At 57.8% G+C, this 57,671-nt stretch carries 46 protein-coding genes (2 of these 46 only partly in view); 28 read left to right on the plus strand and 18 right to left on the minus strand.

Annotation, left to right across the window (positions count from 1 at the left end; genetic code table 11):
* Both ACR0E2_RS15220 and ACR0E2_RS15225 read right to left on the minus strand, forming a co-directional pair.
* Positions 1-441, minus strand: the 5' portion of a protein-coding gene (locus tag ACR0E2_RS15220) for a SapC family protein (protein ID WP_480446985.1). 393 nt of this gene lie to the left of the window's left edge; the window shows 441 of its 834 coding nt (coding positions 1-441); the start codon lies at positions 439-441; its stop codon lies off the left edge, out of view.
* A 47-nt stretch (positions 442-488) separates the two neighbouring features.
* On the minus strand, positions 489-4,400 hold the full coding sequence (locus ACR0E2_RS15225; RefSeq protein WP_480446986.1) for an Ig-like domain-containing protein: 3,912 nt from the start codon (positions 4,398-4,400) through the stop codon (positions 489-491).
* 151 nt (positions 4,401-4,551) lie between these two features.
* Between ACR0E2_RS15225 and ACR0E2_RS15230 the strand changes: the two genes are divergently transcribed.
* From ACR0E2_RS15230 to rfbA, 5 genes are all read left to right on the plus strand, one after another.
* Positions 4,552-6,609: a dockerin type I domain-containing protein gene (locus ACR0E2_RS15230; RefSeq protein ID WP_480446987.1), complete on the plus strand. Its 2,058-nt coding sequence runs from the start codon at positions 4,552-4,554 to the stop codon at positions 6,607-6,609.
* Between the two features lie 378 nt (positions 6,610-6,987).
* Complete coding sequence (gene rfbC, locus ACR0E2_RS15235; protein WP_171640951.1) at positions 6,988-7,557, plus strand: dTDP-4-dehydrorhamnose 3,5-epimerase; 570 nt, start codon at positions 6,988-6,990, stop codon at positions 7,555-7,557.
* Positions 7,554-8,594: a dTDP-glucose 4,6-dehydratase gene (gene rfbB / locus ACR0E2_RS15240; RefSeq protein WP_480446988.1), complete on the plus strand. Its 1,041-nt coding sequence runs from the start codon at positions 7,554-7,556 to the stop codon at positions 8,592-8,594. The genes rfbC and rfbB overlap by 4 nt, the downstream gene beginning before the upstream one ends.
* Complete coding sequence (gene rfbD / locus ACR0E2_RS15245; RefSeq protein WP_480446989.1) at positions 8,591-9,454, plus strand: dTDP-4-dehydrorhamnose reductase; 864 nt, start codon at positions 8,591-8,593, stop codon at positions 9,452-9,454. Before rfbB ends, rfbD begins: the two co-directional genes overlap by 4 nt.
* 18 nt (positions 9,455-9,472) lie before the next feature.
* Positions 9,473-10,339, plus strand: coding sequence for a glucose-1-phosphate thymidylyltransferase RfbA (rfbA, locus tag ACR0E2_RS15250; protein ID WP_480446990.1), 867 nt, complete (start codon positions 9,473-9,475; stop codon positions 10,337-10,339).
* A 72-nt stretch (positions 10,340-10,411) separates the two neighbouring features.
* Here the strand turns inward: rfbA and ACR0E2_RS15255 are convergent, their stop codons facing one another.
* Entirely contained in the window at positions 10,412-11,266 is an 855-nt protein-coding gene (locus ACR0E2_RS15255; RefSeq protein WP_480446991.1) for a glycosyltransferase family 2 protein, read from the minus strand.
* Positions 11,267-12,074: 808 nt separating this feature from the next.
* Between ACR0E2_RS15255 and ACR0E2_RS15260 the strand changes: the two genes are divergently transcribed.
* The 3 genes from ACR0E2_RS15260 to ACR0E2_RS15270 all read left to right on the plus strand — a co-directional run bounded on the left by ACR0E2_RS15260 (position 12,075) and on the right by ACR0E2_RS15270 (position 15,748).
* Positions 12,075-13,058, plus strand: coding sequence for a class I SAM-dependent methyltransferase (locus ACR0E2_RS15260; RefSeq protein WP_480446992.1), 984 nt, complete (start codon positions 12,075-12,077; stop codon positions 13,056-13,058).
* The gene (locus ACR0E2_RS15265) at positions 13,058-14,323 is read left to right on the plus strand and encodes a glycosyltransferase WbsX family protein (RefSeq protein WP_480446993.1); all 1,266 of its coding nucleotides are present in this window, start codon (positions 13,058-13,060) and stop codon (positions 14,321-14,323) included. Before ACR0E2_RS15260 ends, ACR0E2_RS15265 begins: the two co-directional genes overlap by 1 nt.
* A 129-nt stretch (positions 14,324-14,452) precedes the next feature.
* Positions 14,453-15,748: a glycosyltransferase WbsX family protein gene (locus ACR0E2_RS15270; protein WP_480446994.1), complete on the plus strand. Its 1,296-nt coding sequence runs from the start codon at positions 14,453-14,455 to the stop codon at positions 15,746-15,748.
* An 81-nt stretch (positions 15,749-15,829) separates the two neighbouring features.
* Here the strand turns inward: ACR0E2_RS15270 and ACR0E2_RS15275 are convergent, their stop codons facing one another.
* On the minus strand, positions 15,830-16,765 hold the full coding sequence (locus tag ACR0E2_RS15275; RefSeq protein WP_480446995.1) for a LysR family transcriptional regulator: 936 nt from the start codon (positions 16,763-16,765) through the stop codon (positions 15,830-15,832).
* A gap of 103 nt (positions 16,766-16,868) precedes the next feature.
* On the opposite strand from ACR0E2_RS15275, the gene ACR0E2_RS15280 reads away from it, so the two are divergent.
* Together ACR0E2_RS15280 and ACR0E2_RS15285 are read left to right on the plus strand one after the other, a co-directional pair.
* A complete protein-coding gene (locus tag ACR0E2_RS15280) occupies positions 16,869-17,903 on the plus strand; it encodes a phosphotransferase family protein (RefSeq protein WP_480446997.1) in 1,035 nt (344 codons plus the stop codon).
* Between the two features lie 11 nt (positions 17,904-17,914).
* Complete coding sequence (locus ACR0E2_RS15285; RefSeq protein ID WP_480446998.1) at positions 17,915-19,156, plus strand: acyl-CoA dehydrogenase family protein; 1,242 nt, start codon at positions 17,915-17,917, stop codon at positions 19,154-19,156.
* 93 nt (positions 19,157-19,249) lie between these two features.
* Here the strand turns inward: ACR0E2_RS15285 and ACR0E2_RS15290 are convergent, their stop codons facing one another.
* Positions 19,250-20,845 (minus strand): GMC family oxidoreductase, encoded by a 1,596-nt coding sequence (locus ACR0E2_RS15290; protein ID WP_480447000.1) that lies wholly within the window; start codon positions 20,843-20,845, stop codon positions 19,250-19,252.
* Positions 20,846-20,954: 109 nt separating this feature from the next.
* Here ACR0E2_RS15290 and ACR0E2_RS15295 point away from each other — a divergent pair, with 109 nt between their 5' ends.
* The 4 genes from ACR0E2_RS15295 (at position 20,955) to ACR0E2_RS15310 (ending at position 25,072) form a co-directional block, all read left to right on the plus strand.
* Positions 20,955-22,193 carry a TRAP transporter substrate-binding protein gene (locus ACR0E2_RS15295; protein WP_171640971.1) on the plus strand — a complete coding sequence of 413 codons (1,239 nt, stop codon included), beginning with the start codon at positions 20,955-20,957 and terminating at the stop codon, positions 22,191-22,193.
* A 64-nt stretch (positions 22,194-22,257) separates the two neighbouring features.
* Positions 22,258-22,923 (plus strand): TRAP transporter small permease, encoded by a 666-nt coding sequence (locus ACR0E2_RS15300; protein WP_152460474.1) that lies wholly within the window; start codon positions 22,258-22,260, stop codon positions 22,921-22,923.
* Positions 22,923-24,281, plus strand: a complete 1,359-nt coding sequence (locus tag ACR0E2_RS15305) for a TRAP transporter large permease (RefSeq protein WP_171205791.1) — start codon at positions 22,923-22,925, stop codon at positions 24,279-24,281. The genes ACR0E2_RS15300 and ACR0E2_RS15305 overlap by 1 nt, the downstream gene beginning before the upstream one ends.
* 11 nt (positions 24,282-24,292) lie before the next feature.
* Positions 24,293-25,072, plus strand: a complete 780-nt coding sequence (locus tag ACR0E2_RS15310) for an IclR family transcriptional regulator (RefSeq protein ID WP_480447001.1) — start codon at positions 24,293-24,295, stop codon at positions 25,070-25,072.
* Between the two features lie 305 nt (positions 25,073-25,377).
* Here ACR0E2_RS15310 and ACR0E2_RS15315 read toward each other — a convergent pair whose 3' ends face one another.
* From ACR0E2_RS15315 to ACR0E2_RS15340, 6 genes are all read right to left on the minus strand, one after another.
* Positions 25,378-27,114 (minus strand): Mur ligase family protein, encoded by a 1,737-nt coding sequence (locus tag ACR0E2_RS15315; protein WP_480447002.1) that lies wholly within the window; start codon positions 27,112-27,114, stop codon positions 25,378-25,380.
* A 14-nt stretch (positions 27,115-27,128) separates the two neighbouring features.
* Complete coding sequence (gene cphA / locus ACR0E2_RS15320; protein WP_480447003.1) at positions 27,129-29,930, minus strand: cyanophycin synthetase; 2,802 nt, start codon at positions 29,928-29,930, stop codon at positions 27,129-27,131.
* Between the two features lie 15 nt (positions 29,931-29,945).
* Positions 29,946-30,839 carry a cyanophycinase gene (locus ACR0E2_RS15325; protein ID WP_152460469.1) on the minus strand — a complete coding sequence of 298 codons (894 nt, stop codon included), beginning with the start codon at positions 30,837-30,839 and terminating at the stop codon, positions 29,946-29,948.
* 84 nt (positions 30,840-30,923) lie between these two features.
* A complete protein-coding gene (locus ACR0E2_RS15330; RefSeq protein WP_480447004.1) occupies positions 30,924-31,133 on the minus strand; it encodes a hypothetical protein in 210 nt (69 codons plus the stop codon).
* A 243-nt stretch (positions 31,134-31,376) separates the two neighbouring features.
* Positions 31,377-32,873, minus strand: a complete 1,497-nt coding sequence (gene amaB / locus ACR0E2_RS15335) for an L-piperidine-6-carboxylate dehydrogenase (RefSeq protein ID WP_480447020.1) — start codon at positions 32,871-32,873, stop codon at positions 31,377-31,379.
* A gap of 18 nt (positions 32,874-32,891) precedes the next feature.
* Positions 32,892-33,998, minus strand: a complete 1,107-nt coding sequence (locus tag ACR0E2_RS15340) for a saccharopine dehydrogenase family protein (RefSeq protein WP_480447005.1) — start codon at positions 33,996-33,998, stop codon at positions 32,892-32,894.
* A 640-nt stretch (positions 33,999-34,638) separates the two neighbouring features.
* Here ACR0E2_RS15340 and ACR0E2_RS15345 point away from each other — a divergent pair.
* The 3 genes from ACR0E2_RS15345 to ACR0E2_RS15355 all read left to right on the plus strand — a co-directional run bounded on the left by ACR0E2_RS15345 (position 34,639) and on the right by ACR0E2_RS15355 (position 41,052).
* Positions 34,639-37,113 (plus strand): CoA transferase, encoded by a 2,475-nt coding sequence (locus ACR0E2_RS15345; RefSeq protein WP_480447006.1) that lies wholly within the window; start codon positions 34,639-34,641, stop codon positions 37,111-37,113.
* Between the two features lie 242 nt (positions 37,114-37,355).
* Positions 37,356-38,606: an aminotransferase class V-fold PLP-dependent enzyme gene (locus ACR0E2_RS15350; RefSeq protein WP_480447007.1), complete on the plus strand. Its 1,251-nt coding sequence runs from the start codon at positions 37,356-37,358 to the stop codon at positions 38,604-38,606.
* A gap of 28 nt (positions 38,607-38,634) precedes the next feature.
* The gene (locus tag ACR0E2_RS15355; RefSeq protein WP_480447008.1) at positions 38,635-41,052 is read left to right on the plus strand and encodes a GcvT family protein; all 2,418 of its coding nucleotides are present in this window, start codon (positions 38,635-38,637) and stop codon (positions 41,050-41,052) included.
* Between the two features lie 61 nt (positions 41,053-41,113).
* On the opposite strand, the gene ACR0E2_RS15360 is transcribed toward ACR0E2_RS15355, so the two are convergent.
* Together ACR0E2_RS15360 and ACR0E2_RS15365 are read right to left on the minus strand one after the other, a co-directional pair.
* Positions 41,114-41,731: a UbiX family flavin prenyltransferase gene (locus ACR0E2_RS15360; protein WP_171229465.1), complete on the minus strand. Its 618-nt coding sequence runs from the start codon at positions 41,729-41,731 to the stop codon at positions 41,114-41,116.
* Positions 41,728-43,236, minus strand: a complete 1,509-nt coding sequence (locus ACR0E2_RS15365; RefSeq protein ID WP_480447021.1) for a UbiD family decarboxylase — start codon at positions 43,234-43,236, stop codon at positions 41,728-41,730. Before ACR0E2_RS15365 ends, ACR0E2_RS15360 begins: the two co-directional genes overlap by 4 nt.
* 137 nt (positions 43,237-43,373) lie before the next feature.
* Between ACR0E2_RS15365 and ubiT the strand changes: the two genes are divergently transcribed.
* From ubiT to ubiV, 3 genes are read left to right on the plus strand one after another with little or no spacing between them, the layout of a single operon-like run.
* The gene (gene ubiT, locus ACR0E2_RS15370) at positions 43,374-43,916 is read left to right on the plus strand and encodes a ubiquinone anaerobic biosynthesis accessory factor UbiT (protein WP_480447009.1); all 543 of its coding nucleotides are present in this window, start codon (positions 43,374-43,376) and stop codon (positions 43,914-43,916) included.
* Positions 43,916-44,893, plus strand: a complete 978-nt coding sequence (gene ubiU, locus ACR0E2_RS15375; protein ID WP_480447022.1) for a ubiquinone anaerobic biosynthesis protein UbiU — start codon at positions 43,916-43,918, stop codon at positions 44,891-44,893. The genes ubiT and ubiU overlap by 1 nt, the downstream gene beginning before the upstream one ends.
* Positions 44,894-44,897: 4 nt before the next feature.
* The gene (gene ubiV, locus ACR0E2_RS15380) at positions 44,898-45,815 is read left to right on the plus strand and encodes a ubiquinone anaerobic biosynthesis protein UbiV (protein ID WP_480447010.1); all 918 of its coding nucleotides are present in this window, start codon (positions 44,898-44,900) and stop codon (positions 45,813-45,815) included.
* Between the two features lie 69 nt (positions 45,816-45,884).
* Here the strand turns inward: ubiV and ACR0E2_RS15385 are convergent, their stop codons facing one another.
* The 3 genes from ACR0E2_RS15385 to ACR0E2_RS15395 all read right to left on the minus strand — a co-directional run bounded on the left by ACR0E2_RS15385 (position 45,885) and on the right by ACR0E2_RS15395 (position 49,603).
* Positions 45,885-47,132: an MFS transporter gene (locus ACR0E2_RS15385; protein ID WP_224856122.1), complete on the minus strand. Its 1,248-nt coding sequence runs from the start codon at positions 47,130-47,132 to the stop codon at positions 45,885-45,887.
* A 141-nt stretch (positions 47,133-47,273) separates the two neighbouring features.
* The gene (locus ACR0E2_RS15390) at positions 47,274-48,446 is read right to left on the minus strand and encodes a diaminopropionate ammonia-lyase (protein WP_480447011.1); all 1,173 of its coding nucleotides are present in this window, start codon (positions 48,444-48,446) and stop codon (positions 47,274-47,276) included.
* 14 nt (positions 48,447-48,460) lie between these two features.
* Positions 48,461-49,603 (minus strand): amidohydrolase, encoded by a 1,143-nt coding sequence (locus ACR0E2_RS15395; protein WP_480447012.1) that lies wholly within the window; start codon positions 49,601-49,603, stop codon positions 48,461-48,463.
* 81 nt (positions 49,604-49,684) lie between these two features.
* Between ACR0E2_RS15395 and ACR0E2_RS15400 the strand changes: the two genes are divergently transcribed.
* The gene (locus ACR0E2_RS15400; RefSeq protein ID WP_480447013.1) at positions 49,685-50,173 is read left to right on the plus strand and encodes an Lrp/AsnC family transcriptional regulator; all 489 of its coding nucleotides are present in this window, start codon (positions 49,685-49,687) and stop codon (positions 50,171-50,173) included.
* A gap of 131 nt (positions 50,174-50,304) precedes the next feature.
* On the opposite strand, the gene ACR0E2_RS15405 is transcribed toward ACR0E2_RS15400, so the two are convergent.
* On the minus strand, positions 50,305-50,484 hold the full coding sequence (locus ACR0E2_RS15405; protein ID WP_480447014.1) for a hypothetical protein: 180 nt from the start codon (positions 50,482-50,484) through the stop codon (positions 50,305-50,307).
* A 458-nt stretch (positions 50,485-50,942) separates the two neighbouring features.
* Here ACR0E2_RS15405 and ACR0E2_RS15410 point away from each other — a divergent pair, with 458 nt between their 5' ends.
* Entirely contained in the window at positions 50,943-51,287 is a 345-nt protein-coding gene (locus ACR0E2_RS15410; RefSeq protein ID WP_171117928.1) for a RidA family protein, read from the plus strand.
* 80 nt (positions 51,288-51,367) lie between these two features.
* Here ACR0E2_RS15410 and ACR0E2_RS15415 read toward each other — a convergent pair whose 3' ends face one another.
* The gene (locus tag ACR0E2_RS15415; protein ID WP_171117926.1) at positions 51,368-52,294 is read right to left on the minus strand and encodes a LysR family transcriptional regulator; all 927 of its coding nucleotides are present in this window, start codon (positions 52,292-52,294) and stop codon (positions 51,368-51,370) included.
* Between the two features lie 157 nt (positions 52,295-52,451).
* On the opposite strand from ACR0E2_RS15415, the gene ACR0E2_RS15420 reads away from it, so the two are divergent.
* From ACR0E2_RS15420 to ACR0E2_RS15445, 6 genes are all read left to right on the plus strand, one after another.
* Positions 52,452-53,468 carry a TRAP transporter substrate-binding protein gene (locus ACR0E2_RS15420; protein ID WP_152460451.1) on the plus strand — a complete coding sequence of 339 codons (1,017 nt, stop codon included), beginning with the start codon at positions 52,452-52,454 and terminating at the stop codon, positions 53,466-53,468.
* A 67-nt stretch (positions 53,469-53,535) separates the two neighbouring features.
* Positions 53,536-54,072: a TRAP transporter small permease gene (locus ACR0E2_RS15425; protein ID WP_152460450.1), complete on the plus strand. Its 537-nt coding sequence runs from the start codon at positions 53,536-53,538 to the stop codon at positions 54,070-54,072.
* A gap of 17 nt (positions 54,073-54,089) precedes the next feature.
* A complete protein-coding gene (locus ACR0E2_RS15430) occupies positions 54,090-55,430 on the plus strand; it encodes a TRAP transporter large permease (RefSeq protein ID WP_171117920.1) in 1,341 nt (446 codons plus the stop codon).
* 17 nt (positions 55,431-55,447) lie between these two features.
* The gene (locus ACR0E2_RS15435) at positions 55,448-55,942 is read left to right on the plus strand and encodes a universal stress protein (RefSeq protein WP_152460448.1); all 495 of its coding nucleotides are present in this window, start codon (positions 55,448-55,450) and stop codon (positions 55,940-55,942) included.
* Between the two features lie 26 nt (positions 55,943-55,968).
* Complete coding sequence (locus ACR0E2_RS15440) at positions 55,969-56,355, plus strand: nuclear transport factor 2 family protein (RefSeq protein ID WP_152460447.1); 387 nt, start codon at positions 55,969-55,971, stop codon at positions 56,353-56,355.
* Positions 56,356-56,392: 37 nt separating this feature from the next.
* A protein-coding gene (locus ACR0E2_RS15445; RefSeq protein ID WP_480447015.1) for an NAD(P)/FAD-dependent oxidoreductase crosses the window boundary here: on the plus strand, positions 56,393-57,671 show its 5' portion. 125 nt of this gene lie beyond the right edge of the window; the window shows 1,279 of its 1,404 coding nt (coding positions 1-1,279); it begins with the start codon at positions 56,393-56,395; the stop codon falls past the right edge of the window.

The raw sequence follows: 57,671 nt of genomic DNA on the forward strand, positions 1-57,671 counted from the left end.
AAAGAAAGCTGCGACTTTTTTCAGTTCCGGCGCAATTTGACCTGATTTGTCGAAGAATACCTCGTCTTCCGGATTGTCAGTGACAAGCCCCGCCGTTTCGTCGACAAGCAATTCGTCATGGCCGTTACCATCCGGTTCAATCAGTCGTGGCCGGAACGGAGCACAGCGCAAGACGCATGGCACATAAGTCGCGAGCCATTTGCCATGTGCTGACACAAATGGCGTAGGCTGGTCCGGTTGCATGGACAATACAGCCACTGGATAAAACCCGTGTTCAGATTTCCGAAAAGTGATTGGAAATGTGGCGGCGGCCTGAAGAATTTCTAGTTCGACCACAGGGCAATCTGCCATAGTCCGTGCGAAATCGAACGAGGTGAACCGCCTCCAGAACCGATGACCATGTCGTCCAAGACTGACCGGAGTTAAGCCATTCTGTGCCATAACCGCCTCATGATGTTGAATTACGTCTGTATGTGCGCCGGTCTGGATCAGGCCGTTGCCCCGGTCGGGTCAGTGTGCAGGATGTTATCTGCGGTCAGGCCGCTCAGATCGCTCAGGTCTTGGAACGTGGCCACGGTTTCAACGCTGGCATCGTTCGCCGCCTGGAAATCTACCTTGACCAGAACACTGTCTGTTCCGTCGGTTGCCATCACGTAAAGCTCATCGCCCGCCATGGCTCCGGCAAGACTCTCGACAGCGGCTTCGATTGTGCTGAGGTTGAGGTCGGTGAGTACCGTGCTGAGGCCGACAAATCCGGTGTTCGTGCCCAACGTGTCTCCGGTGGAAAGCAATTCGAATCCGGTGCCATCACCGCGAAGCGTGTTGGTGTCCAGCCCATGGAACATCAATGCGTCGGTTACATCCGCAGCCGGGCCAATCGTAAAGCCAGTCACAGTGTCTGTACCATTGCTGGCCGGGTCGGCCTCGAAGACGACGATGTCTCGCCCTGCTGCGGAAACATCAATGGTATCGTCGCTGTCACCGCCGCGCGTGATGGTGTCCGTATTCGCAGCGGTGAGCGTGTCATCGCCAATGGCGCCAAACTGCACTGTCGTTGGCCCGCCATCAGACGTTTTGATTGTCAGCTCAATAGTCTGGCTGGAGTCCTGGATCGTCATCGTGAAGGTGACAAGCGGCTGAGAAAGATCTGTAAAGGTTGTCGCCGCGCCAGCAAAATTCATCGCGCCTCCGGCGCCCGGGCTGGCCAAGAACAAATCGAAGGCGTTGTTTTCCGAAACCGACGCCGTGTTGAATGTGACAACCGAAGGGTCAAATCCGAGCTCTGCCGTCAAAGCCAGACCGTCAGAGATATCGCGGTCGGCTTCGGCATGGATTGCGAATGTCACCGTAGATCCCGAGCGCCCAACTTCAGAGATCACATAGGCGGCGGGTTCATGCGCAACGGCCTGCTCGGAAACCGGCAGCGGATCTGGTCCACCCGCGACGGTCGCCTGCGCGGAAAAGACAAGGTCATCACCTGCCTCCACTGCCGAAAAGTTGGACGCCGCGACAGCCAGCGACCAGGATCCGTCTGCGGCCACCGTTGCAGATCCGACCGAACTGCCGTTTAACGTGACATCCACCGACTGGCCGACTGACAATCCGGTCGATGACCCGCCGAGAGTAATTCCGGAAGCTTTGGCATCGGCAAGACCAATCGAATTGTTGACCCCGACATCGTTCAACGTCAACAGGGGGCGAAAATCTGTGGAAAGTGAGCTGTTCGCCGCGGCCGAGCTGTTTCCTGCCAGATCGTCAACAGTGGCGGAAATGGTATAGCTCGTTCCGTCAGAGAGCATTCCAAGATCACTTGCTGGAACGGTAACTGCCCACGAACCATTTGATGCAACGCCTGTATAGGTTTGCCCGCCGAATGTGACCGAAACGGGCCGGCCATCTTCAGCCGTGGTCGTGCCTGAGATTGCAAGATCCACGCCCCTCTCGGTCACGTCCAACACGGCACCCACAGGCAGACTGTTTATGGTTATCGAAGGTGCTGTAAAGTCAGTGGCAAAGCTTGTCGTGGTTTGATTGTTGTTTCCCGCCGCGTCCGAGATCGACGCATTGATATTGTAAGTCTCGTTGTCTTGCAGGGCAGACAAATCTGTCACGGTTGCCGTATAGGTCCAAGTACCCCCGGTTACCGTAGCCGTTCCGGTGACGTCCGTAGTGCCGTCAGCGCGCGTGATTTCGACGGTAACAACTGTTCCGTCCGGCGCATCGGAAGTTCCTGACACCGTCAGGTCGGTTCCTTGTTCAGCGGCGTTCATGACGGCCCCGTCGGATACGGTTGAAATTCCGATCGTCGGTGGCGTGAAATCGGTGGTAAAGCTGTTGTTCGCTTGCAGTGCCGGATTCCCGGCAGCGTCCGAGACATCAGCGGTCACGGTGACGGTCGACGCGTCAGATAGACCTGCCAGATCCGAAGCAGGTACAGTTACGCTCCAATTGCCGCCGGAAACCGTTGCGCTATGGGACTGCCCGTTCAGACTGACGGTTACGATTTGCCCGTCTTCAGCTGTCGTACTGCCCGAGATGGAAAGATCCGTGGCCCGCTCGGCTGCATTCATGACAGCTCCGTCCGAGAAACTGTCGATGCTGAGCGTCGGCGCGGTCACATCCTTGGAAAGTGTCACTGCGGCCTGCGGTGCCGTCACGCCACTGGCGTCGTCGACATCTGCGGTAACAGAGAAGTTGCCTCCATCCGACAAGGACGCCAGATCCCCAGCTGGCACAGTCACGTTCCAGGCCCCGCCGGATACTGTTCCGGAATATGTTTGACCATCCAAGGTTACGGTAACTTGCTGACCATCCTCAACATTTGACGTCAGCCCGCTGATGGTCAAGTCGGATCCGGCTTCGGTTGCGTTCAGTACGGAACCAACAGGAAGCGGTGTTATCGAAATGGAAGGACCGGTCAGGTCTACGGGAACCGATACTAGAAGCGGCACTGCCGGATTGCCCGACACGTCCTCGACGGCTACCAGAACAGATGCAGGTACTCCGGTGGAAAGACTGCTCAGATCGGAATTGGGGATCGTTACACTCCAGCTTCCGCCAGAAGCGGTGCCTGTGTGCACTTGTCCGTTGAACGTAACGATGATGGTCTGACCATCCTCTGCCGTGGTGGAACCGGTCAAGGCCAGGTCGCCGGCGACGTCGATCAGTTCTATCGAGCCGCCAGCCACGGGATCCAGAGAAACAGTTGGTGCAGTGAAATCAGTATCGAAGCTCCCGCTCGCCTGTGGTGCGGGATTTCCCGCCGCGTCAGCAACATCCGCGGTAACGGCAATCGTCGCGCCATCAGGAAGGGCCGAGAGGTCTGCTGCGGGAACGGTGACGCTCCATTGTCCATTGGATACCGTGCCCGAATAGTTTTGCCCGTTCATTGAGACGGTAACGGTCTGCCCGTCTTCTGCATCGGTTGTTCCGGTGACCGTCAGATCCGTTGCCTGTTCGATCGCATTCAAAACAGCGCCATCGGAAAACCCGGTGATCGACAGGGTTGGCGGAATTGTATCAATATCGAACTTGACGGATTCGCTGGACAGTTCCGTGCCTGAATCGTCCAGATGTCTGACTGTCACCGTAGAGACGCCTTGCGGAAGCGCATTTGCTTCGGCCGCAGTGAGAGAAATGCTCCAACTGCCGTCATCGTTGGGTGTTACGGTTTTGACCAGCGAACCTATGGTGACCTCGACTGTCGATGTTCCTTCGGGTGCGGCGGCATTGGTAATGGCACTGTTCAATGCCGTTGCCTGAAGTTCGGCCAGGTTCAGGCTGGTATAGCTCGGTTCCGGTTGGGGTTGGGGTTTAGGCGCTGGCGCGACAGGTTCTGGGGAATCGCCGCTGCCGCCACCGCCCCCGCCCGCAGCGGCAGCTGCGCCGGCCAGCCCGAGGCCGCCCAATGCAGCCCCGGCGCCGCTGATTCCGCCAGCTGCTGCACCGGCTTCAGCTGCGCTGAACTGGGCGATTTCAGCAACCGCCGCTTCCGCAATCATGATTGCGCCGCTGTCCAGAACCTGCACGTTTTCCGCCGCCACGATCATGGTTCGACCGTCTGCCATTTTCAGAAGAACATCGCCGTTTTTCAGCAACTTGGCGGAGCGTACACCCGGTATTGTCTCTGCGAACTGGAAGGCGTAAAGCTCTTCGATGGTTGCTTGTGACAAGGCAGGCAATGCCATCAAAGTGGACATGAGGCCGCCAGCCGCGCCTCGACCCGCCCAACGACCAAGCTTACCATTGATCCATTGTTGAACTTGAGATTTGCGATCTCCGTCCGTTGAGTCAGCCGCCGGACGATTGTTGGCCTCAGGTGCTTTGGTCATCTTGCCCTCGCATGTGGTGTCCGCGATCATCGCAACAGGAAAGGATGTGCTGTTTGGCGTTTTGCTCATCTGTCTTTCCCATTTGTTGCCGTTGCGATCGGACCTGAAAAAATTGAGTTAAACTGAAACCGAACTTCTCGTTTTCACCACAATTCTGCTTCGGTTTCGGTCTGCTCATCTGGTCATCTTGCCGTAACTGCCAGGGGTGGCGCGGGAGGTGATGGCTGTGATGCTTCAGTTCGAAAGTGTAGTGGCAACGGGGAGCACGGCGCTCGATTCAGGTATCGGCGATACGGCTTTAAAAACGCTTAACGGGAATACGTATCTCTACACGGTGACCGGCCCGGGTGGCGGCGTCGCGGTCTGGCGGCTGGTCGACGGTGCCCTGCCGCAGCTGGTTGATACCGAGTATTACAGCGGTTCGATCACCTTCCAGGTGGGGTGCAGTGCCACGTCGATAACGCTGGCGGGAACCGAGCAGATTGCGCTCGACATCAACACTGCCACGGGCCTGGTCGGGTATGACGTGAACGCGGACGGAACGATCGGTAACCTGAAGGAAACGGGTGTGCTCAACGGAGGCGGAGATATCTCGGCCATCGTACAGTTTTCACTTGGGTCTTCGGGTGTCCTTGCGATGGCGCATGAGGATACAGGCAATATCGGAACCTACCATGTGAACGCGAACGGGACGCTCAGTCTTGCGGGTTTGATTGCCGGCACAGCGGATGCCATGCAGACGTTGCGGTCGGGTTCGGAACATTTTCTGATCTCAAGTGACGCGGCAACAAACTCTGTCTCGACATATCGCATCGATTCCGGCACCGGCACTTTAACCGAGATCAACAATGATTCGGCGCTCGGAACCCTTGGTGTTTCTACTCCAACGGATGTCGAGACCGTAGAGGCATACGGTAAATCCTGGGTCGTGGTGGCGGGGTCCGTAAGCAACTCTCTCAGTGTTCTTCAATTGAACAGCGATGGAAGTTTGAAGGCGACGGACCATGTGCTTGATACGCTTCATACGCGGTTTGAATCGGTTCAGGATCTGGAGGTCATAGACGTGAACGGTCGGGTCTTTGTGGTTGCAGGCGGCGGCGATGATGGCCTGTCTCTGTTCACTTTGACACCCGAAGGTCAACTTGTTCATATGGACAGTTTCGAGGATACGCTGGCCAGTGGATTGCAGAATGTCGAATCGCTGGCGGTTGCACATGTGGGCGACGAGCTGCAAATTCTCGTGACGTCACAACAGGATGCCGGGGTGAACGTCCTGACGGTCCCGGTCGATGATCTGGGTGTGGTGCGCAAGGGGTTCGGTACCGTAAACGGGAGCGCGTCGGACGATATCCTCAGCGGCGGTATACTGGACACGACCCTGTTGGGAGGCGCCGGAGACGACATTCTCATCGCGGGGAAGGGTGCGACGACGATGTCGGGTGGTGCAGGGGCCGACATCTTCGTGATGCAGTCCGGTAGTGGTCTGACCACAATAACCGATTTTCAGGCGGGCGTGGATCGTCTGGATATGTTCGACTACCCGTTGTTGCGGTCGCCTCAGCAACTGACCTTTACCAGCACGGCAAACGGGGCTCAGATCGAATATCGTGGCGAGGTCGTGCAGGTCCAATCCGCCTCGGGCGGCGCTTTGACAAGCACGGATATCTTTGGCGCAGGCTTCGCCGGACCGGATCACATCCCGGTAGATTTCGGGGACCTGGGCGGGCAGACACCGGGCAGCTCTGGTGGATTGGTCGGGCAGATTACGGTGGACAGCGAGGCTGCGAATCCGGGGCTGACGGATGCGGAAATCCGGTTCACGCCGGACGGCGGGGGCACGGTATCCGGCACCGCAGATGATCAGGGGCGGTTCGATCTGGAATTGCCCGATGGCACCTTTCCCGGAGTGCTGGACATCACCAAATACTATTCCACGGCAAGCGGAAAGATTGACGCGCTGGACGCTTTGCAAGTGTTGCGCATCTCGGTTGGTCTTGATCCGACATGGGGTCCTGCGACCGCGGAAAACCTGATAGCCGCAGACGTCAACACAGATGGCACTGTAAACGCCCTGGATGCGCTTGCAATTTTGCAAGTCGCCGTTGGGCAGCCCACGGCCCATGGCCCTGAATGGGTATTTCTGGATGAGAACGCGGACCTTTCAGGGATTACCAAGGACAATGTAACCTATCAGACGGGTGTCGACGTCGTGGCGGTGGATGGGGTCATCAACGTGGACATGACCTCCGTCTTGTTGGGAAATCTCGAAGCGGCCTGAGCGCCGAAAGATATCTCGGCCAAAGCAGACTTGTACCTTTTTTAAGCAGTAAGGTGCGGAGTGGCTTTTGCGGCCAAATGGACGCGCCTCAGCCTCAGCGCTCGAATGCTGCCCCATGTCGCGGTGCTTCTGGTTTCGACCCAAGCGTTGTCGCGCTTGCGGCTTCACTATCTGTTCCATCCCTGTGTTTTCATGCGGAGATGGTCCAATAATTTCAATGAATTCTACCAGAATCGCAACTTGCCTGCGATAATCGCCTGACCTTCAGAACCGATAAGCCGCTCAAATTGCTGATCGGACAACATAGGTCTTGGCGTCGGTGGAGCAAATGTGACATAGCAGGCCGAGACATCAACACAGAGATGAAAATTAGTAACAATGGAAATATTGGCGCTTTCCATTCCGGAAGTGAAACTGATCACCCCGAAGCGTTTTGGCGATCATCGCGGGTTCTTTGAGGAAACCTACAATGCCGACAGTTTTGCGGCACAAGGGATTCATACGCAATTCGTTCAGGACAATCATTCCCTTTCGAGCACGGTGAACACGGTCCGCGGATTGCATTTTCAGGCTCCGCCAAGGGCGCAGGCCAAGCTGGTGCGCTGCGGTCGTGGGCGGCTGTTTGATGTCGCGGTCGATATCCGCAAAGGCTCGCCCACCTATGGTCACTGGGTCGGTGAAGAACTGAGTTTCGAGAACGGGCGGATGCTGTTGGTTCCTGCGGGGTTCGCGCATGGGTTCGTGACGTTGGAGCCGGAGACCGAGATCGTCTACAAGTGTTCTGATACCTACGCGCCGGAAACCGAAGGCGCGGTTCGTTGGGACGATCCCGATATCGGCATAGAATGGCCACAGAGCAATTCAGAACCCCAGCTGTCCGACAAAGATCGGATCGCACCACTTCTGCGCGAAATTGAATCTCCTTTTGTATTCGAGGACACACAATGAAAATTCTGGTTACGGGCGGGGCGGGCTTTATCGGCTCTGCCGTTATCCGTCGCGCGATTGCCGATGGGCATTCGGTCGTCAATGTCGATGCCCTGACCTACGCGGCCTGTCTGGACAATGTTGCCTCTGTTGCGGATGCGCCGGGATACGTTTTTGAACATGCGGATATCCGGGATGCCGCCGCCATGTCGGCGATACTGGACAGGCACCAGCCAGACGCGATCATGCATCTGGCCGCTGAAAGCCATGTTGACCGTTCGATCGATGGCCCGGCCGCGTTCATCGACACGAACCTGACCGGTACTTATGTATTGCTGGAAGCCGCACGCGCCTATTGGGTGGGTGCCGGCCGGCCCGAGCATTTCCGGTTTCATCACATATCAACCGACGAGGTCTTTGGGTCCTTGGGAAAAACCGGGTTTTTCACCGAAGACAGCCCATACCAGCCGAACTCACCCTATTCTGCCTCGAAAGCGGGATCGGATCACCTCGTGCGGGCGTGGCGTGAAACATACGGCCTGCCAGTGGTTCTTACAAATTGCTCCAACAACTACGGCCCTTACCAGTTTCCGGAAAAACTGATCCCCGTTGTCATCCTCAGCGCGCTGGCAGGCAAACCGATCCCGATTTACGGGAAAGGCGACAACGTTCGCGACTGGCTGCATGTCGATGACCATGCCGAAGCCCTGTTACTGGTGCTCGAAAAGGGTGAACTGGGCCGCAGCTACAATATCGGTGGCGAGAATGAGATGACCAATCTTGATCTTGTCAGAATGCTGTGTTCGATCCTGGATCGCCTCAAGCCGGGTGAAACGCCCTATGCGGACCTGATCACGTTCGTCGCTGACCGCCCGGGTCACGATCAGCGTTATGCCATCGATCCGACCCGGATTCGCACCGAACTCAACTGGCGTCCCTCCTACACGCCTGAAACTGGGCTGGAACAGACGGTTCAGTGGTATCTGGACAACAGCGCGTGGTTGAACGCCTTACAGGCCCGCAGTGGCGTGGGTGAGCGGCTGGGTGTTGCCAAATGAAGGCGCTGGTGTTCGGCCACGGGGGGCAGGTGGCGACCGAGTTGCGGCGTCGCGGACAGGCGCATGGTGTCTTGGTTGAAGCTCTGGATCGCGCCGCGGCGGACCTGTCTGACCCGTCGCAATGTGCAGACGCCATCCGGCATACGGATGCGGACGTGATCATCAATGCGGCCGCCTATACGGCGGTGGACAAGGCCGAAGAAGAAAGCGACCTGGCGCAACGGATCAACGGAGATTCACCCGGTGCAATGGCGCGCGCCGCCGCGGCCCGCGACCTGCCTTTTCTGCATATTTCCACGGATTACGTTTTTGACGGCTCTGGTACGACCCCCTGGAACACCGATGACCCGACCGGGCCCTTGGGGGCCTATGGTCGAACCAAGCTGGACGGCGAACACCAGATCGCAGAGGCTGGCGGCCACTATGCCATTTTGCGCACAAGCTGGGTGTTTTCGGCCCATGGAAAGAACTTTGCAAAGACCATTCTCCGACTGGCAGAAACCCGTGACAAGCTGACCATCGTCGCAGATCAGATCGGCGGGCCAACACCTGCTGCAGACATCGCCGAAACCTTGCTGAAAATGGCCAAGGCTGGCCTCGAAGCCAAAGGGGGGGTGTTTCACTATTCCGGTGCACCTGATGCCAGCTGGGCGGATTTCGCCCGTGAAGTTGTTTCTCAATCCGGCTTGTCGGTCGAAATCGAGGATATTCCAACTGAGGCTTACCCAACGCCGGCACCCAGGCCGCTGAACTCACGTATGGACTGTTCGCGGCTGGATAATGTGTTCGGAATCCAGAGACCCGACTGGAAAGCCGGACTGGCCGAGATATTGAGCGAGTTGAAGTCAGCGACCAGCTGAACCTTGAAAGGACAGATTATGCAGCGCAAAGGCATTATTCTTGCCGGTGGGTCCGGAACCCGGCTTTACCCGATCACCATGGCGATTTCCAAGCAATTGCTGCCGATCTACGACAAGCCGATGATCTTTTATCCGCTGAGTGTTTTGATGCTGTCGCAGATCCGCGAAATCGCGATCATCACCACCCCCCAGGATCAGGATCAGTTTCAGCGCCTGTTGGGGGATGGCAGTCAATACGGGTTGTCCTTGAAATGGATCGTGCAACCGTCTCCTGACGGTCTGGCGCAGGCTTATACTCTGGCCGAGGATTTTCTGGACGGTGCCCCGTCTGCGTTGATTCTGGGTGACAACATCTTCTTCGGACATGGCCTTCCGGACCTGCTGCTCGAGGCGGATCAACTGGAGCGCGGCGGTACGGTTTTTGCGTATCGGGTCGCTGATCCAGAACGCTACGGCGTTGTGGATTTCCAAGGGAACAAAGCCCGCGCGATTGTCGAAAAACCCAAGGTGCCTCCGTCGAATTACGCGGTTACGGGTCTTTATTTTCTGGATGGCGACGCTCCGGCCCGCGCACATGAGGTCAAGCCGTCAGATCGCGGCGAGCTGGAAATCACGTCGCTGCTGGAAATGTACCTGGACGAAGGTTTGCTGGATGTGCAGACCATGGGGCGCGGTTTTGCCTGGCTGGATACCGGCACGCACGGGTCTTTGCTGGATGCGGGAAACTTCGTGCGCACGATCACGGAACGTCAGGGCATGCAGACCGGCAGCCTGGATGAAATCGCCTGGGCGAATGGCTGGATCGACGACGAGGCTCTTGAGGCGCGCGCGCGCCTGTTCGCCAAGTCCACTTACGGCACCTATCTGAAAGGGCTTCTGAGCTAGGCCGGAACTGTTTCATGGTTACGTGTTCAGGCTGGAATTAGCGTGGGCTGTAAGCTGCTTCACGCTTTGTGATCAAGGTCTGAACGGGGCTGGTCGGGTATTCCGGCCATGCCAAACGCCGCGCAAGAATGCCCATTGTTTGGCGCGTTTTCTCGCTGAAAACAACACAGCCGGAGACAGCATTTGCAGTAGCGCCGATGCCAGGGCCCGACCAAAGGCCATCGGGACTTCATGCTTGCGGGCGACGTGAACGCGCGATTGCCCCATATACCACCCCTTCAGGCCAGCGATGGCTGGGCTTCCCGGCGAGGATTTGCCTCTGGCGTGGCGCATCTGAGCGTTGTGAACATAGTACAGTGGCCCGCAAACGGCTTTGAGCCGCAGGCTCAGATCATCGTCTTCATGATACAGAAAGATTTCGGGATCAAACCCGCCGACCGCTTCGAACGCTTCGCGGCGGACCAGGAAGGCGGCGCCGACGAGGACCGGCAATTCAAAGTCGGAATCGGCTGTTTTCCTGGGCAGGGTTTCGTTTCGGGGAATGATCACACTGTATCGCCTGAAACGAGGTGCCCCCTTCCGGTCCAGAATTGCAGGGTTGAAAGCTGATGCATCCGGATGATTGTCGGCCCCCTCTTGCAACGCGTCCAATGCTCCGGGCAGCAAGTGGGAATCCGGGTTCAGAAATAAAAGCAGGTCCGTTGTCGCCTTGGCGGCACCAAGGTTGCATGCGCGGCCAAACCCGATGTTGTCGGGGCTTTCGATCAGAGTTGCGCCATGTGCCTCGGCCATTTGCCGAACCGCTTCTATATCATCCGAGCCATTGTCGACCAAAATTGTTGGCACGCCCTCTGGGATGGAATTCAGCATCTCCGGCAGTACACCACTGCTGTTGTAACAAACGCTTATGATCGTAATCTGTGACAATCCTGCCTGCCGTATCTGTGGAATGGGCCTGATCGTTACTTCCTCGCAAACACAGTTAGGGTCAACCCCGGTTCCAGTACGACGGATCCGGGCTGCTGAATACGGTCTGTGATCCTGTGCGTTCAGCGGCGGCAATCTGAGAAATGATTGAAATGGTTTTTCCCCGGTGAGACGAAGGCAGAAAACCGATCATCAAGCATGGCAGAATGGCAAAGCCGCGTTAGGGGATGCAAAGCCTTTTTTGATCGGAGCGGCAGGATTTCCTCCTTGGATTTTTTCGATTTCCGGCGGCCGTGGTGAATGAGCAGATTGTTGCTTGTCGCCGGGTTGAAACCAGTAAGTCGTTACATGCCCTTAAGGCGATATCGGAATTCTGGCGTAATCTATTTGCCAGGGTGAATGCGTTGGCGGTGATCTGTAGGCTCAGCAAATTGTTGCAGACGCAAGCCTTTCCGCTCAGCATCCAGCGCGCAATTGCAAGCCATAAAGTGCTCAAACCGTGGTTTCTCGAGATATCGGTAAGTTATTGAAAAAATGTATTAAGCATACCTCCACTGAAATTCGGCAGGAAACCACGAGGCTCCATTCGACGCTCATGCGTGCACCGGTACTATTGCTGAAAAGGCTCCAAAACAGAACTCAGTCAAAATAGGTTTCTTAGACGTTGGTTGCACAGCGTAATTGGTGTGAATAACCCCCGGGCGAGGGGTCATTGCTGCTAAAGGAGTTTTGTGCAACAGTGACTGCTGAACTGAGCATAATTAGGGTACAACATCCAAAGCCTTACGTATCGGTTTGGTATTGGGGATTGCAGAACCAGACCAAACTATATAGCAGCCGAATTGAAGCACAAAATAAGCATCACGGAAGAATTGCAGTGAGCGATAGACACACTTACGAATACGACATTGATATGAACAGTGATGTAGCACCCGCACGCGTGCTGCGCATGGTAAAGCCCGGGTCCAAGGTGCTTGAGATCGGGGCCGGGCCAGGTTCGATCACACGCCATCTTTCCGGCACATTGGAATGTGATGTTGTGGCGCTTGAGATCGACCCTTCGGCGATCGAAAAGCTAAAGCCGTTTGCACGTTCTGTGTACCCGATGGATCTCAACGATGCTTCATGGAGTGACATCGTTCGCGAAAAAGACGGGGTATTCGACTACGTGATCGCAGCGGACGTTCTGGAACACGTTTACGACCCGTGGAGCGTTCTTTCAGGCATGAAATCGCTGTTGAACGACACGGGATCGGTGATTCTTTCGTTGCCGCATGTTGGCCATGCAGCCATTGCCGGTTGTCTTGTCGATGAAGATTTCGAATACCGTGACTGGGGCCTGCTGGATCGGACCCATGTCCGGTTTTTCGGCATCAAAAACGTACAGCATCTGCTTAATTCGCAGGGTATGAGCATTGAACAAGCTGAGTTCGTGGTTCGTACACCAGAGATGACGGAGTTTTGTCAACGCTGGAGCCGTTTGCCACAGGATGTTCAGGCCGCCTTGCAGCGCAATCGCTATTCCCATGTCTTCCAGGTCGTAAGCAGATCGGTCCCCAAAGAGCGTGCGGAAAATGACATCTACCTGATGGGCTTGCCCGTCGAACAACCCGATGAAGAGACCCGGCAGCATTGGACCAACATGATGGCAGGCCTGCCCCTGTCCGAAGAGATTGATTTGCAATCGACTATCGGGCCGGTGGACACGAGCACCGCTTCCCGAGTCGAGCCCGGCCCACTGGCCAAGAAGAAAAAAAAATCGCTGGCGCGGCTGTTGGGGTTGAAGAAGTAATGTCCACAAACACCGCGGATCGTGAATTCGGCAATATCAGGACAATTGCCTTCTACCTTCCTCAGTTCCACCCGATCCCGGAGAATGATGAATGGTGGGGCAAAGGGTTCACCGAGTGGACAAATGTCGCAAAAGCCAAGCCGCTTTTCACCGGGCATTATCAACCTCATCTTCCTACGGATCTGGGGTTTTATGACCTGCGGGTCCGCGAAACGCGGCTTGAGCAGATCGAGATGGCCAAAGCCAGCGGAATTGATGGATTCTGCTACCACTATTACTGGTTTTCCGGGAAAAGACTTCTTGAGCGGCCCGTCGACGAAATGCTTGCGGATCCCGAAAGCGATATGCCGTTCTGCCTTTGCTGGGCGAATGAGAACTGGACGCGCCGCTGGGATGCGGCTGAGCACGAGATTCTCATTGAACAGAAATACAAGCCCGAAGATGATCTGGAGTTCATTAAGTCGATCGAGCCGTTTTTCCGGGATCCCCGCTACATAACAGTGGATGGCGCTCCGTTCCTGATTGTTTATCGACCGCAGCATCTGAAGAACTCGCGCAAAACCGTGCAGGTTTGGCGTGACTATTGCGCGTCTGTTGGAATTCCGAAAATACATCTGGCCTGTGCACTGACGCACCGCAACTGGGATTACGCGTCATACGGGTTTGATTCCGGTGTTGAGTTCCCGCCCCACAGCATCAACGTGCCCAACCTCTCGCCAGAAGTGGACTTGTTCGACGATTTCCAAGGCCATTGCGTCGATTTTTCCGACATCGCAGGACAGTATCTGGGTCACAGCTATGGGCCTGAGAACAACGTTCATCGATCGGTTTTTCCGTCCTGGGACAACACTGCCCGGCGGAAAGAAAATGCCATGATCGTTTTGAACGGAACGCCGGAAAACTATGAATATTGGCTTTCGCGTGCCTTGCGCAAAACCGCCCAAGACTTCCCAGACCAGGAACGTTTCGTTTTTGTGAATGCATGGAATGAATGGGCTGAAGGATGTCATCTGGAACCGGATCGCGAGTACGGGCATGCGTTTTTGAACGCGACCAAGGCCGCTCTCCAAGGTTCAAAACTGACCGACTGGACGCATGTGGGTGTTCCTGAAATTTCGCGCCGTGGTGAAACCACGGAAGGCAACGCGCATCCTGTCCCATATGGCGCCAACAAGCCGTTGGCCAAACGGGCATTCCGTCTATTGCGCGATACGGTCAGCGGTCGCTTGCTGAAGCAATGGCTGTCCGCGGCCCGTACAAAATAGAAAACCACGTTGGATTGGGTTGCATGAAAGTCCCAAGTACTTGTCATGCAACTCGGTCTCGTGCTTTGCGTGAAAAAAAGGGTTTTCTTTGTCATAGTCGGCACGACGCGCCTTAGTACGAGAAACTGCATGTCCATCAAAGATACCCTGCTTTACTACTTGCTGACCGCTGCGTCGAAACTCAGCCCACCTTTGTCGCCACGTACGGCAAGGCGGTTCAGAAATTCAGCCAAGAAAAGAGACCCCAAACGGGGTTGGGACAAACCGGGGCAAACCAACAGGCAGGGTTTTGAAGCCATCGGTCGGGCCGACGAGTTCAAACCCTTCGACCCGCCTGCGAAAGCTGAACCCGCAGTGCGGGCGATCGCGCATTACCTGCCTCAATTTCATCCCTTCAAAGAGAATGATGAATGGTGGGGCAAAGGCTTTACCGAATGGTCCAATGTCGGAAAGGCGGTTCCGAATTATCCGGGCCATTACCAACCTCATTGTCCGATTCATCTGGGTTACTACGACTTGCGGTTGCCAGAAATCATGGTCGAACAGGCGCGGATCGCGAAGTCTTACGGGATAGGAGGGTTCTCCTATTACTACTACTGGTTCGGCGGAAAGACCCTGATGGAACACCCGCTCGAACAAATGTTGGGCAATCCGGAAGTCGACATGCCGTTTTGCCTGACATGGGCAAATGAAAACTGGACACGCCGCTGGGACGGGCGGGCGCACGACGTTCTTATCGCGCAGAACCATTCGATCGAGGATTCCCTGAACCTTCTGCGTCACATACGCAAATATTTTGATGATCCACGTTATATTCGGATAGATGGGAAACCGGTTTTCATCGTGTACCGAGCGAACATCATACCGAATATCAAGGAAACAACCGCGGCTTGGCGAAAAGAGGCACAAAGCTGGGGCGAGCCGGACCTGTATCTCATCGCTGCCCAGACTTTCGATATCGGCGACCCCGAGAAACTGGGTTTCGACGCTGCTATGGAGTTCCCTCCGCATCAGGTAAAGCGCACCGACATCACGGATGAGATGGGGATCTACAATCCAGAGTTCACAGGAGCCGTTCTGGATTACCAGGCCGTGGTCGAGGCAGAGCTTCAAAAGCCGGAACCCCGGTACAAGCTGTTTCGGTCCTCTACGCTCTCGTGGGACAATACCGCGCGCAATCAGGATGCCCCCCGGATTATGGGGCGGTTCACGATCGATGCCTACAAGCGCTGGACGGAACATTTGTGCCGCCAGGTTCTTGCGCAGGAAAAATATAGTGCCGACGAAAAAATCGTTTTCATAAACGCGTGGAACGAGTGGGCAGAGGGGACTCATCTGGAACCTGACCGAAGATATGGCTTTGCTTATCTTCAGGCGACCTATGACGCGTTACCCAAGAAATCTGAAAGTCAGATCAACACGTGACGCGTCCGACCTTGAGGTTTCGCGGACCTGACAGTTGGCGCCTCTGATATCCTGTCGTCAAATTTTGCCCGGGGTTCCGTCTCAATTCTGATCGACCCTATGATGCTGTTCCGTATCGTTCGCTCTGACGGTGCGACCTGCAATTTGGTCGAACATCCATTGTACGGCTTCGTCGCCGTCGGAACGGATATGCCGATAAAGGCGAAGTTCGATCGGAGGCACTTCAACCGGCAACCTCAACATGCGCAGCCCCATTTCACGCGCACTGCACTCGGTCAGCGTGGCAACCATATCTGTCTTGTGCAGAATATCCCGGATGTTCAGATAGCTTTGCATCTGAAGCCCGAGTTTGCGCCGTGCGCCCAGTTTGCGCAGGACAATGTCGACCGGACTCGCCCCCTGAGGTCGTGAGGAAACATGCAGGTGTATCAGCTGAAGATAACGCTCCAGCGTCAATGGGCCCGAACCCAGCGGGTGGTCGGGTCGCATGGCACAGACATAGCGGTCCTTCATGATGGTTCGGCTGATCAGATCCGAACTGTCCGGCATCGGAATGTCAGACGCGATGTCGATCGTGCCCTGCTGCAACGCCTTGCGCGTATCCCGGCGGGGAATGCGCACGAGGCTGAGTTCGACCTGGGGTGCCGTGCGCTGAAACCCGGACAAAAGCCCGGGCAGGATGATGAGGCTGTGAAGATCGACCAAACTGACCCGGAACAGCCGTTTGCTGGTGAACGGGTCGAACCGTTCACCCTGCGCCGATGCGGCTTGCAACTGGTGAAGAGCGGCTGAGATCCTGTCCGAAATGCTCTCTGCCAGAGCCGTGGGCTGCATCCCCGTGCCGGTCTTCACGAAAAGCGGGTCGTTCAGTGTCTTGCGCAACCGGGTCAGGGCGTTGCTGACGGCCGGTTGCGTGATCGACAGGCGTTCGGCAACGCGGGTCAGATTTCGTTCGGTATAGATGGCGTCAAAAATAACGAAAAGGTTCAGGTCGATCTTGTTGAGCTTGGTCGTCATGTCATTCACCAAATTTATGCTGACGATCATGCAAGTAAATTTCACAAATGTCATTGGGGGCGGTAAGCTGAATCGTATCCTGGCGGAATACGGAGTTTCATGCATGACCTCATCCGGCCTCGAACTCGATACCGAGCGGCTTTCGACATATTTGGGGCGCCATATCGAAGGCTTCGCGGGCCCATTGTCCTATCAAAAGTTTTCGGGCGGGCAGTCGAACCCAACCTATCTGCTGAAGGCCGGTGGTTCGAAATACGTGCTGCGCCGCAAACCGCCGGGCGACCTGTTACCTTCGGCCCATGCGGTGGATCGGGAATATCGTGTTCTCATGGCGCTTCATGGCACTGCGGTTCCGGTCGCCAAACCTTACGTGCTGTGTGAGGACACGGATGTCATTGGTTCCATGTTCTATGTCATGAGCTTCCAGGAAGGCCGGATTTTCTGGAATCCTGCGCTGCCCGAGTTAGACGTGGCCGACCATCATCCGGTGTTCGATGAAATGATCCGGGTTCTGGCCGCGCTGCATTCGGTTGACACAGGCGCCGTCGGCCTGTCGGACTTCGGCAAGCCGGGAAACTATTTCCAACGCCAGTACAGCCGCTGGACCAAACAGTATCGCGCCGCAGAAACAAGTAATCTTCCCGAGATGGAACAGCTTATGGGCTGGCTGTCCCGCAACCTGCCCGATGGTGACGGTTCGGTCAGTCTGATCCACGGTGACTTTCGCATAGACAATTTTATCTTCGCTTCGGATGCCCCGCAGATCACCGCGGTTCTGGATTGGGAACTGTCGACGCTGGGCCACCCGATGGCTGATCTGGGCTATTTCTGTGTGTGTCTCAGATTGCCGCCCACGGGTCTGATCCGGGGGCTGCAAGGGCTGGATCGCGCTGCTTTGAACATCCCTTCCGAAGCTGAGATGATCGAGCGGTATTGTTCGCTGCGTGACCTGCCGGAGATTGAAAACTGGACCTTCTATCTGGCGTTTTCCTTTTTCCGGATGGCTGCGATTGCACAGGGTGTTTACAGCCGTGCGCTGGCGGGAAACGCATCGAACGAGAACGCAATGGCGTTCAAGGGGCTGGTGGCCCCTCTGGCGCAAATGGCGCTCGACGAAATCGCTGCTGCAACGCACTGAAGAGGATCACAATGGATTTTGCTCTATCGCCACGCGCCACGGAAATGTACGACCAGCTGAAAGCCTTCATGGAGGCGCATATCTATCCGCGCATTCGCGACCACAAAGAGGAAATAGAAGCCGGCAATTTTCCCGTTTCGTTCATGGAAGACCTCAAGTCGCTGGCCCGCGCCGAAGGGCTTTGGAACATGTTCCTGCCCTCCTTGCGGGATGATGAGCCCGGAACGCGGCTCAGCAATCTTGATTACGCGCCCCTGGCCGAGCTGATGGGCCAGGTGAGCTGGTCTTCGGAGGTCTTCAACTGCAACGCGCCGGATACCGGAAACATGGAATTGCTGCACATGTTCGCCACGCCCGAGCAGCGCAAAGACTGGTTGGTGCCGCTGTTGAACGGAAAGATCCGCTCGGCCTTTGCCATGACCGAACCCGACGTGGCCAGTTCGGACGCGACCAACATAACGACATCCATCCGGCGCGAGGGTGACGAATACGTCGTCAATGGCCGCAAGTGGTTCATCACCAATGCGTGCCACCCCAATACCAGACTGTTCATCGTCATGGGCAAAACCGACCCGAACGCCGATCGCCACAAACAGCAAAGCATGATCATCGTTCCAAGGAATACGCCCGGTTTGGAGATCGTGCGCAATCCGACGATTCTGAACATGCACGATCCCGAAGGCCATGCTGAACTGGTGTTCAAGGACGTGCGCGTCCCGGTCGGCAATCTTCTGGGCGAAGAAGGCAGCGGTTTTGCACTGGCTCAGGCGCGGCTTGGGCCGGGGCGAATTCACCATTGCATGCGCTCGATCGGGGCGGCGGAAATGGCACTGAACCTGATGGTGGAACGTGCCCAGGAACGGAAGACCTTTGGCAAGCAACTCTCGGAACAAGGCGTGATCCGTGAATGGATCGCCAAATCCCGGTTGGAAATTGAACAGGCGCGGCTGCTGACCCTGAAGGCGGCCTGGAAAATAGATCAGGTGGGGGCGAAAAAGGCCTTCCGCGAAATATCCCTGATCAAGGTCGTGGCGCCCCAGGTACATGCAAGGGTTACGGATCGTGCAATGCAGGTCTTTGGCGCAATGGGCATGACGCCCGACACGCCATTGGCCGACAGTTACACTTGGGCCCGGGCGTTGCGCTATGCGGATGGACCGGACGAGGTCCATCTTCAGGCTATTGCCAAACAGGAGTTGAAGAATTCCAATTATGGGATGTCGGCGCAGTGGCTGACACCGCCTCTGCGCTAGGTCAGGGCAGGGATGGCATCACCGGACTTTCCCTGAGATATTCAAGCCGAGTTGCCCAGATTGCCTGGGCATTCGGATACGCGGCCTGCCGCGCTATGTTCCGGCGGCAAGCAAGTCACTCGCCTTTTCTCCGATCATGATCGCGGGGGCGTTTGTGTTGCCGCTGACGATTTCCGGCATGATCGAACAATCCGCGACCCGCAGGTTTCCGATGCCGTGCACCTTTAGCGCGGGGTCAACGACTGCGGTTTCATTCGTACCCATCGCGCAGGTCCCTGTTGGGTGATAGATCGAAACGGAATTCGACCTGACCCAGTCCAGCGTGCCCTCGTAATCGTCGGTCGAAAGTTGGGATGTCGGGCGGAACTCTTCGGAAATCTTCGATGCCAGCGGATTGTGCTGTGCGATTCTGCGGGCGATGTTCACGCCGTCGACGATGGTTCGGCAATCCGTTTCCGTCGACAGATAGTTCGGAATGATCTTTACATGCTGTGATGGGTCCGGGCCGTTCAGATGCAGTTCACCCCTGCTTTCCGGCCGCAGCTGGCACACGGACATGGTAAAGGCGGAAAACGGGTGCACGCCTTCGCCGGGGCTGTCGGCGGACCAAGGCTGTACATGGAATTGAATGTCGGGTGTTTCCACGTCCGGGCGCGTTTTCATGAATCCGGTCGCAAGGCTGGCCGCCATGGTCATCGGACCGGCGCGGAACAAAGCGTATTTGAGCGCGATACGGGCCTGATTGATCAGGCTGCGCACCTCGTCATTCAATGTGGGCTCATTGCATTTGAAAACGAGACGGGCCTGCAAGTGATCCTGTAGTCTTTTGCCGACAGTGGGCAAGGCATGGACCGGATCGATGCCGTTTTTCTTCAAGTGGTCCGGATCGCCGATACCCGACAGCATCAGAATCTGAGGAGAGTTGATTGCACCGCCGGACAGGATGATTTCGCGCCGCACCTTAAGGGTTTTCTCATTGCCTGCGCGATCCCGATAGACAAGTCCGGTCGCCTGTTTCCCGTCCAGCGTTACGCGTGTCACCAATGCGTTCGTGATGATGTTCAGGTTTTGTCGGTTTCGAATGGGTTTCAGATACGCCACGGCCGAGCTGCACCTGCGCCCATTGCGCGTGGTCAGCTGAAAATACCCTACGCCTTCCTGATCTGCGCCGTTGTAATCCGGATTGAACGGGTATCCCGCGGCTTGCGCTGCCGCGACCCATGCGTCGCAGATCGGTCGCTGAATGCGCATGTTCGACACCGACAGCGGCCCTCCGACGCCGTGATACGGATCTTCGCCGCGTTCTTGATCTTCGCTGCGTTTGAACAGAGGCAGCACGTCTTCCCAGCCCCAGCCGACATTCCCCATCTGGCGCCAGCGGTCATAATCTTCTTTTTGGCCGCGCACATAGAGCAGACCGTTCAGTGAGGATGAGCCGCCCAGCACCTTGCCGCGTGGCCAGTCGATCGAGCGCCCGTTCAGGCCCGGATCGGGCTCGGTCCTGTAGCACCAGTCCACCGAAGGGTTGTGCATGGTTTTGAAATAGCCAACCGGGATGTGGATCCAGGGGTTGGTGTCGCGGCCGCCAGCCTCCAACAACGCGACGGTCGTGTTGGGGTCGGCGCTGAGCCGATTGGCGATGACACAGCCCGAAGACCCCGCGCCAACTACCGCATAATCCACTTCCATGACCGCCTCCTTCCAACGTCGTTGAAAAAAACTCTATGCAAGATGCAAGAAATATACTAGCCTTTTTTGATACAAAACGTCTCAATAATTGCGAACAGGGAGGTAAGCAATGGAGATTGGTCGGAAACTGAGTGGTATTTCGCGGCGGGATTTTTTCCGGGTGGCAGGGCGCTATGGTATGAGCTCGACGCTGCTTGCAGCAGGAGGGTTTGGCGGGGCAATGAGCTTGGCCAATCTGGCGCAAGCGGCGGAATCCACGTATGAAAAACGCTTTTCGAAAGAACCGAAGCACACGTTGAAATTTGGTGCTTCGGGCTTCAACACCCGCAACCTGCTAATCGAGCGCGCCGGCGCCATCGAGTTTGCACGCGACCTGGAAGAACGCACCGATGGCGAGATTCGGATCGAGTTCATCGGCGACAACCAGATCTGCGGACAACTCAGCTGTGTTGAAAAAACGCAGCAGGGAATCGTCGATATCTACGCAGCCTCGACCCAGAATTCGGCCGGCGGTGCGCCTTATCTGAACGTTCTGGACTATGCCTACATGTTCCCCAGCCGGGCGGCGCAGTATCATTTCTTCTACAGCCCCGCCAGCCAGCGCATCCTGCGCGACCCGCTTGAAAAGCGTCACGGGCTGAAATTCCTGTTCACCCATTGTGAACTGCGCGGTCTGCAAATGGGCTCAACCTTTGCCGACAAGCCGACCGTCACCAAGCTGGAAGAGCTGTTCGGGACCAAGAACCGCGTGACGGGCACGCAGCTGGGTCGGATCGCGATGCAACTGCTGAATCTGAACCCTGTTCCAGTGGCATGGGAAGAAACGCTGGATGCGCTCAAGACCGGTCTGATCGACGGTGCGGAAACCTGGGCCTCGGCGGTGGCATATGCGAACATGGCGCCTGTGGTTTCGCAGTCAGTGAACCTGAAGTTCTTCTGTGGCACCGAGCATACCTCGATGTCGGCCAAGGTCTTCGACAGCCTCGGCGGCGAGTTGCAGGACGCAGTGATGGAGTCTTCCTACTTCACACAGGCGTTGATCCAAGGTGCGAATGAGGCTGCGTTGTTGAACACAGTTGGCTTCTCGGAGCCGCAGCTTCCCAACACGATCTTTGCCGAAAACGGTGTCCGCCCGGCCTTCCTGCCGGACGATCAGATCAAACTGGCCGAAGAAATGTGTGCTCCGAACTACAACCCCGAGCCGTGGGCGCAGTGGCGCGAGCGGCTGAACAAATGGGCCGGTGGCATCGACACATACCAGGAGATTTACGACATCGCGCGAGAGATCCCCGCGGACACGCTGCCGGAAAATGTCGAGCCGCGCCGCTGGTGGAAGGGCGAGGCCTGATTAGACTGCCAGAACCGGCCCGAACGGGCCGGTTCAATCAATACCCACTGGGAGGACGGGCTTCATGTCACTTTGGGCAGACATTGGCGCAATATTCAGCGCTTTTCTCAGCCAGGATTCTTTCGAGATTCAACTTGCTCTGGAATCCGACGCCGCTTGGATCGTCGGTGCGGTCGTTGCCGCGATCGGGGGTTTGCTGGTCATGCTGATCTATCGCAAGGTGCCGTTGATCGAACGTCATCTGGAACGGTCGGTCATGGTGTATTCTTATCTTGCCATCGCGCTGATCATTTTCTGGGGCGTGATCGACCGGTTTGTCTTCAATGATCAGGAACCCTGGTCCACGACCATTCCTCCGCTTCTTTTCATGGTGATGGCCTGGTTTGGAGCGTCCTACAACGTACGCCTGCGCACGCATCTGAGTTTCAGTGAATTCCGCACCGCTATGCCCCGCGGCGGGCAATTGGCCTGCCTGTTTCTTGACGCGGTACTGTGGTTCATCTTTGCGGTGATCGTTATCGTGACCACCTCGCGACTGGTGGCGCTTTCGGCCTCGAACTTTCAGATCGTTCTGGGCACGGACAATATCATGCAGTGGTGGTTCCTGCTGGCTGCACCATTGTCATTCTTCTTGATGGTCGGTCGCGTGTTTCAGAACCTCGCCGATGATTTGCACAACTGGAAAACAGGCGAGCCGCTGATCAAGCAGGCCGTGATCGGGGCAGACTGATGACAGACGGAACACTTGTTACACTGATCTCGTTGGGGGTCACCTTTCTGTTCATGCTGGGCGTGCCGGTGCTGCTGGTCATCGGTTACTGGGTCATTGGATGTTCCTTTGTCCTTGGTTTGACGCTGGACAATATGGGGGCCGAACTGCTGAACGTCTTCAACAAGGGCTTCGCCCTGTTGGCAATGCCGCTGTTTATCCTGACCGGAGATCTGATCAACAAATCCGGTATCGCGCGAAGGCTCAGTGATTTTGCCTATGCCTGTTTGGGCTGGATACGCGGCGGGCTGGCAATGGCGTCGCTGGGTGCCTGTGGGCTGTTCGCGGCGATTTCCGGGTCGAACTCGGCCACGACGGCGACCATCGGGTCGATGCTGCACCCCGAGATGGTAAAGGGCGGCTATGACGAACGGTTCAGCGCCGCGACCGCTGCTGCGGGCGGCACTGTCGGTATCATCATCCCCCCTTCGATCATCTTCATCGTCTATGGCTTTCTGATGAACCTGCCGATTTCCGAATTGTTCGTGGCCGGTATTCTGCCCGGTGCGCTGATGGTCATCGGGATGCAACTGGCATGCTGGATCATCTGCCGCATGAACGGGTGGGGCTATCTGATCCCGCTGCAATTGAACCGGGTGCTGAAAACCGCCTTTGGTGCCTGGCTCGGCTTTTTCGCCATCGGTCTTGTGCTCTGGGGCATTTATACCGGCAAGTTCTCTCCGACAGAGGCCGCCGGCGTGACCGTGGGCTTTTGTGTCATCGCGGGGCTGGTCAGCTACCCGATCAACCGCATCATGGGGGCCCGGAACGATATACCGCCGACCGAAAAGAGCTTCGCTGAAATGTTCGTGGTCGAAGGGTTCACGATCCCAGAGATCCCCTCAATCGTCATCAGGTCTGCCCAGATTACGGGTATCCTGGCCCCGTTGATCGCAATTTCGGTTGTGATGCAGCAAATCCTGTCCCTACTTGGCGCACAGGAAACAATCGGAAACTTCGTGACCTCCATGGGGGGGTACCATGCGGTTCTGTTCACATCGATGGTGATCGTCTTCTTTTCAGGCATGGTGCTGGAAAGTCTTCCGGTCACCATCATCCTGGCCCCGATCCTTGCGCCGATCGCAGCCTCGGTTGGAATTGATCCAATCCATTTCTCGGTCATCTTCCTGGTCGGGGCGTCCATCGGGTTTATCACACCACCATACGGGCTTAACCTGTATGTCGCTTCAGGCGTGACGGGCGTGCCGTACTTCCGGTTGCTGCGCTATACGGTGCCTTACTTGGTGTCCCTGCTATCCGTCTGGATATTGGTGTCGCTGGTCCCCGAACTGGCCTTGATCCTTCTGCCAAATAACTAGAATGTTGAAGGATGGCCGAGACTGATACTAAAGATAGAGAAACTCAGATTCCCACCAACCTGCGCCTGTTGCTGATCCTTGAAGAGGTGGCACGGCGCGGCGTTGCGGTCAAACCCTCGGATCTGATCGATGCATTGGGATTGGCCAAACCCACCATCCATCGTTTGCTGCAAACGGCAGAGGCAGAAGGGTTCCTGCAACGCGATCTTGACGGACGGTCCTATGGTCCGGGCAGAAGACTGCGGCTGCTGTCCGTGAATACCATGTCCGCCGAGCATTTGCGGACCGCGCGTCTCGCCATCCTGCGCGGCGTGGCCGACGAAGTGGGCGAAACATGCAATCTGGCCATCCCGGATCGCGAAGGCATGATCTATCTTGACCGGGTGGAAACAGAATGGCCGTTGCGGATTCAATTGCCGATCGGAACCCAGGTGCCGTTCCACTGCACGGCCAGTGGCAAGATGTACCTTTCCACCTTGCGCCCCAAAACTCTGAACGGGTTTCTGTCAGCCGGAAAGCTGAAAGAACAGACCGCCCGTTCTTTAACAGAGCCGAAGGCCCTGCTGAGTGAAATCAAGATCACCGCCGAGCGGGGATTTTCCACCGACGACGAAGAATTCATGGCGGGCATGGTGGCGATCGCCGTGCCGGTGCAGGACGCGCAGGGCAGGCTGGTTGCCACGCTTTCAGTTCATGCCCCGACGCAACGGCATGATGTCGGCAGTCTGAAGTCATTTCTAGGCACCTTGCGCCGGGGTGCAGAAAAACTGTCGCAGCTGTTGGGCGAGTAAGTGGCGCACCAGATAATCGGCAATCGAACAACATCAGGGTTGTGTTGTCAGGCCCGGACTGTGTTCCAAAGCTTAGTGATCGCCGAATGCCTGCCGAGATCGACCGTGACCTGACAACTCGGGCGATTGGTTTCGCTCAGTTTCCCCGGGCGAGATTGAACGGTGGATTACGTCCTCACAAATATAGAAAACCCATGATCAGGCCAACAGTCATTCGTGGCCGTGATTCCTTCGATGCCGCAAATCCAATGCGGGGTTTGTTTGTTTTCCAATAGATCGCCGGGGTACGCCAATAGGTGTCGTACCTAAGCGCCCAGCATCTCAAGAACTGCGTCGCGTTCTGACAGGACAAGCAACAAGGCAAGATCGCCCTGCTCAAGTTGTTTCAGAATCCCGGCGGCGGCCTGAGAAGGGGATGGGGCCCTTTGGATCTGATCAGCGTTGTATCCGTGCTTCAAGGCCGTCCCTTCGATCAGGTCCGGGATTTCTCCAAACGCCCGGCCTCTCAGATAGCCTTCCAGTTCGGCTGCAACGATTACGTCAGGTTGGAATTTCAAAGCCGCCGCGGTGACGTCCCGAATGTCCTGATCCGATCTGTCGCCCGCATGGCTGAGCATGATAAAGCGACGTTTTGCCGGAAGTCCTGACAGCGCATCGCACACGGCAGAGATCGAGTGCGGGTTATGTGCGAAATCTACAAAAACACGGGCGTCATGATAGTTGAACTCGTTGCAGCGCCCCGGATTGTCCTTTGCATCGGGTTTGAAACCGGCCAATCCATCTCGCACTGCCGGAAAGGGTAGGTTCAGCGCCAGAGCAAGGCACATGGCGGCCAAGGCGTTCAGGGTGTTGTATTTCGCCGCCCCGCCCATGGTCAGGGGCACGTTTGACACGGCAATCACCGACTTTTCGGAAGTGCCATCGAAAAACACGATATTTTCCTGCTGCACATAGGCGCAGCAATTGCCGGAATCGCGTGCCTCACGGATCAGATCCGCTTGTGCATCCAAGGAAAACCACCAGATATTTGCCGACGTGTTTTTTGCCTCGGCACGGACATACGCATCATCAGCGTTCAGAACCAGCACGCCACCATCGGTAAGTGTGCGATGCACGGCGAACTTCGCCTGTGCCAGTTCCGGCACGGTATTGACGCCGTACTGTCCCAAATGGTCATTCGCAACATTTGTGACCGCGGCCGCCGAGGCCGCACGAGTTGGCAGGCCACGGCGCAGAATACCCCCGCGGGCCACTTCAAGGCAGGCGATCTCAAGGCGCTTGTCGCGCAGCAGCATCCGGCCGCCACCCGGGCCCGAGTAATCGCCTCGGTCCAGAATGTCGTTGCCGACCCGCACAAACTCGGTCGAGGTCAGCCCTGCAACTTTGCCCGAAGCCCGCGCGATCGCCTCAAGCAACCGGGTCGTCGTGGTCTTGCCATTGGTGCCGGTGATGAACGCAACTGGAATGTTGTGAAGGCTGGACCAGTCCACGTCATCAGGGACGGGCAGGGCGTCAACCGGCCAGACCTGACTACCTGTACCGTGCCCGATTGAAACCTCATCGTCGTCGCACAGAATATCCACGCCATGCGCCTCGGCCGCTGCGATCAGGTCGATCAGGCGGGGATTGGCTTCTTTGACCATAACAGCTTTGACATCGGCCACCATTTGATCAAAGTCACCGGGAGTTGCATCCAACAACTCCGCGGCACAGAAGTGCCACGCCGTCTGCACCGCGAAGATCGCCGAATACAGCTGATCCATTGGTGCGGAAATCGCCAGATTTACGCCGCCAGTGAATGTGCGATGGGTCAAATCCTGATCCGTCCATCCCAGCGCGTCCAGCACTCGCCGGGCGTTTTTTTCCCACAGGGCCGAGACCGTGGATGGATCAATTCCGGTGAAAAATACATCCATCACCGCGCCGGGTTTGTTCCACAAAAGGCCAGGCCCCGTCAGACGCCGGGCGTCGTCGACCTGAATATGATCAGCGGTCGCACTTATTATGGTCAGCGCGGTTTCAAGCTCTTCAATCCGGTCCATTCCGGTGCCCTCGCTCAGTCCGCGTCTTCGCTGTTTTCACGCGCCAGGCGCACACCGCGCTCGTCCCTGATCAAATTCTGATCGTTTTCGAACATGTCCTCGAAGGATGTGTCGACGGCCGTGGTCTTAGGTACAGCCTCGGCATCTGGGGTTGCACCGTCAGAGCTGAAATAGATGATCTGTTTCCAGCAGCGCGTAGTGTCGTCGCCGAAAATTACCAACAGATCCCCCGGTGCCGCTTGTTGCAGCCCGGCATTTACGGCCTCGACCTCATCCGGGATAACCGTAATGGATGCGTCGTCAACGCCATTGTCGATCAGTGCCTGACGCATCATCCGCGGTACTTCATCATGTCCTCGGCCTCTGCGGCGGTCATCGGCCTTGCAGATGAAATGGTCAAAATGCCCGGCCAGCGCGGCAGCTCCGTCGATGATATCTTCATCGCGCCGGTCGCCGGGCATGGCAACGACACACAATCGGCGACCTTTGATCTCCAATTGATCCGCCAACGCGGCCATCGCGTTGAGAGCGGCGGGGTTGTGGCCGTAATCCAGAATGACCTTGAACGGATGTTCGTCATAGACGTTCATGCGCCCCGGCGCCTGGAAATAGCTGGTATCGAAGGTGCGTAACCCATGCCGGATGTTGTCCAGATCGACCCCGAAGCTGTAGGCCATGGCGGCAGCAAACATGGCGTTTTGAACGTTGAAGATCGCTTTGCCTTCCAGTGCGGCGGGGATCAGATGCGACCACAGGACCGGAATGTGAAGCCCGTTGTCATAGATCGTCAGCATGTCTCCATTCATGCCTTTTTCCAGAACAATGGCCTTTCCGCCCGCCTTGATATGTTCCTTAACCAGGCTGTGGCCGGGATTGGTCGTGACGTAGAAAATCTGATCCGCCCCGGCGTAGTCAGCCATTTTCAGACAATTGATGTCATCAGCATTCAGAACCGCCGTATCCGTCGCGCTTTCCACCACCACGCGTTTCACCACGGCCAGTTCCTCGACTGTGTTTATGCCGCCAAGACCAAGATGGTCGGCCGAAACGTTAAGGCATGCCGCCACGTTCGAGCGCTGGTATCCCAGACCAGACCGCACAAGCCCGCCGCGCGCGGTTTCCATCACGGCAAAATCAACCATCGGGTCGCGCAAGACGATCTGCGCGGATTTTGGCCCGGTCATGTCACCCTTGACGCTCAGCTTACCATCGACATAGACCCCGTCGGTCGAGGTCATGCCAACGGTTTTGCCGCTGGTCTTCATAATATGGCCCAGCATTCGGGACGTCGTCGTCTTGCCGTTGGTGCCGGTGATCGCGGCGATCGGAATGCGGGTTTCCTCATTGGCTGGAAACAGCATGTCGATCACTTTGCCGGCTACATCGCGCGGTTGTCCTTCGGATGGCGCCACATGCATGCGGAAACCGGGTGCGGCGTTCACTTCGACAATGGCACCGCCGATATCTTTGTACGATTTGGTGATGTCATCGATCAGGAAATCGACGCCGCCAACATCCAGCCCAACCGCCATTATGGCTCGTTCCGCCATGTCGCGGTTGTCGGGATGGACCACATCTGTCAGGTCGATCGCAGTGCCGCCGGTCGAAAGGTTTGCCGTCGAACGCAGATAGAAAATTTCACCGTCCGGCAAGACGGTCTCTTCGGTTACGCCTGCGGCATCCATAAGGCGCCTGGCCTGAGTATCGATCTCGAGCATGGTCAGCACTTTTTCATGCCCGATGCCCCGACGCGGGTCTTCGTTCACGATATCGACCAACTCGGCAATCGTGTGCGTACCATCACCGACCACATGGCCTGGAACCCGTTTTGCCACCGCAACAAGCTTGTTGTTCACCACAAGCATCCGGTGATCGAACCCGGTGACAAAGCTCTCCACCAGAATGGCGCGGCTTCGGGAATGTTCCTTTGCTTCGGCGAAGCCAGCCTCGACCTCTTCATCCGAATTCAAATTGATCGAAACGCCCCGCCCATGATTGGCATTCAATGGTTTGACGACCACCGGATGGCCAATGCGCGCTGCAGCGCGCACAGCTTCGCGTGCGGAATAGACCATGCGCTGCTGTGGAACCGGCAGGCCAAGATCGTTCAGCAGGTTGTGGGTATCTTCCTTATCGCAGGAAATCTCGACCGAGATATGTTTGGTCTCGGATGTAATCGTCGCCTGAATGCGTTTCTGGTATTTGCCGTGCCCGAATTGCACCAGCGAGCCAGAGTTGAGTCTGATCCAGGGAATGTCGCGTTCTTGCGCCGCCTTGACCAGCGACCCGGTCGACGGGCCGAACTCCTTGCGCTGTGCGCGCAGAACAAAGCTGCGCAGTTCGTCGTCCCAGTTAAAGTCCGGGTCGAAATCGTAATCCACCAGATCTTTCAGGGATTGAGGCAACAGATGCATCAGCAACCGCATTGCCAGCTTCCCTGCGTCCAGCCCAACGTCGCGCTGACGGTATTCATACACCATGTTGTACTGGCCCGGCTCACCTGTGCCGCGTGTCCGGCCAAAGGTCACGTCAGTGCCCGCTACGTTCTGAACTTCGATAGCACAATGTTCCAGAACGTGACCCAGCCACGTGCCTTCGTCTTCACGCAGACGGCGGATGAAACCTCCGGGTTCGCGGTAGGAACAGCCATGCTCCGCAAGGCCAGGAAGCGCTTCGATCAACGCGTCGATAAACTCGGAACCAATTTTTGCCGATGGCCACTCTTCCAGAATACCCAGATCGATGACGTGGCGTATAACCGGGAAACTTGCCCAGACATTCGGGCCGACAAAGACATTGGTCGAGATTATTTTCATGAGGCTCCCCGTTGGTTAGCTTTTATTCCCCCCGTTGGCGGCCTCTTCCCCGGACAAATCCGGCAAGGTGCAGAACGCCAAATGCTCATCCGGCGGAAAAGCCTGGCGAGCCGTCAGGTCATAACGGCACCCTTCACCCAGAACGTCAAGCCGAAGTCCCAGAAGGCTAAGCGCTTCGCCCCGCCGGGCATCCCACATTGATGAATGAGTCAACTGACTGGCATCCACGACAGTAACCGAGCCGCTGCCGATGACTTCAAAGACATTGTCGGGCCCAATGAAGGCGGCCGTATCTTCGTCAATTCCCAAACCAATCAAAAATGGGTTGAAAGATGAAGCCGTTAGCAGGCGACCCAGACGATTACGCTGGGTGAAATGCTGATCGATGATGACGGCATTGGTCAGGCCCATACCTGGTGCAAGTGTAATGTTGCCTTCCGCCGGGGCCGAGTTGCTGCTGCCACCGGCAACCATGTGTTCAGACATGATCGAAGCACCCGCCGAAGTTCCGGCAACCGGAACACCGGCTGCATTCCGTCGGCGTATTTTTTGGGCGACCAGAGTTCCCCCAAGAATCGCTGACAGGCGCAACTGGTTTCCACCTGTCATGAAAACTCCGGTCGCTCGATCAAGCATCTCGACATACTCGGGGTTGTCGCAATCCGCCCTGCGCGAGATAGGCAGGAACTCTACTTTGCCCGCACCCAGTTCGGAAAAGATACGGTTATAATCGGGCCCGGTTTCTTCCAGCATCGAGGCTGTCGGGATCACGACGATGTCGGCATCGCTGCCGCCGGAAAGCTCAACGAACTTGCGATGGATCTGCATTTCCTTGACGCGATCTTCGCCGCCCCCGATCGGGATAATGAACCCGCGTGGGGTCTCTGCATCAATGGGTGCAGGGCACATGTGTTAACTACCTTCCGGTGCTGAAGCGGGCAGTCACCGGGGACCGCGCGGACGCTTTGAACTGTTCATGCATGCCACGTCGGGCTATTTGGCCTTCGCGGACATGCTGCTCCCCCCCCCGGCCATCACATGCCGTACAGCAAGGTTTTCGTCAAGAACCACCAGATCGCCGTCCATTTCCGCCTTCAGGCGCCCATTGCGATTCGGTTCTAGCACATCGGTCACGTTTGAGGTGAATGGCGCACGCGCATCGAACAGGGACATTCCCCGATCTATGAGGTTGCTCGAAGTCACGGATGGCCTCCTGCCGAAACGCGTCGGATCGCCATCATGGAAACGATACGCGCGTTGCCGCCGCCCTGGCGACATTCACGACAACCCATCTGCATCGAAATGACCGCCGCAGCGTCTACATCGAAACCCGCAGCCTGAACTCGGCTTCTACATATAGGTAAAAACAAACACCCGGGACTGGTCGTCCCGGGTGGTGTTTTTGCGGGCTTTTCAAGTTTTTGCCCGACAACTATCCAGCGACACTCAGATGTCGAATTTGACGCCCTGGGCCAGTGGAAGTTCGGCCGAGTAATTCACGGTGTTGGTCTGTCGGCGCATATAGGCTTTCCACGCGTCCGAACCGCTTTCGCGCCCGCCGCCGGTTTCCTTCTCTCCGCCAAAGGCGCCACCGATCTCTGCCCCTGAGGGCCCGATATTGACGTTGGCAATACCGCAATCGGATCCGGCTGCGGACAGGAACTGCTCGGCCTCGCGCATGTTCAGGGTAAACACGCAGGATGAAAGGCCTTGCGGTACGTCATTCTGAAGCTCTACCGCGTCGTCGAAATCGTCATAGCCCATGACGTATAGGATCGGCGCAAAGGTTTCGGTTTTCACGGTCGCGGTCTGACCCGGCATTTCGACAATCGCAGGTTCCATGTATACGCCTGCCGGAACGCCTTCGGTAACGCGGTTGCCGCCGAACACCGAACCGCCTTCCGCTTTGGCAGCTTTCAAGGCGGCGGTCATCGCCGCGCCCGCCGCTTCGTCCACAAGCGGCCCAACCAACGTGCCGTCCGTCAGAGGATTGCCAATGGGCAGACCCGAATAGGCCTTTTTCAGACGGCTCACCAGTTCTTCGCGGATCGAGTTGTGCACGATCAGGCGACGCAGCGTGGTGCAGCGTTGACCGGCGGTGCCAACTGCCGAAAAGACAATCGCGCGCACAGCCATCTCCAAATCAGCCGAAGGGCCGACGATCATTGCGTTGTTGCCACCCAGTTCCAGAATGCACTTGCCAAAGCGCTGTGCGACGATGGGAGCGACAGCACGGCCCATGCGGGTCGAACCTGTGGCCGAGATCACCGGAACATCTTCATTGGCCACCAGTCTTTCTCCCAGATCTGCGCCACCGATAAGCGTTTGCAGCAGACCATCCGGCGCATCGCCAAACCGGGCCAGGGCGCGTTCGAAGATCTTTTGACAGGCCAGCGCCGTCAGCGGGGTTTTTTCGGACGGTTTCCAGATCACCGGATCACCGCATACGATGGCCAAAGCAGCGTTCCACGACCAAACCGCGACCGGGAAATTGAACGCGGAAATCACACCAACCGGGCCGGCAGGGTGCCAGGTTTCCATCATCCGGTGGCCGGGACGTTCGGACGCGATGGTCAGACCATAAAGCTGACGCGACAGGCCGACGGCAAAGTCACAGATGTCGATCATCTCTTGCACTTCGCCCAGACCTTCCGAGGTGATCTTGCCTGCTTCCCAGCTGACCAGTGCACCCAGATCATCCTTGGCCGCGCGCAGCTCTTCACCCAACAGGCGGATCAGTTCACCCCGGCGCGGGGCGGGGACCACGCGCCATTCCCTGAACGCAGCCTTGGCACGGAAAAAGATGGCGTCCATGTCCGAGATCGGCGTCTCGTGCACTTCGGCCAGCAGGCTTCCGTCAATCGGCGACGTGACCTTGAGCGTGCCGCCTTTCAGTTGGGCCTCGGTCAGATCCAGGTTTGCAAGCGTGGTTTGGGCTGTCATTACGATGTCTTTCATATCTCAGGCCGCCTTGTTCTGTTCGGTGACGTCACCAGCGCGATACAGCTGGCCAAATTCAGTGTTGAGGAAATCGTCCAGCTTGACCTGTTCCTGCCGGACAAAGCCTTTCGAGGGCAGCGCTCCGATCCGCATCAGATCGACCACCCCCAGCACGCCTGCAGCGGTCGTGACCTGAATGGCGCTCCAGACCTGTCCATTGATGGTGCGGGCAAAGGATTTGTTGATCAGGGACTTTTCGCGCAGCACACCGTCAATCGTGCCCTTTGCCGTACAGTAAACCAGCACCACGTCCTGATCGGTGCGGGGCAGGGCGGCCTCGAATATCTCTTTCAGCAGGTCGCGGCGGCGTTCCAGCCCCAGATCGTTCAAAAGCAGCTTCAGGATATCGCAATGACCCGGATAGCGGATCGAGCGATAGGACACATCCCGCGCCTTGCCTTCCAGCGTTTCCGGCAACGTGCCCAGACCGCCCGAGGTATTGAAGCATTCGTATTCCACGCCGTCATGGCCCAGAATCTCGTAGTTCTCCAACGGCGCGGTCTTGACCAGCTTGCCGTTCACGATGGCATCGCATGGGTTGCAATATTCGTTGATCAACCCGTCGGTGGACCAGGTCAGGTTGTATTTCAGCGCGTTGGTCGGATAAAGCGGCAATGCCCCCACCCGCATGTGCAGGCTGTCAATCTCGTCAAACTCCGCCGCCAGCGAAGCTCCGGCGATGCCGACAAAACCTGGCGCCAGACCGCATTGCGGCATAAACGCAGTTGCGCTGTCCCCGGCCAGTTCACGTACCGCATTCGTGGCCGCAACATCTTCGGTCAGGTCGAAATAATGCGCCCCCGCCGCTTTGGACGCTTTGGCGATCGAAGGGGTCAAGAAGAACGGAGCTGCCGAGATGACTGCGTCGAAACCTGTCAGTTCCTGGGCTAGCCCGTCCGCGTCATTGGCATCGATCTGTCTGGTTCCAATGCCCATCTTCGAGATATCACCAAGCGCTTTTAGATCGTGATCAGCGACTGTCACAGAGTAATTCGGCGACCCTTTCAACAAGGTTGCAATCATCTGTCCGATCTTTCCAGCGCCGACAACGCACACATTCCAGGACATAAAGATCTCCGCTGTTTCCCATCCTGCTCCAAGCGTGACGCGCAGCCTCGACAATTCATAGGTGTCAATTTGACGAATTGATGTATGTGGCCGTCATATTGGCGGAAAATGAGATATTTTATCGGAAGCGCAATTGCCGGCCATGTGTCGCGACAGGTCCTGCCACGTGCCAACGTGGCCCTTGGCCGATTGCGCCGTGACCTTTTGTCTTGTGGCGCCCGACACTTGGGAAGCTCCACGTTCTTAAGCGATTCCAATAACTTGTTTTCTGACTGCCGGGCGCAACAGTCCGGTGATCTTTCAAGGCGACTGATCCGCTTCCATCCGGGCCTCGGAGCGCTTCCAAGTATGCGTCACACGCGGAATTTTGAGCGATGTTTCTCGTTTGCGACATGGCTTGGTCAAATCGAACAACTTCTTGGCATAGCTCGGCTGCATGGTACGCCCAGCGGTCGCCGGAGAAGGCTGTGAAGCTTGGTCGTGGCCGCCTTGTCGCGTGTTGAACAAGGGCAGGTGTTGCATTGATCGCGTTATGTCCCAAGCCTGAAAACTCCGCCTGTTCCGAGAAGGGCGTTGTGACCTCTTGCCAGCAAGCGGCTTCGCAACAAACACACCAAACACCCCGGGAGGGTCACAACGAATGACTGCAAGGCCGCTCGATCATATTCGTGTCCTCGATTTTGGCCAGTACCTGGCTGGTCCACTGGTTGGCATGATGCTTGCTGATTTGGGGGCAGAGGTGATCCGCATCGACCCGCCCGGTGGCCCGCGATTGAAAGAACCGGCCACAGACATGCTGTCACGCGGCAAAACCGCCGTGACGATCGACCTCAAATCCGAAGGGGGTTTGCAGGTCGCGCGCGAATTTGTGGCGCGGGCTGACGTGGTGATCGAGAACTTCCGGCCCGGCGTGATGGAGAGGCTGGGCCTCGGTCCGAAAGCTCTGCGCGACATAAATCCGCGCATCGTGTCATTGTCATTGCCGGGGTTTGCCTCAAATGATCCCGCGCTGGCCGATCTTCCGGCGTGGGAAGCCGTGATCGCGGCCCGTACCGGGCAATTCACGGATATGGGGCTGAACCGGCGCCTGATGGGCATCAACCCATCCTTTTCACCTTTGACGCTGGCATCCGCCTATGGCGCTTCATTCGGCGCGATGGCCGTGCAGTTCGCTTTGGCTGCACGTGACCGAAACGGAGGCGATCACATCGAGGTGCCTGTGGCTTCGGCTTTGCTGGAAGGGTTGGTGTATAACTGTGAGCAGATTGAGGACTATCCCGAACGCTACAAGTCCCCTCGCGAAGTGGAACTTGACAGGCGCGCAGCCGAAGGCTTGCCAACGGATCTGAGCTTTGCGGAACTGGAAGAGTTCCTGGACCCTTTCTATCGAACTTATACCTGCGCCGACGGGCGCGGGTTCTATGTGGTGGCGGGCAGTGTGAAAACACATCCCCGGCGGGTGTTGGAGACGCTGGGCCTCAAAGACCTTGCCGATCAATTGCCGGACTTCGACGCCTATCTCGATACCGCAGACTGGCCGGATGAATGGTCGCTGCGCAACTACCCCGTCGGAGCAAGGGATCGCACGCGTGTGTCCGAGGCGATGAAAAAGGCCTTTCTGACAAGGCCCTCTCATGAGTGGGAAGCCCTTTTCGGGTCTGCCAAGGCGCCCGGAACGGCGCAACGGTTCAGCAAGGAATGGCTGGCCGATCCGCACGCTTTGGCCTCGGGTCTGGTGTTGGAGGTCGAAGACCCGCGTCATGGGAAGATGACGCAGATGGGAAATGTTGCGTGGCTTGCGGATGATGGCGCTGCGCTGGTCAAAAAACCGGGCCCCGATCCCGATGACGCACCCGTTTCAACGATCCTTGCCGAACCGCCGCGCAGCGGACCGCCAGCCGCAAGCGGCCAAGGCTGGCTGGAGGGGCTGAAGGTGCTGGACCTGACCAACGTGATCGCCGGTCCGACGATCGGGTCCACGCTGGCGCGATTTGGCGCTCAGGTGACTTCCGTTCAGCCGGCCGAGCCATCAGTCGATCCGTGGAACACCGTGGTTTTCGGCTTGCACGCACATCGTGGAAAACAAAGCGTTTTGCTGAACCTGAGCTCGGATGGCGGGAAGCAGGCGTTGCGACGGCTCATCGACTCCTCGGATGTCATCACCATGAACGGCACGGATGAGCAGCGCGATGCCCTGGGGTTGAGCGAGGAAGAGCTGGCGGCGATCAACCCCCGCCTCATACTGGTGCAACTCGATGCCTTTGGCGGTCCTGCGCGCGGACCCAAATCGGACCATCTGGGGTATGACGACCTGGCGCAGGCGGCGACCGGGGTCATGGTGCGTTTTGGCGGTGGCATGGCCACGCCCGAAGAGCATGCGCATTTCGGTACGATTGACGTTCTGACCGGCTATTGCGCATGTGTTGCGCTTGGCGCGGCCCTGCTGAGATTGCAGAAAACCGGAAAAGGCGGGATTGCGCGGGCTGCGTTGGCGGCGGCCGGCAACCTCATTCAGGCGCAGTTGATGTATGATTTCGAAGGCCGCGCGCCCTTTGACGAACCAGCCGGGCGCGCAGCTATGGGCTGGGGACCATTCTACCATTGCTACCGCGCGGCGGACGGGTGGATGTTCTTTGCCGCACCCGCCGAACAACGCGAAGCCCTGCGCCGTGTCTCGGACCTCGCCAGTATGGCCGACATCCCGGAGAAGGAATTGCCGGATGCGCTTGCGGATCATTTTGCAAGGCAACCTGTTGAATACTGGCAAAAGGCGTTTTCCGGTTCTTCCAGCACCGTCATGCCTCTGGGATCGTTGCATGACACGCGCGACGCCGTGTTGCAGCCGGAAAGTGCCGGGAATATCGACCTGACGCGGGGAACGTTCAGCGTCATTCGGCACGACATGCATCCCATGGGCCGGTGGTGCGATCTGGTTGCCCCAAACGCCGTGCGACCCGAACGCGCCCGGATCGTCATTCCCGGACCGATGCCGAAATACGGTGCGGATACACGCAGCATTCTGCGAAGCGTCGGTTATGCAGATGAGGATATCGACGCGATGATCTCTGCTGGATCCGCCGCCGAAAGCTGGTCGGAAAAGTACCTGCCCGAGTAGTCGACCAGCCACAGATGGCTCGGAAATCAAGAAGATATGCCATCCGCCGCCGCAGGCACGGGGTCCCCGGCCCGGCGGCGGGCGGTATCCGGCATGACAAGCTTTGGGCTGGCACTCGCGCGACTTGCACAGAATATTCTACCGCTTTGCCACAGTTTTTTTTGCATGTCTTGCGGCAAGAACCGTCCTAGGGTCGGCAAAGCACAGCTTTTGCACACACAACGAAACAAGAACCACTGACCATGAGCCAAATATCAGAGAGCCTGCTGAACCAAATCCGCAGCCGCTTTGCCCAGATCGATCATTGCCCCGAACAGGGTGAGCGGATCTTTTTCGAGAATGCCGGAGGCGCACTGACATTGAATTCGGTGTTGGAAAGCTCGGTTCGTTACGCCGCCATCCCGGACAACCAGGGGCGCGACAATCCGGGATCCCATGCGCTGGTCGCCACGATCAACGCGGCCAAGGCGGATATGCGGGATTTCATGAACGCACCCGGCGGGCAGTTCTTTGTCGGTGAAAGCGGTACAGAGCTGTTGTTCCGGCTGATCATGAACGCCTGTCTGGGAACGGGTCCGGGCGTTGTGCTGGGATCCACATTGGAACACCCGGCGACGCGATCGGCCTGTGATCGTTGGGCCCGCATTTCCGGACAAACCCACGTTTTGGTGCCCCATGATGACGCAACCGGTACCGTCTCGGCCGAAGCCTATGCCGCGGCCGTGACACCGGATACCAAAGTGGCGACGATCCTGCATACCTCGCCGGTGACGGGAATGGGCGTTGACGTCGCTGCCGTCTCTCAGGCCATCCGCGCCGTGGCTCCGGATTGTTTCATCATCGTCGATGGCATTCAGCACGCGGCGCATGGCCGGATCGATCTGACCGCTTATGACGTCGATGGTTATGTGATTTCGCCCTACAAGGTGTTTTCGCGTCATGGCTACGGCGTGGCGTGGATCTCTGATCGCTTGACCGCGCTGGAGCACAACGCCTTGCTGGATGGTCCCGCGGACAATTGGGAAATGGGCACCCGCGACACCGGAGCTTATGCCACGATGTCCGACGTCGTATCCTATTTCGAATGGCTGGGCAGTCAGGTCAGCGATGCCGAAGACCGGCGCGGCAAGTTTCTGGCGGCGGGTGATGCGATCCATGTGCAGGAAAAGGCGCTGACCGATGCGATGATCCACGGCACCGGCAACCTGAGCGGTTTGGCCGAGATGGAAAAAGTCACCATTCTGGGCGGGGCTGACAACCCGGCACGAGAAGGTCTGGTATCGCTGCGTGTCGAAGGCGTGGCCTCGTCCGAGGTCGTCAAACGGCTGAACGAACACGGTATCCGCACGCATCTGCGTAAGGCGGATCACTATTCCGGCAATATCCTGACACCGCTGGGCTATGACGCCTGTGTGCGGGTCTCGATGTGTCACTACAACTCGATCGGCGAAGTCGCCAAATTCCTTGCCGTCATGAAAGAAATCGCCGCCTGAGCCGCGCCATATCCAAGGACATTCCCTCATGAAAACCCATGCACAAGCTGTTGTCATCGGCGGCGGCCTTGCCGGTACGTCGATCCTGTATCACCTTGCCAAACTCGGCTGGACGGACTCGATACTGCTGGAACGCGACGAGTTGACCAGCGGGTCGACCTGGCACGCGGCGGCCAACATCCACGGTCTGCATGACAACAACAACATCACCCGCATCCAGCACTATACGATGAACCTGTACAAAGAGCTGGAGAAGGAAACCGGCCAAAGCTGCGGGGTGTTCCAGCCCGGATCGCTCTATCTGGCCCAGACCGAAGAGCGCGAGCAACAGTTGCGTCTGCAAGAGGCGAAAGCCCGGTTTTATGGGCTGAATTTCCACGAGGTCAGCCGGGAAGATGCCAAAGAGCTGCACCCGCTGGCGCAGTTCGATGACATCCGCTGCATCATGTACGAACCTGATGGCGGCAATGTGGACCCGTCCGGCGTACCGCATGCCTATGCCGCCGGGGCCCGCGCGATGGGGGCCACCATCGAACGGTTCTGCCCGGTGATCGCCACGGAACAGCAACCCGATGGCAGTTGGATCGTTCGTACGCCCAAGGGTGACATTCATGCCCAATGGGTGGTCAACGCCGCGGGCCTCTGGGGGCGCGAGGTGGCGGCGCTGGCAGGCTTGACCCTGCCGCTGCAACCGACCGAACATCAGTATTTCGTGACCGAAAGCATCGACGAAGTGGCCAGTCTGGGCCGCCGTCTGCCGTCAATCGCCGACCGGGACGGCGAGTATTACTTCCGACAAGAGGGCAACGGCCTGCTGATCGGGGCCTATGAGAAAGACATGAAGTTCTGGGCCGAAGACGGCACGCCGCTCGACTTTGCGCATGATCTGTTTCCCGACGATCTGGACCGGATCATGGAAAACGTGATCCGCGCCACCGAACGCGTGCCCGTTGCCGCCACAGCCGGGGTGAAACGGGTAATCAACGGCCCGATGATCTGGTCGCCCGATGCCAACATGCTGTGGGGGCCGGTGCCCGAACTGAAGAACTATTTCCTCTGCGGCGGTCTGATCCCCGGCTTCTCGCAATCCGGCGGGCTGGGGCTGTTGGCGGCGCAATGGATGATCGAGGGTGAGCCGCAATATGACATGTTCGCCTGGGATCTCGCCCGCTTTGGCGACTGGGCCGACAAAAAGTTCACCAAGGCCCGGGTCGAAGACGCATACACCCATCGGTTCAAAATCCACTTCCCGAATGAAGAACGCAGTGCAGGCCGCCCGGCCCGTGTGCGCCCTGCCTTCGAGATGCAGAAACAGATGGGCTGTGTCTTTGGTCTCAACTGTGGTTGGGAACACCCGCTTTGGTTTGCCGATGAACCCGGCACCGAAGAGACCACTGGCTTCACCCGCCAGAACTGGTTTGATCCGGTCGGGCGCGAGGTTCAGATGCTGCGCGACAGCGTGGGCGTGATCGATATCTCGAACTTCGCCAATTACGTGATCAAGGGGCCTGGTGCCTATGACTGGTTGGACCGACTGGTGGCCAATCGCGTGCCGACCGAAATTGGGCGCAGCTGCCTGACGCCGCTGATCTCGGTGCGCGGCGGCGTGGCGGGTGACTTTACCATCACCAAGCTGGCCGAAGACGAATACATGATGATCGGCTCCGGCATGGCCGAACGCTATCATCAGCGCTTCTTTCAAATGGTGGAATTGCCCGAGGGCACAGCTTTTGAAGTCGCAACGGACCGCGTTGCGGGGTTCAACTTCGCCGGCCCGAAATCTCGCGAGGCTCTGGCGCGCCTGACCAATGCTGACCTTTCCAACGAAGGATTCCGCTTCATGCGGTCCCGGAAGATCACCGTTGCAGGTGTTGATTGCGTGGCCATCCGGGTCAGCTTTACCGGCGATCTGGGTTGGGAACTGCACTGCGCCGAAACCGATCAGGTCGCGCTTTACTCTGCGTTGCTTGAAGCCGCCAAAGACTGCGGTGGCGGCCCCGTGGGCGGGCGAGCGCTTGGGTCGCTGCGCATCGAAAAGGGTTATGGATCCTGGGGGCGGGAATATTCCCAGGAATACTGGCCGCAAGAGGTCGGGCTGACGGGTCTGATCAAGCTGGACAAGGATTTCCTGCACAAAGACGCCTATCTGTCCATCAAGGACAAAGCTCCGCGCGAGGTCCTGTCCATCTTTGAACTGGACGTGACCGAGGATGCCGACGCCACCGGCAGTGAGCCGATCTTTACACCTGATGGTGTGCCTGTCGGCCGTGTCACATCGGGGGCGTACGGGTATTCAGTCGGGAAATCTCTGGCATTGGGTTTCCGCAACCCCGAGGTGGCGCAGCCGGGGGATGAAGTGGTGATCCAGGTGATTGGCAAACCGCATAAGGCTCGGGTGCTGGCAGAGGCGCCGTTCGATCCTCTGGGCGGCAGGCTGCGCGGCTGAAACAACCGGCCCGCCCGATCAAGCTCGTCCCGTGGCCACAGATCTCATCCGCGATCTGTGGCTATGGGATGTGCAATTTGCTTTCGGGCCGTTCGACAGGGTCCGCCTCGGTTTCGGGATGCCACTGTTTCGCGGCCGGTGCGCAAACCTTCAGACAATCAACCGCGCGCGCTGCGATCTGATCCGCGATTTCGGTTATGTTGACGGGGTTCAAATAGAAGGCAGGCACGGGGGGCAGGATGATGGCTCCCATTTCTGCGGCCGCCGTCATATTGCGCAAATGCGCCAGTGTCAGCGGCGCTTCTCGTGCCAGCAGTACCAGTGGGCGTCGTTCCTTGAGCTGAACGCCGGCCGCGCGTGTCAACAGGTTGTCGTCCAGGCCATGCGCGATCGCACCCAGTGAGCGCATGGAACAGGGCGCGACGATCATCCCGGATACCGGTACCGAACCGGACGCAATACTGGCCCCGATATCGGCGGGCGCGTGATGACGGGTTGCCGACTGCCGCAGTTCCTTCAGGGCATCCGGGCCGCATTCCTGCGCAAGCGTCAGACGGGCGGCTGGACTGACGACAAGGTCGATTTCGATATCCGCCGATGTCAGATGCCGTGCGACCGCAAGGCTCAAAACCGCACCGGAGGCGCCTGACACGCCTAAGACTACTCGGGTTTTCGTCATGTTCTCAGCTCTGGCATCAATCTGTCTATCAGGTCTTCCGCAAATGCGTGATCAACCTTTTCGGTGCGCATGACCGTCCCCCATTCCCGCCCTGTTTCACTGCCTGTTTTCGTCGTGGCGTCGATGCCCAGCTTTCCGGCCAGACCAGGTTCCGGCGAGGCGAAATCAAGATAATCCATGGGTGTCCTGTCCAGGATCATCACATCACGGCCCGGGTCCATTCGCGTGGCAAGCGCCCAGGCGATATCGTCCCAGTTTCGGGGGTCGATATCGGCGTCTACCGCAACGATCATCTTCGTATAGCTGAATTGCGGCAGCATCCCCCAAAGCGCCATCATCACACGCCGGGCCTGGCCCGGATATCGCTTGTCGATGGCGACGATGGCGATGCGATAGGAACAGGCGGCAGGCGGCAGCCAAAGGTCGTGTATTTCGGGGATCTGAGCACGAATGGTCGGCAAGGCCAGACGATTGAACACTTCGCCAATGATGGCAGGCTCGTCAGGCGGGCGTCCGGTATAGGTCGACAGGTACAGCGGCGCCTCGCGATGGGTCACGGCCGTGACATGCATCACCGGAAACGGCTCGGCGGGGTTGTAGTACCCGGTGTGATCCCCGAACGGGCCTTCGGGTGCTGTCTCGCTTGGCGACACCCAGCCTTCCAGGACAATCTCGGCATCTGCCGGTACGAGCAGAGGGACGGACTTGGCCGGAACCAACCGTGGCCGGTTCTGGTTCAGGGCCCCGGCAAATGTCAGTTCAGACACCATTTCGGGCAGGGGCAGAGCCGCCGACAACAAGGTCGCGGGGTTCGCGCCAAGAACAATTGCGACCGGCGTCTTTTCGCCGTGCTGCGCCCAACTGCGATGATGAGCGGCCCCGCCGCGATGTGGCAGCCAGCGCATGATCAGACGGTTCCGGTCCAGCACCTGAACGCGATAGACGCCGGCATTGTAGGTCTGTGCCGCGTCGGGTTCGCTGCTACGGGGCCGGGTGATGACCACAGGCCAGGTGATCAGGGGCCCCGCGTCCCGGGGCCAGTGTGTCTGGATCGGCAGCCCAGAAAGATCAACATCGGTTTCGCAGTGGCAAACCTGCTGAACAGCGGCGGTTTTGACCTGCTTCGGCCGCGTGGACAATGCGGCCTTCAGCATCGGCCACCGGGACAGCGCGTCCCGCAACCCGCCCGGCGGCGTCGGGGCCCGAAGCGCGGCCAGAAACGCACCCAGATCATCCAGCCCATCGGAAGAAACGCCCAGTCCGGCGGCGACGCGTTCCGACGTGCCGAACAGGTTGACCACAACCGGTATGTCGCACTGCCCCGAGGGCACGCCCGTCGGTGTGTCGAATTGCAACACCGGCCCGTTGGCCTCTAACACGGCGCGGTGGACAGCGGTCATTTGATGGCGCACGGAAACCAGTTCGGCGATGCGCCTGAACTGCCCTGTTTCTTCACACCATTTCAGAAAATGTCGAAGGCTGGGATATGGCGGCAGAGTGCGAATGGGTTTGCTCCGGCGGTGGTGCCCACCCTCTAGCAGCGAAAGAGGCCGGTCGAATTGACAACCGTCAAGTCCCGGGCGCCGGGGCCGCTTTAGGAAGGCCGCACCGGTTCACTTTGTTGAGACAGCAGGAGGTCTGTTTGTCCGATCCCCGAAACCCGATACCGCGATGCCCTGCCGCTTTGGCCGCAGCCCTGCGGTTTGTTCCGCTTGCACCCTTGTCGCTGTCACTGACGGCGTTTTCCCGCAAAATAACCAGGAAACACCCCGATTTGCTCAACCGGCTCGGTGAATACAGCCGGGCAGCCTTTGTGCTTGATCCAACGGATCTGCCCGTTGTCCTTCTGCTTGAACCGAATGACGGCGCACCGAGAATAAGACTGAGCCGAAGGCGCGTGGCAGGGGCCGCGCGAATTTCCGGCCCACTGGCCGCGCTGTTGGGGCTGGTGCATGGTGCGTTTGACGGTGACGCCCTGTTCTTTTCGCGCGATCTGGTGATCGAGGGCGACACAGCCGCGGCACTGGCGCTGCGCAACGCAATTGACGACGCAGAGCTGGACCTCGCGCACGAGGCCGCAACCCTTTCCGGCCCGCTTGCACGCCCGCTGAAGCAGATCATCGCCTTTGCAGAGCGTCGGACCGGCCTGTGCCTGACCCGACCCGAGGACGCGATCCTATGGTAATGGAAATCGTTTGCCCGGCGGGAACGCCCGCGGCCCTGCGTGCAGCCGTCAAGGCTGGGGCTCACACGGTCTATTGTGGCTTCAATGACGAAACCAATGCGCGGAACTTTCCGGGGCTCAACTTTGACCGCGCTGAAATGCGGGCCGGAATTTCCTTTGCCCATGATCACGGATCGAAGGTGTTGATTGCAATCAATACCTTCCCGCAGACGGGCAACGAAGGGATCTGGAAACAAGCGGTGGCGGATGCCGAAACCTGCGGTGCAGATGCTGTCATTCTCGCCGATCTGGGTTTGCTGGACTACGCCGCGCGACACCATCCCGGCCTGCGCAGACATCTGTCCGTGCAGGCCGCGGCGGCCAATGCTGACGTGATCAATTTCTATGCCGAAACTTTCGGTGTGAAGCGGGTGGTCTTGCCGCGCGTATTGTCCGTTCCGGAAATTGCCGCGATCAACTCTGAAACCGATGTCGAAACCGAAGTCTTTGTGTTCGGCGGTCTTTGCGTCATGGCCGAGGGGCGATGCTCGCTGTCCTCTTATGCCACCGGGTTGTCTCCAAACATGAACGGTGTCTGTTCTCCTGCCAGCCATGTGCAGTATCAAGAAGAACAGGGCGCGTTGACCGCGCGCCTTGGCGGGTACCTGATCCACCGGGTCGAACGGGATGAGCCCGCACCTTATCCGACTTTGTGCAAAGGGTGTTTTTCCGCAGGTGAAAAAACCGGGCACCTGTTCGAGGATCCCGTCAGCCTGAACGCAGAACGGCTGATCCCGCAATTGCAAAAGGCAGGTGTGACGGCCTTGAAGATCGAAGGGCGCCAGCGGTCAAAATCCTATGTCGCACAGGTCGTTCGGAATTTTCGCGCCGCGGTCGATGCGCTGGAGTCAGGCCAACCGATGCCCGAAGGTATGCTTGCGCGTCTGTCGGAAGGGCAGGCCATGACGACCGGCGCTTACAAAAAGACGTGGAGGTGATCCGATGGAACTGACAGTAGGCCCGAACCAGTTCTTCTGGCCCGCCGAAACCTGGGCTGCATTTTACGATGATCTGGCCCGATCGCCCGTCGACCGCGTCGTGCTTGGGGAACTGGTCTGTTCCAAGCGCTTGCCGTTTTACCAGGATCGTATCCCTACGGCGATTTCCCGGCTGGTGGAGGCGGGCAAAGAGGTTGCGCTGACAAGCCTGGCCCTTGTGACCCTGAAACGCGAGCGCAAACTTACCGCTGAGCTTGCAGAAATGGGCGTCATGGTCGAGATCAACGATCTGACCGCGCTGGCACATTTGCCCGGCACCTGCACGTTTGCCGTTGGCCCGTTGGTAAATGTCTACAACGAAGGCACTTTGAGATGGCTGGCTGCTCGGGGTGCGCGCCGGGTTTGTCTTCCGCCGGAATTGCCCATCACTTCGGTCAAAACGCTGGCGCAAGCTGCCTCGGACTTGGGCGTCGCGATCGAAATATGGGGGCATGGCAGGTTGCCGCTGGCCATTTCCGGGCGCTGTTACCACGCGCGATTGCATGGGCGCAGCAAGGACAATTGCCAGTTTGCCTGCGAAGACGATCCCGACGGGTTGGACGTTCTGACCGGCGACGGCAAGCCTTTTATGGCCATGAACGGTGTGCAGACCCTGTCAGACAGCCATGCCTGTACGGATCATCAGATCGACCTTCTGCAACAGGCTGGCATCTCGGCGTTGCGTCTGTCGCCGCAATCTGGCGGATTCCGTCAGCTGTGCGAGTTGTATCGAAAACGTATCGACGGTGATCTTCCCCAAGGAGAAGTGGAGCGCGCCCTGCGTGGCGCTGATCCTGATATTCGGTTGAGCGACGGATTTCTGACGGGGTCCTGCGGTGCAGAATGGTCCGGTGCATCAAAGGCGGCTTCGATCTCGGTTTGACCGCCGCATCGGCATGACGTCCGTCGCGCCGGACGCGAATGAAACAGCCTATGCTTTGAACCCTTGGGATCAGTCCGGGTTTGTCCGGGTTTCTTCCTCTTGAACCCAGGTTTCGGCCTGCAAGACCCCGGGTTGCCCGGTGCCGATAATCCCCACGACCTGCACATCGCCGGTGTCGGTGGGCGCGGCCACCTGAACACGCCGGATCAATGCGAAAAGGGCGACCGCAATACCGATAGCTGCCAGAAGAAACGGAAGACCGCGCCCGCCGAACAATGAGATAGAGTTCGGCCCCAGCATGGTTCCCACCAGCAGGCCGACATTCAGCAGCAGCACCATCGTGCCACTGGCGGGAACGATCTGGGACAGCTTGAGCTGATCATTGGCATGCGCCGTCAGGATCGAATACGCGGGATACAGCCCGATTGCGATCAGTACAAAACCATAGACGATATGAGACGGCGACGTATCGATGGCCATCCAGAGACTGGACAGGGTCGTAACGACACCCAGCCCGATGACCACATAGCGTCTGTCGGTGTGATCAGACAGCCAGCCGACGGGGTATTGCACCACCGCACCGGCGATCAGCGCCGCCACCAGCGCCCCTGACGCCTGCGCCGTCGTAAAGCCGTTTTGCAACGCATAAAGCGGCAACGAGATATAGGACGCGGCGACACCGATGCTGACCAGAACGATACCGATGACTGCGATGGGCGAAACCTTGTACAGCACGGGAACCGACATGCGTTCCGGCGCGGCATATTCCGGCGCCTTGTTGCCCGACAGAAGAAGCGGCACGATCGAAAGCGAAATCAGGATGGAAACAAGCCCGAACAGCAGGTTTCCGGTGGGGTCGGGAAAGCCGACTATGGCGGTGCCAAGCGCTGGGCCGGCAAGCTGGATAATGAAATACAGCGACAGAACCTGAGCGCGCATGTTGTTCTCGGATTTCGCGTTCAGCCAGCTTTCGGTGATGACGTAAAGCCCCGGGTAACAAAACCCGCCCAACAGACGCATCACGCTCCAGCTGATCGCGTCGCTGGTCAGCAGATGCACGATGGCCGCAATCGAAACCAGCGAGGCGAGGGCCGAAAATGCCCGAATATGCCCGACATTTTCGACCAGCCTCGGGGCAAGTGCCGTCCCCGCAAGCGCGCCCAATGGATAGCTTGCCTGCATGACGGAAATCGTGAAGTCACTAAAGCCCAGACTGGCCCCCCGGATCGTCAGCAACGTCGCCAACAGACCGTTGGCAACCATCAGCATGAACATCCCCAGGAACAGTGCCCAGTTTTCGTTTAACGCGCGTATCATGGCCAACCGCTACTGATGCGGGGCAGGCCTGTATACAACTCCTACGACATCGGGATGTCGTTTGATGGAACTTCTCCGTCGCAGGCCACCATGTCGGATTCAACCGTCCCTGGGCCCACTGCAACTGGGCTTTGGGCTGAGCTACACGTCGCCTTGCATGATCCGGGCATAGATATCGGGATCCGTCACGCCTTCGGAACCGATCGTCAAAACCCGAGACTGCGGCGTCAATCCAAGCTTCTGAAAAAGCTCGGGGTTGTTGGCCGCTTCGATCAATGCGGCCAATCCGGCAACGCCGCTCTCTCCGGCTTCGATCGCAGGATCACTGCCTTGCGGACGCGCCAGGCGACGGACGGTGGGCGGTATCAGCTGATCGTCGATTGCCAGAAAGTCCGAGGCTTCGCTGTGCAAAACCTCCCACGCCATCGGAGACGGCACCCCGCAGGACAAACCTGCCATGATGGTCTCTTCGTCGATATCTACGGACGCGGCTTGCCCCTGCCTTGCGCTTTCGAACAAACACGCCGCCAGATGCGGTTCCACGACCACGACGCGCGGTGCGGCATCACCCCAGGCCTGACGCAAAGCTGCCGCAACTGCCGCGGCAAGCCCTCCAACTCCACCTTGCAGTAAGACATGCGTCGGTGCCGTGTCCATCGCATCCACGACTTCCTTGACCATGACGCCATAGCCCGACATCACGTCGCGCGGCGGGTCGGTGTAGCCTGGCCAGGATGTGTCCGAAACCACGAACCAGCCGTTCTCGTCGGCTTCCCGCCGACACTGATCCACCGAAGCGTCATAGTCTCCATCGATGCGCACGACGTCGGCCCCCAGATCGCGCATGGCCTGCGCGCGGCCTTCACTGACCTCGGCGTGAATGTAGATCCGGCAAGGCGCGCCGAACCGCTTGCACCCCCACGCGAGGGACCGACCGTGGTTGCCATCGGTCGCCGAAACAAGCGTGATACTGGCAACCATGTCGGCGCAGCGGCCAGTACGGATATCTTCCAATGACACATCCTGACCGGTGCGGCGCGATATTTCACGTTGCAGAACACGCAAGGCGGCAAAGGCCCCCCCCAATGCCTTGAAACTGCCAAGTCCAAACCGGGGACCTTCATCTTTGTAGTGAACCTCCGCGACGCCGATCTCGGCTGCCAACGAGGGCAAGGAATGCAACGGCGTGGGCGCATACCCCTCCCATTGGGTGATTTCCCTTGCTGCGCGATCGAAATCCCGTCGTGTCAAAACGGTTTCGGCAGCGGGGCCGAAGCTCGGCCTGCCTGCCTGATGGGCGATGTTTTCCGTCATGGTCGTGTGTCCTGTCAGGGTTTCAGCGGCAGGCGCTGCCGCACCAGCTCTGCCCAGAGTTCTGCACCCAGCGGGAGCAGTTCGTCGTTGAAATCGTAATCAGCCGAGTGCAGCGGACGGCCATTTGATCCTTCGGTCCCGTTGCCGATAAGCAGGAAACACCCGGGCACAACGGCGGCAAATTCGGCAAAATCTTCAGAAAAAGACATGGCAGGACGGTCTCCGTCCACCTCAAGACCCATGGCCGAAGCCGCTGCAATGACATGCGATGCGGCATCGGCATCATTGTTTGCCTCGATGAATTCGGTACGGAAATCCACGCTCACCTCGACGCCATGGCTTTCGGCCACACCGGTTGCGATCTGGCGCATATTGCGCTCGATCAGCCTGCGATCTGCCGGTGACATGGCCCGCGCGTCCCCTTTCAGAACAGTACGCCCCGGAAGCACATTGCGCTGTCCGTCGGTGATGAACTCGGTCACTGACACCACGGCGCCGGAAGAAGGTGCAAGCTTGCGTGAAACGATGGTTTGCAGGGCCAATACCAGTTCCGCCGCAGGCGTGATCGTTTCGCGCCCGACATGCGGCATCGAGGCATGACCGCCTTGACCGGAAAGCGTGATTTCAAACAGGCTTTCACTGCAACAGATGACACCGGCGCGGGTGGAAACCCGCCCGACAGGCTCTCCCGGAAGATTGTGCGCGCCGTAAACCTCATCAATCGGGAAGGTCCGCAAAACCCCTTCATCGATCATCGCCTTTGCCCCAAGCCCATGCTCTTCGTTGGGCTGGAACAGAAAGACAACCGTGCCGTCAAACGCCGGATCCTTGGCCAGCAATTCGGCGGCCCCAAGCAGCATCACCGTGTGGCCATCATGGCCACAGGCATGCATGACACCTTCGTTCTGCGACGTGTGCGCAAACGTGTTGACCTCGGTGATCGGCAGCGCGTCGAAATCCGCGCGCAGCCCGATGGCGCGATTGCCATTGCCCGCCTTCAAGACGCCCACGACACCGACCCCTTCAAACACCTCGATGCCCAGGTTGCGCAGATGCTCGGCAATCCGGGCCTTGGTCCGGACTTCCTGAAATCCAAGCTCGGGGTTGCGATGAAACTCGTGGCGCAACGCACGCAGGCGTTCTGTCAATGCTGTCACGGCAAACCTTCCCTTCGACGTGTTGCTTCACATGTGTGAAACAAGTTTATTGCAAGTGACCTGAAAAAAGGGCTCTAGTTGGTGGCCAGCGATGCAAGTTTCTTTCACATGACGCAATTGGATGACTTTGACCGCGCGATCCTGCGGATTTTGCAACAAGACAACAAAACCACGCAGCACAAGATTGGCGAGGCCGTAAATCTGTCCGCACCCTCGGTGCAGCGCCGTATCCGCCGGATGGAGGCCGAGGGCGTGATACGAGCCAATGTGGCCGTCGTTGACCCGGCGGCCGTAGGTCTTCAGCTTACCATCTTCGTTGAACTTGAACTGGTCAGCGAAACCCCGGACGAGATTGATGCCGTCAAGAAATCCCTGCTGAATGCTCCGGAAGTCCAGCAATGCTTTTACGTGACCGGAGAGGTTGATTTCATGGTTGTCGTGGTCGTCGAAAGCATGGCGGTATACGAAGATTTCACCCGCAGGATGTTTTTTGAAAACGGAAATATTCGAAAGTTCAGAACCTTCGTTTCCATGGATACCGTCAAATCCGGCAGTGCTTTGGGGTTCTGACCGGCACATGGTGCAACGACAGGCCCGTCCAAACATGTCCGCGCAGGCCTGGGCCATTCGGTTGGGCTGACAGAACTGCAAAGGCAAGTCCCGCCACGGGTCTCAGCGCCGCTGTTCCAACGTGTTTTCAACTACATTCCATTGCGCGGAATGACATGCGCTTTCTCTTCCTCAAAGATCAACTCCTCTCCTGACCATGCCTTCAGGCGCGAGATCAAATGAAACTCGGTGGCCGTTGCCCGTTGTTCGGAATAGGTCCAGATCCTGTTCTTCTGCGTCAGATGTTTCAGCTGATTGGGTTGCAGCAGCACATCGCATGACCACCCGTCCTTTTTTGAAACCAACTACGTCAGTCGACCAACTTCGCTGTCCTGCATTGGGCATGCAAAAAAGCAGCGTTTCGGCAGTGTCGGGTGGCATATGGCGCTCCGATATAGGGGCGAGCGGAGGAGCTCTTAGCCGATTGAAAGCAGACTGGGAAATCTCCGTAAAACGCCTTGTGAACCAGGGCTGCGATGTTTCACCAAATGTGTTGGCCGAGGCGCCTAAGACAAGAAAGAAAAAGCATCGGTGAAAACGTCCTGTCCGCACGGCGCTGGCAACGGATTGTCACGTCGCCGCGCACCGGACATAAGCGTGCTGTCGGGTTGCAAAACCCCGCGCAGCAGGCTGGCAATTATTCGATGATTGAAGGTCCGGGCTGGCGGTTGGTGTCGTTTCGCTCTATCGCCTAACCGGAACATACCCATCGAAACAGGAGACAGCGGTTGTGACCATTACTCGGATCGAGACCGGCAAACGCATGAGCCGCATCGTCAAACATAACGGAACCGCCTATCTGTGCGGTCAGGTTTCCGATGCTGCAACCGTTGCGGATCAAACCCGTGACATCCTTGCCAAGATCGAGGACCTTCTGGCCAAGGCCGGCAGCGACAAGACGCGTATCCTGCAATGCGTGATCTGGTTGTCGGACATGGCCGACTTTGCCGAAATGAACGCGGTCTGGGATGCCTGGGTGCCAGAGGGCCACGCCCCGGCCCGTGCCTGTGGCGAGGCGAAACTGGCCCGTGATGTTCTGAAGGTCGAGATGATCGTCACCGCAGCCTGCGATTGATCCGGCTGGCCGCGCGCCATGCACTGATTTCAGGTACGGGCGGGTTTGGGCCTGGGAAACAAGACGCCCTGTCCACGCTCCTACTGTACCTGAGAATGCACCTTTACCAGAGTTTCCAGAAACAGCTTGGCCACGCGTGTTGGCGCAGGTTGTTTTCTGGCCACGGCCGCGAAACGGGTTCTGTATTTGATCTCTTTGGGCAGGACCTTTTTCATAAGCCCCTGTTCGACGAATTCCTGCGCCAGATGATCGGGAAGAAACCCAAGGTAGCGACCTGAAAGTATCAGAATGACAAGGGCTTGTTCGTTCTGCACTTTGGCCGCACGTCGAAACCCCAGTTGTTGACCAACGATGAGATTTGGTGAGTTCACATTCAGGCCCGCATAGTTGAACTTGCGAAGAACACTCAGTTTCAATTCTGGATCCGACCGGTCAAACAGGGGGTGTTCCTGCCCACAGTACAAGAACATGTTTTCCCCATAGAGCGGTGTGTAATCCAGGCTTGCCGATGGTCGGTGCAAAGCGATGATGCCAACATCCAGATGCCCGGTGATGACCATTGTCTCAATCACGTTTGGGGGTTCCAGCGACAGCTCGATGTGAACCGCCGGTGCGGCCTCATTGAACTTGTGAATGGTGCGAGCAAGTTGGGCTTCGGGGTTGGTTGTACATTGATCGAACAGAGCCACGCGAATACTGCCGGCCAGTTGTTGTTTGACTTCGTTGACCTCGGTTCTGAACTGCGCCACGGAAATAAGCAGGTCTTCCGCCGCGGCCAGCACCTTCTCGCCGTCTTCCGTCAGTGAAAACCCTGACGGCCCCCGGTTGCACAGCTTCAGGCCAAGCCTCAGTTCCAGATCAGACAAGTGTTTCGAGATCGTCGATTTTCCGATGTTCAGCTCGATCTCGGCGGCCGTGATACCACCACTTTCCGCGACGGTTTTGAACACGCGCAGCAGACGGATGTCCGTGTCACCGATCCGGGTATCAAGCTTGTTCTGACTCATATCGTATGTTTGAGATTAATGAAACCTTTCGCGCAAATATTAACAACGACGAAACCATTTTGGCAAGTTAGCTTCGTGTCGCCGAGGTAGAATCGGACTGGCCTATTTCTCCCCAGGTCAGCGCGCACCTCGAAACACGACAAATGGGAGGAAATCCATGTCATTTATCAAAAAGCTTGGCACTTTCAGCGCAGCCGTTTCCGTTGCCGCACTGATGGTTGCAGGCACGGCCGAGGCGAAGAATTTCAAGATCGCTGTCGGCGACAGCGCGGGCAGCGCTCAAGAGGCGCTGGGGCTCGCTTTCGTGAAAGCGCTCGAAGAAAAATCAGGTGGTGAGCACACCGCGACACTGTTCCTTAACGGTCAGCTCGGTTCCGAGCAGGACACCGTGAACGAGGCCGCCATCGGCACGCTGGACATGTCACTGCTGGCAATCAACAACATCACGCCATTCTCGCCGTCGGTCGGCGTTTTCACTCTGCCCTATGTCATTCTCAGCTTGGAAGATGCCGAAAAATTGACCCAGGGTCCAATCGGTCAGGAACTGATAGAAAACACCATCCGTGATGCCGGCGTCCGCATCATCGGCTGGACGTATACCGGTTTCCGCCGTCTGACGAACTCGAAGAAGCCGGTCAAATCGGTTGCGGATTTGCAGGACCTGATCATTCGCGTTCCCAAAAACGAAATCATGATCGAAACCTACAAGGCATGGGGCATCAACCCGACCCCGATGGCCTGGTCGGAAACCTTCACCGGCCTGCAGACCAAAGTGGTTGACGGTCAGGACAACCCTTACCTGACGATCAATGCGATGAAGTTCTACGAGGTTCAGGACCACGTCACCAACCTGCGTTACATCTTCTCGATCGAACCGCTGATCATCTCGGAAGCCGTGTTCCAGGACCTGTCCGAAGAGGAACAGCAAATGATCCTGGAAGCAGGGCAGGAAGCCACTCAGGTCTCGGCCCAGTTCCTGCGGGACTCGGAAGCAGCCATCAAGGAAGAGCTGACGGCCAAGGGGATGGAAATTATCGACCCCGAGAACGACGAAGCCGAGTTCATTCAACTGGCGACCGAAGCTGTATGGCCGCAATTCTACGAGTCCATTGGTGGTGTCGAGAAACTGAATGCAGTTCTCGAAGCCATCGGCCGCGAGCCGGTCCAGCAATAATCGTCGCACGGCGATACCGGGAAGAGCGCTGCGGCGCTCTTCTCATTTCAGGGAGGAGTGAAACCACATGTTCTGGAAATTTCTGGACAACATAGAAAGTGTCATCTGCCGGATCCTCTTATCCGGCTTCGTCTGCCTTTTGTTCGTGCAGATCATCGCGCGCGAAGTCTTCGGCTTTTCGATCAGCTGGATCGAGGAGCTTTCGGTCTACATGTTCGTCTGGTTCGTCTATTTCGGCGCAAGTTACGCCGCTCTGAAAGGTGCGCATAACCGCGTGACATTCCAGTTCAAGTTCCTGCCCGATGGCTCGATCAAATACATCGAAGCCTTCGCCGATCTCTTCTGGCTCTTCTTCAATGTCTACTTCCTGTATCTGGCGACGGATTTTGTCTTCAACAAGATGAACAAGTTCTGGAAGTCCCAGACCCTGGGTATCGAGATGAAGTACATCTACATGGTGCTGCCCATCGCGTTTGCGCTGATGACCGTCCGCATCATTCAGGTGAATTACCGCCGCCTTATCAAGGGCGAGGATATTCACGATCCTGATCAGATCGACCTCGACGAAATCAAAGCTGCGACTGAAGCAGCAAAGAAATCCTAAGGGCAGGGGGATAAACCATGGAATCCGAAATCGTCACAATCCTGTTTGGGTCTTTCCTGTTTCTGCTGCTCATTGGCGCGCCGATCACGGTGGCGCTGGGTGTGGCGTCGCTGGTCTCATTCCTTTACCTGGACGAGAACCCGATCAAATTCGTGCAGATCGCCTTTACCTCGGTGGGTGCTTTCCCCCTGATGGCGTTGCCTGCCTTCATTCTTGCCGGGGCCCTGATGGAGGCCGCCGGTATCTCGAAACGCCTGATCAATGTTGCTGAAAGCCTGGCCGGTCCTTTCACCGGCGGTATTTCGGCTGCGACGGTCATGGCATGTCTGTTCTTCGGCGCCATTTCGGGCTCGGGCCCGGCAACAACCGCGGCCGTTGGGATGCTGATGATCCCTGCGATGATCGACCGCGGCTATGAGCGCGGCTATGCCTCGGCGATCACTGCGTCCTCTGGCGGCCTTGGGATTATCATTCCTCCCTCTATCCCGATGGTGATCTTCGGCATTGCCGCGCTCGGTATGGCGCCGCCGCCGGAAGCCGTGGAAAAGTTCGGTACATTCCAGTCGGTTTCGATCTCGAAACTGTTCATCGCCGGATTCGTCCCTGCCTTCCTGATCGCCACCAGCCTGCTGATCCTGAACTTCTTCATGTCGAAAAAGCGCGGCTACAAGGGCGTTTCCGAAGGTTGGTCGATCCGTCACGTGGGCTGCGAAATGTATCGTGGGTTCTGGTCGCTGATGGCGCCGCTGGTGATCCTGGGCGGTATCTACACCGGCTTCTTCACCCCGACCGAGGCGGCAATCGTGGCAATCTTCTACACCCTGTTCGTGGGCGTGGTTATCTACCGCGAACTGACCTGGCAGTCGCTGTTCCAGTCGCTCGAGGCCACCACCTGGCTGACTGGGCGTGTTCTGCTGATCCTGTTCACCGCGACGGTGTTTGGCCGACTGCTGGTGGAAAACCAGATCCCGGCGATCATCGCGGATTCGATGCTCAGCTTCACGGATAACCTCTATGTCATCTGGACGCTGATCATCTTCTTCCTGCTGTTCGTCGGCATGTTCATGGAGACGCTGGCCACCATCCTGATCCTGGTTCCGGTGATGCTGCCGGTGGCCTATTCGGTGGGTATCGACCCGATCCATTTTGGCGTGGTGATGGTCTGCACGCTGGGTATCGGTTTCCAGACGCCGCCGCTGGGCGAAAACCTGTTCATCGCGTCAGGTATCTCGAACATCACGATCGAACAGATCTCATTGCGTGCGCTGCCCTTTGCGGCCGCCAACACGATCGCGATCTTCATCATCGCCTTCTTCCCTGAACTGTCGCTGTGGCTTCCACGGCTGTTCGGCTACTGACCCGAAAGGATGACGACATGAAACAACTGGTCACAAACATCCTCTTTGCCACTGACCTGTCAGAAAACTCGGGTCACGCCATGCGCCATGCCGCCAGCATCGCGCAGGCCACGGGGGCTGAAATTCACGTGCTGCATGTGAATGAGCCACTGTCGGACGATGCCAAGATCACGATGGAAATCTTCATCCTGAATGAAGAGACCCGCAAAACCGCCGCTGCGCGCCGTCACGAGATGGTGCGCAAGGTTCTGGCCGAACGGCAAGCCAAGTTCTGGGCTCAGTTTGATGGTGACGATGAGAGAATTCGCGATCAGGTCACTTCGGTAGAGGTCACAGATGGCCACCCGGCCGAAGTGATCCTGCGCCGCTCGGTCGAACTGGGCTGTGATCTGATCGTGCTGGGCGCGCATGATCACGGCTTTTCGCATACGTTTCTGGGCACCGTCGCAAAGCGTGTTTTGCGGCGCTCCAAGATACCGACACTGATCGTTCCGAACCCGGACGAAACGTAACAACCCCACTGACAAGGAAGTACAAAATGAGCAAAACCCTGACCGCGCAGGACCTGGCGGACACGTTTGATGCGTTCAACCGCCACGACATCGACGGCGTGATGACCCACTTCGCCGACGACTGCGTGTTCTACACCGTGGCCGGTGACGAGAAATACGGCAACAAGATCGAAGGAGCAGAGGCTATCGCCGCCGCGTTTTCAGGCGTCTGGGCAGGCATGAAGGACGCCCATTGGGATCACCACGGCCACTTTGTCCACGGTGATCGCGCCGTATCGGAATGGACGTTTTCGGGAACCGATGCAGACGGCATGCGGATCGAAGCGGAAGGTGCGGATCTGTTCACTCTGCGTGACGGGAAAATCGTCGTAAAACAGGCGCTTCGCAAAACGCGCCCCATGTTCAAGGCCTGATCCGCCGCACTGCGCGCAGCTTCGGAGAAAAACAAGAATGGTGGACAAAAGCATCCCGCGTCATTGGCCCAAGGCCAGCTATGACCCGAAATATGACCCCATCATCGATGCGGGTCCTGGTCACAATCGCGACCACGCGCCCACATACTGGATCGGAACGGCCGGTACGCCCCCGGCCGATGATGGTCCGGTGTCCAGCGATATGGATGCCGATGTGGTGGTGATCGGGTCGGGTTATACCGGCCTGTCCACCGCCATTCACCTTGCCAAGGAACACGGAATCCAGGCAGTTGTTCTTGAAGCGAATACCGTGGCCTGGGGATGCTCGACGCGCAATGGCGGGCAGGCCCAGATCTCATCCGGGCGGCTGAAACGGTCGCAATGGATTCAGCGCTGGGGCACGGATGTGGCTAAGGGCATGCACGCCGAAGTCACCGAAGCTTTCGAGTTGTTCAACGATCTCATCGCGTCGGATGACATCGACTGCGAACCGCAGCCGGGTGGCCATTACTATATCGCGCACCGTGAAAAGGTCATGCCGTCGCTCAAGAAAGAGAGCAAGCTGCTGAACGACGTGTTCGGCTACGGCTCGCGTATCGTTTCCCGGGACGAACTGCATGAAAACCACGCGCGCGACATGGAAGCCGCAGGCGCGATGTGGGAGCCTGACGGAACGTGTATCCACGCCGGCAAGCTGGCTTTTGGCTATGTCAACATGGCGCGCAGGCTGGGTGCGAAAATCCATACCGGCAGCCCGGTCATGGGGTGGCAAACCAAGGACAGAGTGCATCATCTGCGGACGCCGGGCGGTATTGTGCGCGCCAAATCGGTGGCCTTGGCAACGGCCGGTTATACACCCCCGGGGCTCAACAACCGCACCAGGCACCGCTTGATGCCGATCCTGTCAAATTCGATGGTAACTCGGCCTCTGACCCGGGCCGAGTTGGACGAATGCGGTATTCAGACCAGATCCCCCCTGACCGACACGCGCACGCTGCGCCACTATTACCGCCTGTTGCCGGACAACCGGATACAGATCGGCAGCCGCAGTGCCGTGACAGGGCGTGATGCCGAGAACGGCAAACATCTGGACTTGCTGAAGAAGGGACTTGCCCGCAAGTTCCCGGCGCTCGAGGATATCAACCTCGACTACTCCTGGTGGGGCTGGGTTGATGTCAGCCACGACATGATGCCGCGCATTTTTCGGCCCGATCCAGATCAGAGCGTGTTCTATGCCATGGGCTACGGCGGCAATGGCGTCATGTACTCGGCCCAGGCCGGACGACGCATGGCGCAGTTGGTTGCCGGCCAGAAGG

The sequence above is a fragment of the Ruegeria sp. A4 genome (assembly GCF_056543025.1).

Bases quoted from the DNA above. Each gene is read 5' to 3' on its own strand.
- ACR0E2_RS15230 (WP_480446987.1), top strand. From the start codon at position 4,552: ATGGCTGTGATGCTTCAGTTCGAAAGTGTAGTGGCAACGGGGAGCACG.
- ACR0E2_RS15435 (WP_152460448.1), top strand. From the start codon at position 55,448: ATGAAACAACTGGTCACAAACATCCTCTTTGCCACTGACCTGTCAGAA.
- ACR0E2_RS15390 (WP_480447011.1), bottom strand. From the start codon at position 48,446: ATGACGGAAAACATCGCCCATCAGGCAGGCAGGCCGAGCTTCGGCCCC.
- ACR0E2_RS15270 (WP_480446994.1), top strand. From the start codon at position 14,453: ATGTCCATCAAAGATACCCTGCTTTACTACTTGCTGACCGCTGCGTCG.
- ACR0E2_RS15265 (WP_480446993.1), top strand. From the start codon at position 13,058: ATGTCCACAAACACCGCGGATCGTGAATTCGGCAATATCAGGACAATT.
- ACR0E2_RS15310 (WP_480447001.1), top strand. From the start codon at position 24,293: ATGGCCGAGACTGATACTAAAGATAGAGAAACTCAGATTCCCACCAAC.
- ACR0E2_RS15300 (WP_152460474.1), top strand. From the start codon at position 22,258: ATGTCACTTTGGGCAGACATTGGCGCAATATTCAGCGCTTTTCTCAGC.
- ACR0E2_RS15290 (WP_480447000.1), bottom strand. From the start codon at position 20,845: ATGGAAGTGGATTATGCGGTAGTTGGCGCGGGGTCTTCGGGCTGTGTC.
- ACR0E2_RS15280 (WP_480446997.1), top strand. From the start codon at position 16,869: ATGACCTCATCCGGCCTCGAACTCGATACCGAGCGGCTTTCGACATAT.
- rfbD (WP_480446989.1), top strand. From the start codon at position 8,591: ATGAAGGCGCTGGTGTTCGGCCACGGGGGGCAGGTGGCGACCGAGTTG.
- ubiV (WP_480447010.1), top strand. From the start codon at position 44,898: ATGGAACTGACAGTAGGCCCGAACCAGTTCTTCTGGCCCGCCGAAACC.
- ACR0E2_RS15385 (WP_224856122.1), bottom strand. From the start codon at position 47,132: ATGATACGCGCGTTAAACGAAAACTGGGCACTGTTCCTGGGGATGTTC.
- ACR0E2_RS15295 (WP_171640971.1), top strand. From the start codon at position 20,955: ATGGAGATTGGTCGGAAACTGAGTGGTATTTCGCGGCGGGATTTTTTC.
- ACR0E2_RS15325 (WP_152460469.1), bottom strand. From the start codon at position 30,839: ATGTGCCCTGCACCCATTGATGCAGAGACCCCACGCGGGTTCATTATC.
- ACR0E2_RS15420 (WP_152460451.1), top strand. From the start codon at position 52,452: ATGTCATTTATCAAAAAGCTTGGCACTTTCAGCGCAGCCGTTTCCGTT.
- ACR0E2_RS15355 (WP_480447008.1), top strand. From the start codon at position 38,635: ATGAAAACCCATGCACAAGCTGTTGTCATCGGCGGCGGCCTTGCCGGT.
- cphA (WP_480447003.1), bottom strand. From the start codon at position 29,930: ATGAAAATAATCTCGACCAATGTCTTTGTCGGCCCGAATGTCTGGGCA.
- ACR0E2_RS15425 (WP_152460450.1), top strand. From the start codon at position 53,536: ATGTTCTGGAAATTTCTGGACAACATAGAAAGTGTCATCTGCCGGATC.
- ACR0E2_RS15440 (WP_152460447.1), top strand. From the start codon at position 55,969: ATGAGCAAAACCCTGACCGCGCAGGACCTGGCGGACACGTTTGATGCG.
- ACR0E2_RS15345 (WP_480447006.1), top strand. From the start codon at position 34,639: ATGACTGCAAGGCCGCTCGATCATATTCGTGTCCTCGATTTTGGCCAG.
- rfbA (WP_480446990.1), top strand. From the start codon at position 9,473: ATGCAGCGCAAAGGCATTATTCTTGCCGGTGGGTCCGGAACCCGGCTT.
- ACR0E2_RS15360 (WP_171229465.1), bottom strand. From the start codon at position 41,731: ATGACGAAAACCCGAGTAGTCTTAGGCGTGTCAGGCGCCTCCGGTGCG.
- ACR0E2_RS15315 (WP_480447002.1), bottom strand. From the start codon at position 27,114: ATGGACCGGATTGAAGAGCTTGAAACCGCGCTGACCATAATAAGTGCG.
- ACR0E2_RS15305 (WP_171205791.1), top strand. From the start codon at position 22,923: ATGACAGACGGAACACTTGTTACACTGATCTCGTTGGGGGTCACCTTT.
- amaB (WP_480447020.1), bottom strand. From the start codon at position 32,873: ATGACAGCCCAAACCACGCTTGCAAACCTGGATCTGACCGAGGCCCAA.
- ACR0E2_RS15225 (WP_480446986.1), bottom strand. From the start codon at position 4,400: ATGAGCAAAACGCCAAACAGCACATCCTTTCCTGTTGCGATGATCGCG.
- ubiU (WP_480447022.1), top strand. From the start codon at position 43,916: ATGGAAATCGTTTGCCCGGCGGGAACGCCCGCGGCCCTGCGTGCAGCC.
- ACR0E2_RS15415 (WP_171117926.1), bottom strand. From the start codon at position 52,294: ATGAGTCAGAACAAGCTTGATACCCGGATCGGTGACACGGACATCCGT.
- rfbB (WP_480446988.1), top strand. From the start codon at position 7,554: ATGAAAATTCTGGTTACGGGCGGGGCGGGCTTTATCGGCTCTGCCGTT.
- ACR0E2_RS15350 (WP_480447007.1), top strand. From the start codon at position 37,356: ATGAGCCAAATATCAGAGAGCCTGCTGAACCAAATCCGCAGCCGCTTT.
- ACR0E2_RS15285 (WP_480446998.1), top strand. From the start codon at position 17,915: ATGGATTTTGCTCTATCGCCACGCGCCACGGAAATGTACGACCAGCTG.
- ACR0E2_RS15340 (WP_480447005.1), bottom strand. From the start codon at position 33,998: ATGTCCTGGAATGTGTGCGTTGTCGGCGCTGGAAAGATCGGACAGATG.
- ACR0E2_RS15275 (WP_480446995.1), bottom strand. From the start codon at position 16,765: ATGACGACCAAGCTCAACAAGATCGACCTGAACCTTTTCGTTATTTTT.
- ACR0E2_RS15430 (WP_171117920.1), top strand. From the start codon at position 54,090: ATGGAATCCGAAATCGTCACAATCCTGTTTGGGTCTTTCCTGTTTCTG.
- rfbC (WP_171640951.1), top strand. From the start codon at position 6,988: ATGGAAATATTGGCGCTTTCCATTCCGGAAGTGAAACTGATCACCCCG.